This is a genomic window from Sutcliffiella halmapala (genome assembly GCF_050107295.1).
Classification (GTDB): domain Bacteria; phylum Bacillota; class Bacilli; order Bacillales; family Bacillaceae_I; genus Sutcliffiella_A; species Sutcliffiella_A halmapala_A.
In genome coordinates, this window is record NZ_JBNIKR010000014.1 from 1 (window position 1) to 57,671 (window position 57,671).

Annotated in this window: 54 protein-coding genes, 10 tRNA genes, 1 pseudogene and 1 riboswitch (1 of these 66 running past the window's edge); of the genes and pseudogenes, 15 read left to right on the plus strand and 50 right to left on the minus strand. The window is 45.8% G+C overall.

Features of this window, described 5'->3' with window-relative positions; genetic code table 11:
* Window positions 1-136 precede the first annotated feature (136 nt).
* From ACQCT5_RS19330 to ACQCT5_RS19380, 11 genes are all read right to left on the minus strand, one after another.
* Window positions 137-210, minus strand: a tRNA-Gly gene (locus ACQCT5_RS19330).
* Between the two features lie 11 nt (window positions 211-221).
* Window positions 222-295: transfer RNA gene (locus ACQCT5_RS19335), tRNA-Pro, on the minus strand.
* Window positions 296-309: 14 nt separating this feature from the next.
* A tRNA-Arg gene (locus ACQCT5_RS19340) sits at window positions 310-386 on the minus strand.
* A 100-nt stretch (window positions 387-486) separates the two neighbouring features.
* Window positions 487-569: transfer RNA gene (locus ACQCT5_RS19345), tRNA-Leu, on the minus strand.
* Between the two features lie 21 nt (window positions 570-590).
* Window positions 591-674 (minus strand) — tRNA-Leu (locus tag ACQCT5_RS19350).
* Between the two features lie 24 nt (window positions 675-698).
* A tRNA-Gln gene (locus ACQCT5_RS19355) sits at window positions 699-773 on the minus strand.
* A gap of 36 nt (window positions 774-809) precedes the next feature.
* Window positions 810-885 (minus strand) — tRNA-Val (locus ACQCT5_RS19360).
* A gap of 49 nt (window positions 886-934) precedes the next feature.
* Window positions 935-1,006: transfer RNA gene (locus ACQCT5_RS19365), tRNA-Glu, on the minus strand.
* Window positions 1,007-1,023: 17 nt separating this feature from the next.
* Window positions 1,024-1,114: transfer RNA gene (locus ACQCT5_RS19370), tRNA-Ser, on the minus strand.
* A gap of 5 nt (window positions 1,115-1,119) precedes the next feature.
* Window positions 1,120-1,194 (minus strand) — tRNA-Asn (locus ACQCT5_RS19375).
* Window positions 1,195-1,509: 315 nt separating this feature from the next.
* A complete protein-coding gene (locus ACQCT5_RS19380; protein WP_499644309.1) occupies window positions 1,510-1,983 on the minus strand; it encodes a SprT family protein in 474 nt (157 codons plus the stop codon).
* Window positions 1,984-2,076: 93 nt separating this feature from the next.
* Here ACQCT5_RS19380 and cmpA point away from each other — a divergent pair, with 93 nt between their 5' ends.
* Window positions 2,077-2,187 carry a cortex morphogenetic protein CmpA gene (gene cmpA, locus ACQCT5_RS19385; protein ID WP_204418464.1) on the plus strand — a complete coding sequence of 37 codons (111 nt, stop codon included), beginning with the start codon at window positions 2,077-2,079 and terminating at the stop codon, window positions 2,185-2,187.
* A gap of 46 nt (window positions 2,188-2,233) precedes the next feature.
* On the opposite strand, the gene ACQCT5_RS19390 is transcribed toward cmpA, so the two are convergent.
* The 14 genes from ACQCT5_RS19390 to acpS form a co-directional block, all read right to left on the minus strand.
* Window positions 2,234-4,417 (minus strand): Tex family protein, encoded by a 2,184-nt coding sequence (locus tag ACQCT5_RS19390; RefSeq protein ID WP_499644311.1) that lies wholly within the window; start codon window positions 4,415-4,417, stop codon window positions 2,234-2,236.
* Window positions 4,418-4,517: 100 nt separating this feature from the next.
* On the minus strand, window positions 4,518-5,117 hold the full coding sequence (locus ACQCT5_RS19395; RefSeq protein ID WP_499644313.1) for a PP2C family serine/threonine-protein phosphatase: 600 nt from the start codon (window positions 5,115-5,117) through the stop codon (window positions 4,518-4,520).
* A complete protein-coding gene (sigB, locus tag ACQCT5_RS19400) occupies window positions 5,114-5,899 on the minus strand; it encodes an RNA polymerase sigma factor SigB (RefSeq protein WP_499644316.1) in 786 nt (261 codons plus the stop codon). The genes ACQCT5_RS19395 and sigB overlap by 4 nt, the downstream gene beginning before the upstream one ends.
* A complete protein-coding gene (rsbW, locus tag ACQCT5_RS19405) occupies window positions 5,874-6,350 on the minus strand; it encodes an anti-sigma B factor RsbW (protein WP_499644318.1) in 477 nt (158 codons plus the stop codon). The genes sigB and rsbW overlap by 26 nt, the downstream gene beginning before the upstream one ends.
* Before the next feature lie 22 nt (window positions 6,351-6,372).
* A complete protein-coding gene (locus ACQCT5_RS19410; protein ID WP_204418459.1) occupies window positions 6,373-6,681 on the minus strand; it encodes an STAS domain-containing protein in 309 nt (102 codons plus the stop codon).
* A 76-nt stretch (window positions 6,682-6,757) separates the two neighbouring features.
* Window positions 6,758-7,765, minus strand: a complete 1,008-nt coding sequence (locus ACQCT5_RS19415) for a PP2C family protein-serine/threonine phosphatase (RefSeq protein WP_499644320.1) — start codon at window positions 7,763-7,765, stop codon at window positions 6,758-6,760.
* Between the two features lie 13 nt (window positions 7,766-7,778).
* Window positions 7,779-8,180, minus strand: coding sequence for an anti-sigma regulatory factor (locus ACQCT5_RS19420; protein WP_224841144.1), 402 nt, complete (start codon window positions 8,178-8,180; stop codon window positions 7,779-7,781).
* A 3-nt stretch (window positions 8,181-8,183) separates the two neighbouring features.
* Window positions 8,184-8,540: an STAS domain-containing protein gene (locus ACQCT5_RS19425; protein WP_010195165.1), complete on the minus strand. Its 357-nt coding sequence runs from the start codon at window positions 8,538-8,540 to the stop codon at window positions 8,184-8,186.
* Window positions 8,537-9,364: an RsbT co-antagonist protein RsbRA gene (gene rsbRA, locus ACQCT5_RS19430; RefSeq protein WP_499644323.1), complete on the minus strand. Its 828-nt coding sequence runs from the start codon at window positions 9,362-9,364 to the stop codon at window positions 8,537-8,539. Before rsbRA ends, ACQCT5_RS19425 begins: the two co-directional genes overlap by 4 nt.
* A gap of 256 nt (window positions 9,365-9,620) precedes the next feature.
* Window positions 9,621-9,971 carry a type II toxin-antitoxin system endoribonuclease NdoA gene (ndoA, locus tag ACQCT5_RS19435; protein WP_010195163.1) on the minus strand — a complete coding sequence of 117 codons (351 nt, stop codon included), beginning with the start codon at window positions 9,969-9,971 and terminating at the stop codon, window positions 9,621-9,623.
* 4 nt (window positions 9,972-9,975) lie between these two features.
* Window positions 9,976-10,257, minus strand: a complete 282-nt coding sequence (locus ACQCT5_RS19440) for a CopG family ribbon-helix-helix protein (RefSeq protein ID WP_078382395.1) — start codon at window positions 10,255-10,257, stop codon at window positions 9,976-9,978.
* Between the two features lie 148 nt (window positions 10,258-10,405).
* Window positions 10,406-11,578: an alanine racemase gene (alr, locus tag ACQCT5_RS19445; protein WP_499644327.1), complete on the minus strand. Its 1,173-nt coding sequence runs from the start codon at window positions 11,576-11,578 to the stop codon at window positions 10,406-10,408.
* 156 nt (window positions 11,579-11,734) lie between these two features.
* The gene (locus ACQCT5_RS19450) at window positions 11,735-12,751 is read right to left on the minus strand and encodes a LolA family protein (protein ID WP_499644329.1); all 1,017 of its coding nucleotides are present in this window, start codon (window positions 12,749-12,751) and stop codon (window positions 11,735-11,737) included.
* A 144-nt stretch (window positions 12,752-12,895) separates the two neighbouring features.
* Window positions 12,896-13,255, minus strand: coding sequence for a holo-ACP synthase (gene acpS / locus ACQCT5_RS19455; protein ID WP_499644331.1), 360 nt, complete (start codon window positions 13,253-13,255; stop codon window positions 12,896-12,898).
* A gap of 102 nt (window positions 13,256-13,357) precedes the next feature.
* On the opposite strand from acpS, the gene ACQCT5_RS19460 reads away from it, so the two are divergent.
* Window positions 13,358-14,065, plus strand: a complete 708-nt coding sequence (locus tag ACQCT5_RS19460; protein WP_499644333.1) for a rhomboid family intramembrane serine protease — start codon at window positions 13,358-13,360, stop codon at window positions 14,063-14,065.
* A 28-nt stretch (window positions 14,066-14,093) separates the two neighbouring features.
* Here the strand turns inward: ACQCT5_RS19460 and ACQCT5_RS19465 are convergent, their stop codons facing one another.
* The 13 genes and pseudogenes from ACQCT5_RS19465 to ACQCT5_RS19525 all read right to left on the minus strand — a co-directional run bounded on the left by ACQCT5_RS19465 (window position 14,094) and on the right by ACQCT5_RS19525 (window position 29,369).
* Window positions 14,094-15,578 carry a PH domain-containing protein gene (locus ACQCT5_RS19465; protein WP_499644336.1) on the minus strand — a complete coding sequence of 495 codons (1,485 nt, stop codon included), beginning with the start codon at window positions 15,576-15,578 and terminating at the stop codon, window positions 14,094-14,096.
* Complete coding sequence (locus tag ACQCT5_RS19470; protein ID WP_499644497.1) at window positions 15,568-16,047, minus strand: PH domain-containing protein; 480 nt, start codon at window positions 16,045-16,047, stop codon at window positions 15,568-15,570. Before ACQCT5_RS19470 ends, ACQCT5_RS19465 begins: the two co-directional genes overlap by 11 nt.
* Window positions 16,048-16,123: 76 nt before the next feature.
* Window positions 16,124-17,089 (minus strand): UV DNA damage repair endonuclease UvsE, encoded by a 966-nt coding sequence (gene uvsE, locus ACQCT5_RS19475; protein WP_499644338.1) that lies wholly within the window; start codon window positions 17,087-17,089, stop codon window positions 16,124-16,126.
* A 178-nt stretch (window positions 17,090-17,267) separates the two neighbouring features.
* Window positions 17,268-18,779, minus strand: coding sequence for a degradosome RNA helicase CshA (gene cshA / locus ACQCT5_RS19480; protein WP_499644340.1), 1,512 nt, complete (start codon window positions 18,777-18,779; stop codon window positions 17,268-17,270).
* Window positions 18,780-19,057: 278 nt separating this feature from the next.
* Window positions 19,058-19,138: pseudogene (locus ACQCT5_RS19485) on the minus strand (YdeI/OmpD-associated family protein); the annotation flags it as partial.
* A gap of 176 nt (window positions 19,139-19,314) precedes the next feature.
* On the minus strand, window positions 19,315-20,679 hold the full coding sequence (locus ACQCT5_RS19490) for a UDP-N-acetylmuramoyl-tripeptide--D-alanyl-D-alanine ligase (protein WP_499644342.1): 1,365 nt from the start codon (window positions 20,677-20,679) through the stop codon (window positions 19,315-19,317).
* 95 nt (window positions 20,680-20,774) lie between these two features.
* A complete protein-coding gene (locus ACQCT5_RS19495; RefSeq protein WP_499644344.1) occupies window positions 20,775-21,845 on the minus strand; it encodes a D-alanine--D-alanine ligase in 1,071 nt (356 codons plus the stop codon).
* A 702-nt stretch (window positions 21,846-22,547) separates the two neighbouring features.
* Window positions 22,548-24,437, minus strand: a complete 1,890-nt coding sequence (locus ACQCT5_RS19500; RefSeq protein WP_499644346.1) for a beta-propeller domain-containing protein — start codon at window positions 24,435-24,437, stop codon at window positions 22,548-22,550.
* 115 nt (window positions 24,438-24,552) lie between these two features.
* On the minus strand, window positions 24,553-25,188 hold the full coding sequence (locus ACQCT5_RS19505) for a nitrite reductase (RefSeq protein ID WP_499644348.1): 636 nt from the start codon (window positions 25,186-25,188) through the stop codon (window positions 24,553-24,555).
* Between the two features lie 12 nt (window positions 25,189-25,200).
* Entirely contained in the window at window positions 25,201-26,079 is an 879-nt protein-coding gene (locus ACQCT5_RS19510; protein ID WP_499644350.1) for a DUF8832 domain-containing protein, read from the minus strand.
* A 206-nt stretch (window positions 26,080-26,285) separates the two neighbouring features.
* Window positions 26,286-28,703: a heavy metal translocating P-type ATPase gene (locus ACQCT5_RS19515; protein ID WP_499644352.1), complete on the minus strand. Its 2,418-nt coding sequence runs from the start codon at window positions 28,701-28,703 to the stop codon at window positions 26,286-26,288.
* Between the two features lie 84 nt (window positions 28,704-28,787).
* Window positions 28,788-28,994, minus strand: coding sequence for a copper chaperone CopZ (gene copZ, locus ACQCT5_RS19520; RefSeq protein WP_499644354.1), 207 nt, complete (start codon window positions 28,992-28,994; stop codon window positions 28,788-28,790).
* Between the two features lie 21 nt (window positions 28,995-29,015).
* Window positions 29,016-29,369 carry a metal-sensitive transcriptional regulator gene (locus ACQCT5_RS19525; protein ID WP_499644356.1) on the minus strand — a complete coding sequence of 118 codons (354 nt, stop codon included), beginning with the start codon at window positions 29,367-29,369 and terminating at the stop codon, window positions 29,016-29,018.
* Between the two features lie 297 nt (window positions 29,370-29,666).
* Here ACQCT5_RS19525 and ACQCT5_RS19530 point away from each other — a divergent pair, with 297 nt between their 5' ends.
* Window positions 29,667-30,212, plus strand: a complete 546-nt coding sequence (locus ACQCT5_RS19530) for a TVP38/TMEM64 family protein (RefSeq protein ID WP_499644358.1) — start codon at window positions 29,667-29,669, stop codon at window positions 30,210-30,212.
* A 113-nt stretch (window positions 30,213-30,325) separates the two neighbouring features.
* Here ACQCT5_RS19530 and helD read toward each other — a convergent pair whose 3' ends face one another.
* Window positions 30,326-32,626: an RNA polymerase recycling motor HelD gene (gene helD, locus ACQCT5_RS19535; RefSeq protein WP_499644360.1), complete on the minus strand. Its 2,301-nt coding sequence runs from the start codon at window positions 32,624-32,626 to the stop codon at window positions 30,326-30,328.
* A gap of 262 nt (window positions 32,627-32,888) precedes the next feature.
* Between helD and bioB the strand changes: the two genes are divergently transcribed.
* The gene (gene bioB, locus ACQCT5_RS19540) at window positions 32,889-33,899 is read left to right on the plus strand and encodes a biotin synthase BioB (RefSeq protein ID WP_499644362.1); all 1,011 of its coding nucleotides are present in this window, start codon (window positions 32,889-32,891) and stop codon (window positions 33,897-33,899) included.
* 47 nt (window positions 33,900-33,946) lie between these two features.
* Here bioB and ACQCT5_RS19545 read toward each other — a convergent pair whose 3' ends face one another.
* The gene (locus ACQCT5_RS19545; RefSeq protein ID WP_499644364.1) at window positions 33,947-34,270 is read right to left on the minus strand and encodes a YciI family protein; all 324 of its coding nucleotides are present in this window, start codon (window positions 34,268-34,270) and stop codon (window positions 33,947-33,949) included.
* Window positions 34,271-34,678: 408 nt separating this feature from the next.
* On the opposite strand from ACQCT5_RS19545, the gene ACQCT5_RS19550 reads away from it, so the two are divergent.
* The 3 genes from ACQCT5_RS19550 to glsA all read left to right on the plus strand — a co-directional run bounded on the left by ACQCT5_RS19550 (window position 34,679) and on the right by glsA (window position 36,784).
* Complete coding sequence (locus ACQCT5_RS19550) at window positions 34,679-35,224, plus strand: hypothetical protein (protein ID WP_499644366.1); 546 nt, start codon at window positions 34,679-34,681, stop codon at window positions 35,222-35,224.
* Between the two features lie 135 nt (window positions 35,225-35,359).
* The gene (locus ACQCT5_RS19555; protein WP_499644368.1) at window positions 35,360-35,653 is read left to right on the plus strand and encodes a hypothetical protein; all 294 of its coding nucleotides are present in this window, start codon (window positions 35,360-35,362) and stop codon (window positions 35,651-35,653) included.
* 174 nt (window positions 35,654-35,827) lie between these two features.
* On the plus strand, window positions 35,828-36,784 hold the full coding sequence (glsA, locus tag ACQCT5_RS19560) for a glutaminase A (protein WP_499644370.1): 957 nt from the start codon (window positions 35,828-35,830) through the stop codon (window positions 36,782-36,784).
* A 38-nt stretch (window positions 36,785-36,822) separates the two neighbouring features.
* On the opposite strand, the gene ACQCT5_RS19565 is transcribed toward glsA, so the two are convergent.
* The 4 genes from ACQCT5_RS19565 to ACQCT5_RS19580 all read right to left on the minus strand — a co-directional run bounded on the left by ACQCT5_RS19565 (window position 36,823) and on the right by ACQCT5_RS19580 (window position 38,615).
* Window positions 36,823-37,701: an SDR family oxidoreductase gene (locus tag ACQCT5_RS19565; RefSeq protein ID WP_499644372.1), complete on the minus strand. Its 879-nt coding sequence runs from the start codon at window positions 37,699-37,701 to the stop codon at window positions 36,823-36,825.
* Window positions 37,702-37,785: 84 nt separating this feature from the next.
* A complete protein-coding gene (locus ACQCT5_RS19570; protein WP_499644374.1) occupies window positions 37,786-37,920 on the minus strand; it encodes a hypothetical protein in 135 nt (44 codons plus the stop codon).
* Window positions 37,917-38,366 (minus strand): hypothetical protein, encoded by a 450-nt coding sequence (locus ACQCT5_RS19575; protein WP_499644376.1) that lies wholly within the window; start codon window positions 38,364-38,366, stop codon window positions 37,917-37,919. Before ACQCT5_RS19575 ends, ACQCT5_RS19570 begins: the two co-directional genes overlap by 4 nt.
* A gap of 51 nt (window positions 38,367-38,417) precedes the next feature.
* Window positions 38,418-38,615: a CsbD family protein gene (locus ACQCT5_RS19580; protein WP_499644378.1), complete on the minus strand. Its 198-nt coding sequence runs from the start codon at window positions 38,613-38,615 to the stop codon at window positions 38,418-38,420.
* 236 nt (window positions 38,616-38,851) lie between these two features.
* Between ACQCT5_RS19580 and ACQCT5_RS19585 the strand changes: the two genes are divergently transcribed.
* Window positions 38,852-38,998, plus strand: coding sequence for a lmo0937 family membrane protein (locus tag ACQCT5_RS19585; protein WP_386642497.1), 147 nt, complete (start codon window positions 38,852-38,854; stop codon window positions 38,996-38,998).
* Window positions 38,999-39,175: 177 nt separating this feature from the next.
* Window positions 39,176-39,322, plus strand: a complete 147-nt coding sequence (locus ACQCT5_RS19590; protein WP_204418430.1) for a lmo0937 family membrane protein — start codon at window positions 39,176-39,178, stop codon at window positions 39,320-39,322.
* A gap of 63 nt (window positions 39,323-39,385) precedes the next feature.
* Here the strand turns inward: ACQCT5_RS19590 and ACQCT5_RS19595 are convergent, their stop codons facing one another.
* On the minus strand, window positions 39,386-40,315 hold the full coding sequence (locus ACQCT5_RS19595; protein ID WP_499644381.1) for a manganese-dependent inorganic pyrophosphatase: 930 nt from the start codon (window positions 40,313-40,315) through the stop codon (window positions 39,386-39,388).
* Between the two features lie 126 nt (window positions 40,316-40,441).
* Window positions 40,442-40,966 (minus strand): hypothetical protein, encoded by a 525-nt coding sequence (locus ACQCT5_RS19600; RefSeq protein WP_499644383.1) that lies wholly within the window; start codon window positions 40,964-40,966, stop codon window positions 40,442-40,444.
* Window positions 40,967-41,134: 168 nt separating this feature from the next.
* Between ACQCT5_RS19600 and ACQCT5_RS19605 the strand changes: the two genes are divergently transcribed.
* A complete protein-coding gene (locus ACQCT5_RS19605; protein WP_499644385.1) occupies window positions 41,135-41,323 on the plus strand; it encodes a hypothetical protein in 189 nt (62 codons plus the stop codon).
* 196 nt (window positions 41,324-41,519) lie between these two features.
* A complete protein-coding gene (locus ACQCT5_RS19610) occupies window positions 41,520-43,070 on the plus strand; it encodes an FAD-dependent oxidoreductase (protein WP_499644387.1) in 1,551 nt (516 codons plus the stop codon).
* 465 nt (window positions 43,071-43,535) lie between these two features.
* Here the strand turns inward: ACQCT5_RS19610 and ACQCT5_RS19615 are convergent, their stop codons facing one another.
* From ACQCT5_RS19615 to cydD, 4 genes are all read right to left on the minus strand, one after another.
* On the minus strand, window positions 43,536-44,087 hold the full coding sequence (locus tag ACQCT5_RS19615) for a general stress protein (protein ID WP_499644389.1): 552 nt from the start codon (window positions 44,085-44,087) through the stop codon (window positions 43,536-43,538).
* A gap of 98 nt (window positions 44,088-44,185) precedes the next feature.
* Entirely contained in the window at window positions 44,186-45,895 is a 1,710-nt protein-coding gene (locus ACQCT5_RS19620) for an ABC transporter ATP-binding protein (protein ID WP_499644391.1), read from the minus strand.
* A 236-nt stretch (window positions 45,896-46,131) separates the two neighbouring features.
* Window positions 46,132-47,850, minus strand: a complete 1,719-nt coding sequence (gene cydC, locus ACQCT5_RS19625; RefSeq protein ID WP_499644393.1) for a thiol reductant ABC exporter subunit CydC — start codon at window positions 47,848-47,850, stop codon at window positions 46,132-46,134.
* Window positions 47,847-49,580 (minus strand): thiol reductant ABC exporter subunit CydD, encoded by a 1,734-nt coding sequence (cydD, locus tag ACQCT5_RS19630; protein ID WP_499644395.1) that lies wholly within the window; start codon window positions 49,578-49,580, stop codon window positions 47,847-47,849. Before cydD ends, cydC begins: the two co-directional genes overlap by 4 nt.
* A gap of 352 nt (window positions 49,581-49,932) precedes the next feature.
* Window positions 49,933-50,056: riboswitch (SAM riboswitch) on the plus strand.
* 121 nt (window positions 50,057-50,177) lie between these two features.
* Here cydD and ACQCT5_RS19635 point away from each other — a divergent pair.
* The 4 genes in view from ACQCT5_RS19635 to metH are tightly spaced (each overlapping or abutting the next) and all read left to right on the plus strand, a layout consistent with a single transcriptional unit that may run on beyond the window.
* On the plus strand, window positions 50,178-51,308 hold the full coding sequence (locus ACQCT5_RS19635; protein WP_499644397.1) for a methionine biosynthesis PLP-dependent protein: 1,131 nt from the start codon (window positions 50,178-50,180) through the stop codon (window positions 51,306-51,308).
* A complete protein-coding gene (gene metC, locus ACQCT5_RS19640; protein WP_499644399.1) occupies window positions 51,305-52,501 on the plus strand; it encodes a cystathionine beta-lyase in 1,197 nt (398 codons plus the stop codon). Before ACQCT5_RS19635 ends, metC begins: the two co-directional genes overlap by 4 nt.
* Window positions 52,485-54,341 carry a bifunctional homocysteine S-methyltransferase/methylenetetrahydrofolate reductase gene (locus ACQCT5_RS19645; RefSeq protein WP_499644401.1) on the plus strand — a complete coding sequence of 619 codons (1,857 nt, stop codon included), beginning with the start codon at window positions 52,485-52,487 and terminating at the stop codon, window positions 54,339-54,341. The genes metC and ACQCT5_RS19645 overlap by 17 nt, the downstream gene beginning before the upstream one ends.
* On the plus strand, window positions 54,334-57,671 hold the 5' portion of the coding sequence (gene metH / locus ACQCT5_RS19650; RefSeq protein WP_499644403.1) for a methionine synthase. 118 nt of this gene lie beyond the right edge of the window; the window shows 3,338 of its 3,456 coding nt (coding positions 1-3,338); its start codon is at window positions 54,334-54,336; its stop codon lies beyond the right edge, outside the window. Before ACQCT5_RS19645 ends, metH begins: the two co-directional genes overlap by 8 nt.

Sequence of the window (57,671 nt, forward strand, 5' to 3'; positions counted from 1 at the left end):
AACTCTCCAATAAAGAGTTTGAGCTTATGCTCAAATGTTGACTAGCTTATGTTACTTTTTCGTTCTTTGTTAATCCCTATAAGATTAACGTGGACGCTGTTGTTTTGTTTAGTTTTCAAAGATCATTAAATCATTTTGGAGCGGGTGATGGGAATCGAACCCACGACATCAGCTTGGAAGGCTGAGGTTTTACCATTAAACTACACCCGCTAAAAACAAAATCGGGAAGACAGGATTCGAACCTGCGACCCCTTGGTCCCAAACCAAGTGCTCTACCAAGCTGAGCTACTCCCCGTTTAATTTATATGTTGGCGCGCCCGAGAGGACTCGAACCCCTAACCTTTTGATCCGTAGTCAAACGCTCTATCCAATTGAGCTACGGGCGCTAAATTTAGTTGTGATTTTGGTTAGTCGCTCAACGGCGACTTAACTATCATACCAAGTGCAACATTCAATGTCAACACTTTTTTTAAAAAAGTATTTCGATGCGGCCGAGAAGAGTCGAACTTCCACGGGGTTGCCCCCACTAGGCCCTCAACCTAGCGCGTCTGCCATTCCGCCACGACCGCATATATAAGGCTGAAAAAATATGGTGCGGGTGAAGGGACTCGAACCCCCACGTCAATGACACTAGATCCTAAGTCTAGCGCGTCTGCCAATTCCGCCACACCCGCAAGGTGTTAGTACAAATAAAAAGATGGCTGGGCTAGCTGGATTCGAACCAACGCATGTCGCAGTCAAAGTGCGATGCCTTACCGCTTGGCTATAGCCCATCGAATAGATATTTTTTAAAAGAAATAAGTTCCCTCTGGTGGAGGATGACGGGATCGAACCGCCGACCCCCTGCTTGTAAGGCAGGTGCTCTCCCAGCTGAGCTAATCCTCCAGGATAGAAATGGGAAGCAAAACATGCAGTTTTGCATCCCACTTAGTAGTGACCCGTACGGGATTCGAACCCGTGTTACCGCCGTGAAAGGGCGGTGTCTTAACCGCTTGACCAACGGGCCGCATGATTGAATTTTGATGGCGGAGAAGGAGGGATTTGAACCCTCGCGCCGCTTACACGACCTACACCCTTAGCAGGGGCGCCTCTTCAGCCACTTGAGTACTTCCCCGAATATGGCTCCACCAGTAGGATTCGAACCTACGACCCTTCGGTTAACAGCCGAATGCTCTACCGCTGAGCTATGGTGGAACGGTACATGAAATAGTTTTACGAACGTTGCACCCTTAAGTTCGAACGTCCCGATTTCAGAAGGGATATTCGAGATGTGGCTCAATCGGTACGCTGTAGAAGAATCGAAGAAGATTATTCGATCGTGCTCTACCCCTGAGCTATGGTGGAACGGTACAAAAATCATTAACAAATCGCTATTCTTTCAAATAGGCGACTTCCTTTATTTTAATAAGCTTGTCTTAAAATGTCAAGCCTTTTTAAAACGGAAAAAGATATATGATTATAATGTTTTGTGCGCTTCGTAAAATAGCGACTTTAATAAAATAGCACAGATTAATCCTCTCTGTCAATACGGTCTGTGACTTCTTTTAACCTTCCTCTGCATTTCCCGCAACGGTACTTCACTATATTAACTCTTCTTACACGTTTATATACTTGCTTGCATTCTACACATTCATAATAGCGGTAGTTTTTCGGTTTATTGGTTGGGGCTTCTATCGGTGTACAGAAGCGAGGCGCCCCTACCTTTTTCAGGAGAATTCTGAAGTCCTGGTCACGGTGCTTATACCCCATCCCTCTTTGATGAAGGTGGTAGTGGCAAAGTTCATGCTTGATGATGCCGATCAGCTCATCCATTCCTAGGGCATCGTAGTATCGTTTATTGATTTCGATATCGCCTGAAGATGTCAGGTACCTTCCTCCGGTCGTCTTAAGACGCGGATTGAAAGAACCTCTATGGATAAATGGAAGGTTGAAGTATTTTAAGGAGGTTGCTTCAATCAGGGTTTGCAGTTGTTTGTCATCCATGTGTATCTTCCTTTCCTTTGAACCAACACAAGTATACTGCATAAACTACTTATACATAAAGGAAAAGTATTTAAATTTTAGGAGGTAAGCAGCATGCCCTCTTGGTTTAAAAAACAGATGCAACGCGCCTATTTGGAAAAAGACAGATATCAGATTAAGATGCTGAATCAATGTTGGTTTTTTTATCATAAAAAGAACGGATAGAAAAAGAAATGCCGCTCCTTTCAAAGGCGCGGCATTTCTTTTTCATTTAGACCTCTTGTTTTTCAGGGGCAAGCATGGTGAGGGAGACTCTTCCTTTGTTCACCTCTACACCATCCACCCAGACTGTAACGATATCTCCTACAGAGACGACATCGAGCGGATGCTTCACAAAGCGGTTGCTGAGTTTTGAAATGTGGACAAGTCCATCCTGTTTGACTCCTATATCGACAAAAGCGCCGAAGTCCACTACGTTACGGACGGTTCCTTCGAGTTCCATTCCTTTTTTCAGATCTTCAAGCTGCAGGACATCCTGCTTCAATAGAGGGGTCGGCATATTATCTCGCGGATCGCGCTCTGGTCGGATCAGGGAATCTATGATGTCCTGAAGCGTAATGTCACCGATGCTCAGGTCTGCGGATAGCGCTTCGATGTTGACATCCTTCAAAGCCAGCTGCAACTTCTCGGTCCCGATATCCTTTTCAGAGACTCCTAATTGCTTTAAGAGTTTTTTTACATCTGGATAGGTTTCGGGGTGGATGTCTGTTCGATCTAACGGTTGCTTGCCGTCCATGATACGCAGAAAGCCGATACACTGTTCATAGGTTTTGGCTCCAAGTCTTGGAATACCCTTCAATTCTGAACGACTGCTGAACTTCCCTTGCTCGTCCCTCTTTTTAATTATGTTGTTGGCCACCGTTTTAGATAACCCTGCCACATACTGCAAAAGAGAGGATGATGCGGTGTTAACATTTACGCCTACTTGGTTTACTACTGTTTCGACCACAAAGTTAAGGGATTCGGCCAATCGTTTTTGGGCAACATCATGCTGGTACTGCCCTACACCTACTGATTTTGGATCGATTTTCACCAATTCCGCTAATGGGTCCTGGAGACGACGGGCAATGGAAACGGCACTTCTTTCTTCTACTTGAAAGTCTGGGAACTCCTCCCGTGCAAGATCTGAGGCAGAATAGACGCTTGCGCCTGCCTCATTTACGATCAGGTAGGAGATGCTTTTTCCTGATTGCTGGATTACTTCTGCAATCAACTGTTCCGTTTCCCTTGATGCGGTTCCGTTCCCTATCGCTACCACCTCGATGTTATAGTTATGGAGTACATCCATTAGTTTCTGAATCGCTTCTTTCCTTTTATTGACCGGGGCATGCGGATAGATAACTCCTATTGTAAGAACCTTTCCGGTTTCATCCACCGCGGCAAGTTTACACCCAGTACGGTAGGCAGGATCTACACCAAGCACGACTCTGCCTTTCAAAGGTGGCTGAAGCAATAGATTCCGCAGGTTTTCCGAAAAGATATGAATGGCCTGCTCTTCCGCCTTTTCGGTCAGCTCTTTTCTCAGTTCCCGTTCTATAGCAGGTTCGATTAAGCGCTTATAGCTGTCCTCGACCGCTTCTTTGATCAGTGATGCAGCGAGAGAATGTTCTCTTTTTATTACCTGTTTGCTTAAATATGAAAGAACTCTTTCTACAGGCGCCTTAATGGAGATGCGAAGGACGTCCTCTTTTTCCCCGCGGTTTACAGCGAGTATTCTGTGAGGCAGGACTTTATTAATTGGTTCTTCATATTCGTAGTACATCGCAAAGACTTGTTTTTCATCTTTCTCTTCCGACTTAACAACCGAAACGATCTTGCCCTGCTTAAAGGTTAAGTCACGGATGTATTGGCGGTACACCGCTTCATCCGACACCATTTCCGCAACAATATCCTTTGCACCTTCCAACACTTCCTCCACAGTGGATACTTCCTTTTCCTCAGATAGGAACTCCCGTGCTTTATCCTCTAGTGATGGTGCGGAAGGAAAATTCAACAGCCATAATGCATATGGCTCCAATCCTTTTTCTTTTGCAATGGTCGCTTTTGTACGACGCTTTTGTTTGTATGGTCGATAAAGGTCTTCCACCTGTTGAAGCTTCGATGCTTTCATTAAACTGCTGCGAAGTTCTTCTGTCAGTTTGCCTTGTTCGTCGATCAGTCGGATAACCTCTTCTTTTCTATTCTCAAGATTCTGTATGTATTGCCACTTTTCCATGACTGCCCGTATTTGGACTTCATCAAGTGAGCCGGTTTGCTCTTTTCGATATCTGGCGATGAAAGGAACCGTATTCCCTTCTTCTAATAGTGAGATTACTTTTTTTGCTTGTGATTTTGTAACCTCAACGTCTTTGGCTAGTTGATTGAGTAGCTGTTCGTTTTTTTGATTCCATTCCACTATTTTTGCCTCCCTACGTTAAATCCCACTTCCATTTTATCAAAGTTTCAGGGGAAAAAGAAAAGACTAACAACATTTGTCGTTAGTCAAAAGCATAACATTATTGAATTTCACCTGATATGATGGTTACATCGTCCATGCCATCCGTTGTATAGACCGCTGCAATTTCCAGCAGGGAAGTGGCAGATGGAATATCCTTGATGTATTTGCGTACGGAGGGTATATTCAAACCATCCGAATATACAAAGAACTTCATTTTTGATGAAAAAGGAAATCGATGAGTTTTCACATTTTGAGGTTTTCCAGATAAGTAGCCTTTGACTGGAAGAGGATAAATAAGCTTTTCTGACGGAGGGTAAAGGAAAAAGCGGATATTACCTACGCAGCTGTAAACAACCTCTTGTTTGTTGTAGTTTACTTTAAAGACAGATACTGCAGCTCCACGCTTATTTTTCATAGCTTCGTTACAAGCTTTCATTATCTCTGTAACGTCTTCCATTTCATGGGCTTTGGCAGCGGAGATTACCGCTTGCGAAGCATCATGCGCAAATTCCCCACTACCTAAGCCATCAGCTACGACACATATAAAGTAATCATCCGTAGCGTTCACATAGTAGCTATCACCACAAAAGTACATTCCGTTTTTGGGATTCTGATAGGCATTCACGTTCACTTTTTCATGTTGAAACTGTTCAATCATGAAAAGATCTCCGTACTAGAGTTATCCGCTAAAAATGCTTGTTTCAATTTTGTTAAAGCTTTTCTTTGCAGTCTTGATACATGCATCTGTGAAATACCCAGCTTCTCACCGGTTTCCTTCTGGCTCATATTATGAAAGAAGGTGCACTCAATGATCTGCTTTTCTCTTTCGGAGAGTACATGGAATATTTTTTGCAGAAGCATCTGTTGATCCACCTGTTCAAAACCACTGTCTTTGTTACCGACAATATCAAGAATCGTGACGGTGCTTCCATCAGAATCAGCTTCTATCGCGTTATCGACGGAAAGTGCTTGATAATTCTGGCTCATCTCCATCGCTTCCAATACTTCTTCCTCTGTAACCTCTAGATAATCGGCAATTTCATACACTTTTGGCGAACGCTGAAGCTCATTCGTCAGCTCTTCTACTGCCGATTTTATTTTCGGACCAATCTCTTTGATTCTGCGAGGAACATGGACACTCCACGTTTTGTCTCTTAGGAATCGTTTGATTTCTCCGATAATAGTTGGAACAGCGAATGCCTCAAAGCTTCTTCCAAAGCTTGGGTCAAAACGCTTCATGGCACCCAGCAATCCAATCATCCCCACTTGGGAAAGATCTTCATGAAAGGATTTGCCTCTCGAATACTTACGAGCGATGGATTCAACAAGTGCAGTATAATGCTCGACTAATTGCAACTGCGATACTTCACAGTTTTCCTGTTGGTACCGCTCCAATAGCATATTAACATCCAATTTATTGGACGGAGATTGTTTCTGCATCCCTTTCCACCTGCTCTCCTTGTACATACTTTGTCATGAAGACTGTAACGCCCTGGTTACTGTGTACTTTCACATCATCCATCAGCGTCTGGATTAAGAATAATCCTAATCCTCCCTCATTCAAAGTTTCTACGGGTTGTGATTCGCTATAAGGTCCAAGCTCCTCTCTGACTTTTTCGAAGTCAAAGCTCTTCCCATTATCCGCTACCACAAGTTCCAGACGGTCCTTGTAAATTCCAAAACCTAATCTGATATTCCCTTCTTCGTCCTGCTTATATGCATGCTCCACAGCGTTGGTACACGCTTCACTGAGAGCAATCTTGATATCTTCGATTTCATCGTAGGAAAATCCCATACGATTAGCTATTCCAGATAAAGTAAGACGGATAACTCCGACATATTCAGCCTTAGCCGGAAAAGCCATTTCTATATAATCATAAGCCCGGTTCATTGTTCCCCCACCTTTAGTGAACTTATTTAATTTCCATTATTCCTGCTAAACCAGTAATGTCAAACAGCCTTTTCAGACGATCGGACAGTCCGATCAGACGGAAGACTCCATTGTTTGCTTTTACTGTTTTAAAAAATCCGACAAACATCCCTAAACCTGTACTGTCCATATAATTAACATTCGATAAGTCAAAAACGATTTCACCACTGAAGCCCTCGAGCATCGGGGCAACCTTTTCCTTCACCTTTGGAGCGGTGTAGGCATCGATTTCTCCTTCTAATACAACGATCGTTTGGTTTAAATCTTCTTTTATTTGAATTTCCATATTCATTTACATCGTCACCTCAAACATGAATTAGAATTCCATTTTTGGTCATCCCAATACTAAATACCCGATTAATAGATATCTAAACATTTCTTTTTAAAATTATCAATGTGAAGTCATCTCTCAATTGGAAATCCTGTATCTTTTCTAGGTCTCGAAAAACCAGCTCCACGATTGCTTGAGGAGGCAGGTGAATATAGGACCTGATCAGATCAATGATTTTATCAACCTCGATAAAGCCTTCTTCCGTGCGGCATTCCGTTACGCCATCGCTGAAGAGGATGACTAAATCATTTATCCCTATCTGCTTTTCATACTGTTCATAGGTGGCATGGCGATCTATTCCAAGCACCAGCCCCTTGGCATCAAGCTCAAAAAAACTGTCTGCAATAGAGTCATAGTATAACGGTGGTTCATGACCGGCAGACGCAAAGGAAAATAGATGTTTTGTCAGGTCATACATGCCATAGAACATCGTAATGAACATACTGGCATCCACATTCTGCTCTACTACTCTATTTAAATTGCCGAGCACATAACTTGGTGCAACCCTGGTATCAGGCAAGCTGTCCATTGCATACTTGATCATCGACATACACATGGCAGCGGGAATGCCCTTTCCGATTACATCGGCTATCGCCACACTGAACGAGTCATTTTCATTATGCACAAAGTGGTAATAGTCTCCACTCATCATTTTCGCGGGTACACTGATAGCTCCAATTTCGACAGCATCCGTCTGCGGGATCTTTGTTTCCAGCAAGGTCTGTTGAACATTGACAGCTATCTCGATTTCCGTCTGTATCTCCTGTTGGCGATGACGGAGGCTCTGGTGCTCACGGTACGCTATCCCGTAGCCGATCATCACTTCGAGCAGCACATCGAGGGAGTGCAGAATATCGTCCGGTATATCAGGGGACAGATCTTGCAGCATCGCCTTATGCACACTGATTATCTCTTCAGGGGAAACCTTTTCCGCCAAAAGCTTACGGCTGAACTCCTGCCCCTTGTATAAAGCTTCCTCGGATTGCCTGTTTAGATAGGCTGATAATATCTCTTTATATTGCGATTCTATCTCCTCAAAATTCACGGGTTATCCCCCCTTAACGAACCCACTTTACTGCATTGATTGTTGTTCCTTGACCGGATTCAGAGTCAATCGAAAAGGAATCCATCAGACGCTTTACCCCTGGCAAACCCGCTCCAAGTCCCCCTGACGTCGAAAAACCGTCTTCCATCACTTGCCTTATATCGGCAATTCCGGGACCATCATCCGTCGCGATGACTCTAAGGCCCATCTTTCCGTATTCATTCATTTCTTCGATACATATTTGACCTGTGCCTGCATACAAATAAATATTCCGCGCCAATTCGGATATAGCTGTGGTGATTCTAGCCTGGTCCACAGTACCGAAGCCTAGATCCTTGGCAACATTCCTACCCATTTGTCTGGCAGCTACAATGTCCCACTCATTCCTTATTTTCACACAGGATTGGACAGTCATCATTTACTCCCCCAATTCCTGTTGTAATTTCTCCAGACCTTTTTCTAAATCCAATGCTGTGAAAACTTCGTCAAGCTGAATTCCGAGTTCAACTAATGTAATGGCAACAGCCGGTTGAATTCCTGTTAAAACAACTTGCGCACCCATAAGTTTTGACATGCTGATTACATCACCAAGCACTTTCGCAATGAATGAGTCGATCATATCGACAGAAGTCAGGTCGATCACTACTCCATTTGCGCCGGTTTCATGTATTCGATTTAGTAGATCTTCTTGAAATTGCAATGCCGTTTGATCATCCAGTTCCCATTGGATAGAAATAAGAAGACAGTTATGAAGTTTTAATATTGGAATTCTCACTCTGGATCCCCCGCAGTCACAATTTTCCTATTAGTTATTTCCAATGCCGTTTCAATACCTTTTTTCAACGAGTTCTTCGTAATGATCTGATCTAAGTTGATTCCTAGATTTACAATGGTTTGCGCGATTTCCGGTCTGATTCCAACCAGCAGGCATTTCGCTCCAACCAAGCGCACCGCTTCTGCGGCCTGGATGATATGATGCGCAACCATGGTATCAACTACAGGAACCCCCGTGATATCAATCAATACAACTTCAGCACGATGCTTTACGACACCTTGAAGCAGGTTTTCCATGATTTGTCTTGCACGTTCCGTATCAATCGTTCCAACAAGAGGCATGACCGAGATTTTATCGAATACCGGGATCAATGGAGCAGCTAGCTCCTGAAGCGCAATCTTCTGCATGGAAACGGTATGCTCCCATGTTCCTGTATATGTTTTGACGATTTCGTTATAGACAGGACGCAGCCATTGATCGAAATCATACATGATAGAGATTTTAACCGAATCACTCGCTTCTTCCGTCATCCCCTCAAACACGATTTTACCGAACAGGGATAAGCCTTCCGTCACATATACAAGCGGCCAACCGAAACGTACAATCTTCTCCGCAAAATCCGTCAATTTAACGGAAAGGTTGTCCGTATTCTGACTGATATTATTTAAGAGTAAATTGATATACTCACGGCTTGTACTGAGGTAGACCTTTTCCGAAATGGCTTTCAGTTCCTTCTTGTCCCCAATTTCATCCATACCTTCGATCCACTGGTTAAAAATTGATTCTCGGTTCTTTTCGATATAACTGATTATCTCTCGATTCATTATCCCGGCTCCTTTTTATGGTGAATAATATATAAATTCGACAATAATATAAAAATTCCGCTACCTACACTATAAATTTTTCTTATTTTACCTGTCAAATATCTTCAATGGGAAACTATCCATAATTGTGGTTTATTTGCCTAAATTTGGTGGTATCAAATAGGGACAGGAAATAGGATTTTCCTGGACACAAATTAAAAAAGCTACTCACTCGTTGTGGTGAATAGCTTTCATAATAGGAACGGATACAAAATATTTAGAAGTCAATAAGTCCCAAACTTATTTGTAGCGCCTCGTCTACTTTGTCCATCATTTCCTCATCTAGATGAGTAATTTTGTCAGTCAGTCTTTGTTTATCAATGGTTCTAATCTGTTCGAGCAAGATAACCGAGTCACGTTCAAAACCATAACGCTTTGCATCGATCTCTACATGTGTAGGAAGTTTGGCTTTCTGAATTTGAGCAGTAATTGCAGCTACAATAACGGTCGGGCTAAAGCGATTACCTATATCATTTTGGATGACAAGTACTGGTCGAACGCCTCCTTGCTCAGACCCGACTACCGGGGATAAATCAGCAAAATAAACGTCACCGCGTTTGACAATCAAATGATTACCCCCCGCTAACTAAGCGTTCAACCGTATGCTCCGCCTCATATTCTGCAAGAAAAGCTTCAGATGCAATGTTTAAATTAATCTTAGACATTTCCATGTAGCCACGTCTCATGGACTCGCGAATTTGACGCTTTTTACGCTCGCGAAGGTACATCTTTGTCGCTTGATAAATTAATTCGTTTCGATTGCCGTTTTCTTGTTTTACCAAACCATCTAGCTCCGATACTAAGTTTTGAGGTAATCGAATTAAGATTTCAGTTGTTGCGCTGGATTCAGACACAGCATACACCTCCAAGAACTACAGACACATATAATTAATACTATTCCATATTCCATAATACCATCAATGCCGGAAATTGCAAAGTCAATTTCCTGAATTCCTACCTATTATCGCATCAAAAAGCCTTTTTTATACAAATGCTACGCTTTTATCCCATTATTGGTTTGTCTTGCAAATAGTTTCTCACTTCCATTATACTCCTATTTCTCAGAAACATGCGCGGCACCCGATAGCTGACCATGCAAGGAATCTCATAGTTGATGGTGTCCAGCTTCTCTGCCACATCGTCTGAGCTTATTGTCAGCCCTTCTTGATTTCCAATTAATGTAACAACCGTTCCTACCGGCAGTTGATATGGAAGCTTTATCATAAATTGATCCATGCAGATTCTTCCAACAATCGGAGCATATTGGCCATCAACCAGTACATTCATCCCCTGCAGCTTTCTGGTCCATCCATCGGCATACCCGACAGGCACCGTTCCGATCCATTCTTCTTCCTTTGTAGTGTAGGTCGCCCCGTAGCTTACACTTTCACCCAAAGACAACTTTTTCACATGCACCAATTTTGTATGAAGCGAAAACGCTTCTTTTAAAGGAAATGGCAAGGTCGGCACCATTTCAGGGGACGGAGTGAGTCCGTACATCGCAATCCCCACCCGTACTGCATTAAAAATACGTTTGGGAAACCTAAGAGTAGCCGCACTGTTCCCGCAGTGAATAAAGGGAACCGATTGCAATTCCTCGACCTCGTGGATCAGTTCGCCAAAACGCTCGAACTGTTTCTCCACATAGGTAGAATGGATTTCATCCGCAGTAGCAAAGTGGGTGTAGACCCCCTCCAATTGAAAGTTATCCATGCTCTTGATCAGAGAGACAATCTCCGCGACTTCCTCTTTGGATCTCGCTCCTATCCTGCCCATTCCAGTATCCAGCTTTAAATGCAAGTTGATGCTAGCATCCCCAAGTCTGACCCCGCTCGCTTCTTCCAGCCATTCCCTCTGAAAAACAGTCAGTGTGATATTCTCCTTGGCAGCAAGCTCCAAATCGCTTACCCTTGATGCACCCAAAACGAGGATGGGAGCCTTCACCCCCTGCTGTCTGAGCGACATCGCTTCGTCGAGGAATGACACCGCCAAATACTTCGCCCCTGCCTCAAGTGCCACATTTGCCACCTGCACATCACCGTGACCGTAAGCATTGGCCTTCACAACAGCAATGACCGACACATCATCCGTCACATGCTCCTGAACCGCCTTCACATTCTCATAGATACAATCCAAATCAACCTCAACCCAAGTGTCCCGATGAAAGCTCGACATAGCCTTGCACTTCCTTTACCAACAATTCTTATCCCTTAATAATACCACATACACAAGGTTTGGTGACATGTCCCTCGTCCAAGGGACATGTCACCTGTACCCACCGCACAAAAAAATACAGGCCCTTAATAGGACCTGCTCGTTTAATATTCCGGCTTACTTTACCGCCGCACCCTGCACAGAGCGTGCAACCATCAACAATTCTTCCTGCGATAAATCCTGGGAAGCCAATGTAAAATCCATACCCTGGTAGTTCCAAGTCAGGCTGTTTTCTGTCAGCGCCCCTACCGTAAAGCCAAGATCTACTGGCTCTCCACTTACAAAGGAAGATGTACTGACTTCGGAATAACGTGCTTTTTCCTGAACCAGTGTAAACGTTTTGTCCCCGGAAAAGGTTGTTACCACACGTTTGCCGTCATCCGTCGCGATTTCCTTTTGCTCTTTGACTTCCGAACCTGCAGGAACATCTGACGGCATCAGCACATTGAATGGAGCATTTTCTTCATTCACCTGACCTGATGTCGGCAGCCCAACCTGAGCACCAGCCATGTTCTTTTTCACATCGAATGCATCCTCATCGAAGCTTGCGTCGAATTTGAAGTCGGAGAACTCGACAAGCACCAACGGCTTTTTATCCGGATCCATCACTTTCACGCTGACCGGAGTCATATTACTTTTATTTATTGTAATTTCCTGTGTCGGCAATAGCTTGTTATTTTGATAGTTTGTTTTCGTTACGAACACATAATGCTCTTCCGTTGCAGTGAACGTTGCCTCCGGGTCGCTTTTGATATCGTTCACCAGCGATTCAAAAAGGTATGCCTGGCTGCTGTTTTGCGGCCACTCGCTATGAAAACGGAAGCTTTTATTCAGCGCTGGAGTAAGGACGAATACCCCTTCATCATTGCGAAGAATTATCTGGCTTTGATCCTTTTGGGCATTTTTCAGGTTCACACGGTAATAGCCAGGCTTTTTGTGACCGATCTGCACTTCATACACCTGTGGCTCTGCGCCAGTTTGCAGTGTCATTTTCGCATTGGATTCGTAGCTTTTCATCTCTTCTACTTTTTTACCTAATGCTGCCGTGACATCTTCTTTCGATTTTGTGCCGCACCCGGCAAGAACAAGGATACTCACAATTCCCACCATTAACAAAAGCCATGCTTTTCTCAAATTTTTCATCCCCTTTGCCTTAATTACATGTTTACCTTAGAGAAAAAGTGAGATTGCAGAGATAACGGAAATGCCATCTCTTACTTGTACACCTTGTCTCCTTTCTGAACTATGTATATGAGGCAAGCATAGGGAATATGCAGACTAGCTTTCCAAGCTTTCAATAATTACTTGGGCAACCGCATATTGCTCGCTATGAGAAATGGATAAATGGACATTACTAGATAATGGTCTTGTAAAAAAGGGTTTTCCCTTTTCCGTGGTGGTGATATTCATATCCTGAAAACTCAGATCCTTCCCGATCCCGGTACCATAGGCTTTTGAAAATGCTTCTTTCGCGGAGAATCTGCCTGCCAGGAATTCTACTTTTCTTTTATCGCCCAATGCTTGAAATTGCGTCTTTTCTTCATTAGTAAGGACTCTATCCACAAACCCGGGCTGACGGTTCATCAATTTCTCTATCCGTCCGAGTTCCACAATGTCGATACCCGTGCCAATAATCATACAATGACCTCCCTTTTACATATAGTTAATTATATATGACAAGTTCCTTAAAAGACTTTTTCTATCAGGAATGGTACTCTAAATCTAGAAGGAGTGAAAAACATGTTTGTCCGGACTGAAAACTTTCGTACTTTCACAAAATTATATCCTATTATTACCACAATTGTGACCATACATCTAGTACTATGGCTAACTGTCCAATTTTCTAAATATTTCCTTTTTCTGACAGTAGGCTCCAATCTTTTGGTCTTTGAAGGGGAGTACTGGAGACTGATCACCCCCATTTTCCTACACGAATCCATCACACATCTGCTTTTTAACTCCCTTTCCCTCGTTCTCTTCGGCCCGGGTCTGGAGAGGATGCTTGGAAAAGGAAAGTTCATCTCCATGTATCTGCTTGGAGGAATAGCCGCCAACGTGGCAACTCTCTTGCTGGCACCAGTCAACTATTCACATCTTGGGGCATCCGGGGCAATATTCGCCTTATTCGGCATCTATTTCTATATGGTTTTCTTCCGTCCCGACATGCTGAACACAGCGAATTCCCAAATCGTGCTGATTATACTGGCCATTTCACTTGTCATGACATTCTTCACGGGCAACGTTAATATCTACGCCCACCTTTTCGGGTTCCTGGCTGGAACGATCCTGGCACCCATCTTTCTCGGCAAAGGAACATACACCCGCTCGTTAAGCCAGATCTTCCCGAATATAGGGCACTCTCCTTCCCGCAGGAGCAAGGGTCAATCGATTTTCTGGATTGTGCTGATCGCGTTGGTCGCCTTGGGGGTATTTTCCAGATTCATGTAAAAAAGCAAGGATACAGAGGGCGTTCCTCCTATCCTTGCTTTTTTTCATACGTATACCAATCAAAGATCTTCACGCTGTCCTCTCTCTCCACATCCACCACTCGAAAGCTCTTGGAGGAGACACTGCTTTTGATGGAAGCATAGATTGTCTGTAAATGTCGCCTCTTTTGGAATTCCGATTCCTTCCACTCAAAGGCCTGGACCCGCTTTTTATGGACCAGCACGATATTCTTATTTAATAACCGATAGGACAACTGCAGCTGCGAACCTCTGATATTCCATCCTCCTGCCCTGTATTGGGCATAGCCCAACGCTCCAGCAAGCCCTACAAGGATGAATGCAAAGAGTCCATAAGGCTGGAAAAAATAGGCCACAACAGAAGATACGAGTAATGCTGGAATGATCAGGCGTATCAGATAGCGGGGCAACGACCGCCTAGGCAGTGGCTGAATGTGGTTCTGCATGTTATATTCCGGAGTGAATTCCCGCAGCAGTCCACCCACTTCTTTTACATCAACCAAAGGAAACAGGATGGTCGAAAAATCCGATTCTTTTCCACCTGCTCCACCAGCACTTTCCACATAAACGGTTGCAAGCCCGAACGGCTGCCTCAAAAGATTTTGCGAAATGCGAATTGCCTGGATCCTTCCGAGCGGGATGGTCAGCTGCCTCTTTTCGATGATGCCTCTTGAAATCAACAGCTCGTCCCCTTGTTTGATTACATTGAAATTCCCGTATTTAATCATGGTCATCGCTATTGAAATCAACCACGACAATAAAAGAACGAAAAATACAACCGAAGCGATAAAGTACACACTCGTCTGCAATACCAGATCAAAACGATCTACTACATCCTCATAAGGGATAAACTGATCGATCTGGGAAACAAACGCAACGACCGCAGATAAAACAACGCCAATTCCGCCAGAGGTGGTCCCGACCAAAAACAAAGCTTTCCAAGCTATTGTGTACGTGGGCTTAGAAATCTCCGTCTCTTCCACCCGAAGAGCTCCCAGATCTCCATCCATCACTTCCACTTGCCCATCCAGCTCGCTGATGGTCGGCCCTTTTTTGAGTAAAACACCACGGAGAAGCTCGGCTTCATCCTTCGTTACTGCTGAGAGTACCGCTTCGGCCTCCGTACCGCCACCCGCCGTCTCCACCTGCACTTTCACCAATCCGAAAATTCGTTGAATGATGCCCTCCGAGGTATCAATCGTCTGAATCCTCTCCTGGGGGATAAAGCGGCGCTGCCGTACAAAGACTCCATTTTCAATACGCAGTTCCCCACCTTCGACCCAATAGTAAAAGCGATACCATTCGGCAACCCCAAATCCTGTTGTCGCTGCAAATACCACCACAAGGCCTGCACCAGTCAGCAGAAGCCCTAAGGTATCCCCATCTTTCACCCCAATGAAAATAAGGAACAAAAAAGGCAACACAATGCCTTTCATTCGCTTGAATACGCTAACTGCAATTACCGCAGGGTGCATTCTTCTTTTTTCAGACATCATCTTCTGTCACCCGCGCAAGCCTCGAAATATAATCCCTTAACCTATCGGCCTGTTCCTCATCCAAAGCTGGTATCTCATGAATGGTCGCAGCAGTCGATATCGTAACGGTTGACAAATGGTACCTCTGTAAAATTGGTCCTTGCTTTGTATCAACATGCTGTACACGCACCATCGGGACAAGGGTTCTTCTTTTAATGAAAATACCCCGTTGGATATCTATTTCATGTTCATGGACTTCATATCTCCAACGCTTCCACTGCAAGGAAGGAAAAATAAAAATGGACACTATCAGAAAAAGCACCAGTATCCCGGAAGCTGTCGCGATAAGCCACCATGGCGTGTCGAAAAACTGCTGAATAAACCAAAAGCCCGCAAATAGCGCTATATAAAATAAACCATTGAGCACAGCCGCTATCCGCCATACGGACAGGGCCTTCCTATTGATTCTTTGACTAGGTTCAGGCCTCATCATGCCCCCACCTTCCCTAACTCTCTCTAACTTCTTCTTTCCCCAGTATACTATTTATAGAAAGAATATGGAAAATTTAATGAATGATAAACGAACCTCCATCCAGTCTTTCAGTTTCAGGATAATCCTTCAGATCTTCCATCAGGCGGAACAATGCCTCATCCTTTTTCTTTGCCTCAATCATGCAATGGATCTCCTCCACACTCCCCTTGATTTTTGATAAAAATTCCATAAACATCTTCGGATCTATATAGTCTGCATGTGCCCTGAAATTTTTCTCATCCCTCGGACTCGAGATATGCATCTTCACAGGCAGCGGCGAGTATTCCCACGTTCCTACCACCCTTTCCCACTCTTCTTCCCACTCTTCCTTTTCAAAATGAGCCAGGTGATGATGATAATCGAACACAAGCGGGACATTAAGCTTTTCACAGACGTACAAAGCATCCCTCAGATGGAATGTGGTATCGTCATTTTCCAGTATCAGCATTTCCTGCAGAGCCTGCGGGACAAGCGCCCAGTTATGTATAAATTGCTCGAGCGCAAGCTCACGGTCCTCGTAACCTCCACCGATATGTAAAACACAGCGGTGTTCAGTCGGCACCCTCATTCCTTTAAGGATTGAACGATGCATACTCAGCGTCTTGATGGTCTGGTTCAGGATATCTTTGTTTTTCGAGTTCAGCAGCACAAAATGGTCCGGATGAAAATCCACCCGCATCGGATGCTCCTCGATGTAATCCCCTATTTCATTTAATATCCCCTTCAACGGTCGCATGAACTTCCAGTCACTCAGCTCTTCATGATTCGCCAAAGGAATAAGCTTCGAGCTGAAACGAAAAAACTTTATATCATTCGCTACATTATGCCTCAATAAACGCAAACAGTTCTCCAAATTCGTGACCGAAATGCGCTCCAGCTTATCAATCGCCGCTTCCCGGTCCTTCAGCTTGCTGAACTGCGCAAACGTCATCGTCTTAGACGGAGATGCATTCTGCAACTGCATACTCATCGCCACATATCCCAATCTTACAAGCGTCATCACCTTCACTCCTTCTTTATTCCTCAGTTTCGGTTTGAAGTTAGCATGCCCAATTTTCGGGGACAGGTCCATTGTCTCTTTTGCAGCACATGCCAGGTGTTTACGCCTGGAACAAGAAACCTGTCCCCAAACCAAAAAAAAGCAGAAGAGGCAAGCCTCTTCTGCTTTGTATCATCTATTATACGCGTTCCTTACGGGAAGAGCGTTTGAATCCTTGACGTTTTGCGCTTGCGTCTCTGGAACCAGATCCGCCGCTTGGACGTTTGGACCAGTTTCCTTTACTGCCGCCTTGGCCGCCGCCACGGTTACGGTCTCCACCGCTGCGGTTGCGATCTCCACCGCCACGGTTGCCGCCACGGTCTCTTCTGGAGTGCATAGGCGCTTCTTCAGTTAAGCGGATTGGCGTTTCATCCGGCTCTTTCGTGAACAATTTAAGAGCTGCAGATACTAATGTGATTGCATCATGCTCTTCTAATAATTGCTCTGCTGCATTACGGTAGAAACCAAGGTTTGATGCTTCAACCGCTTGCGTCAATTTTTCCATGGACATCTTTTGTTGGCCTTCCAACGCTTCATCCAGAGTTGGAGCCTTCATTTTATCCATTTTGCGTTTTGTTACTTTTTCTACATGGTGCAGGTAGCTAACTTCACGCGGGCTTACGAAAGTGATCGCCAACCCGCTCTTACCAGCACGACCTGTACGTCCAATACGGTGAACATAGCTTTCAGGGTCCTGTGGAATGTCAAAGTTATATACGTGTGTTACACCTGAGATATCAAGTCCACGAGCAGCTACGTCTGTTGCAACAAGTACATCGATGGAACCTTCTTTGAACTTGCGTAGAACACTCATACGCTTCGCTTGAGAAAGGTCACCATGGATTCCTTCTGCAGAGTATCCACGCACATTCAACGCATCGGATAGCTCATCAACACGGCGTTTTGTACGACCGAAGATGATTGCAAGCTCTGGAGATTGAATGTCAAGAAGACGAGTCAACGTATCGAACTTTTTCTTTTCCGGAACTTCCACATAGTATTGTTGGATGTTGGAAACTGTTACTTCCTTCGTCTTTACCTTTACGCTTACAGGCTCAGTCATGAAACGCTCAGCGATAGCACGGATTGGTGCCGGCATTGTTGCAGAGAAAAGTAATGTTTGCTTTTTCTCTGGAGTTTCAGCTAGGATCTTTTCGATATCCTCGATGAATCCCATGTTCAACATTTCGTCCGCTTCATCAAGAACAACTGTGTTCACATTTTGAAGACGAAGAGTCTTACGGTTGATATGGTCAAGTAAACGACCCGGCGTACCAACCACGATGTGAGGGTTCTTTTTCAATGAACGAATCTGTCTTGAGATGTCCTGGCCACCAAATACAGAAAGTACACGAACACGTTTATGGTATGCAGCTTTGTAAATTTCCTCAGCTACTTGAATTGCTAGCTCACGTGTTGGGGCGATAACGATCCCTTGGATGGATTCATTTTTCACATCTACATTTTCTAGTAATGGTAAACCGAACGCGATAGTCTTCCCTGTTCCCGTTTGCGCTTGACCGATTACGTCTTTACCTTCTAATGCAACAGGAATTGTCTCCGATTGGATAGGGGTAGCTTCTTCAAACCCCATTCTGTTGATTGACTGCATAATATCATCTGATAAACCTAAATCTTTAAAAAACGCCAAATTATTCCTACTCCTTTATCTATACAAATTAATAAATTAGGCAAACGTCAGACGCTGCCTAATTCCTTATAAGTAGACATTATTAAACACATTAACTGTAATCATAACACTTCAGCTAATAAATAGCAATAATCGTTAATGCCAACTTATAGGAGAAAACCATTTCTTCCTCTTGTTCTTTTTCCATAAGAACACCGTACCATTTTCAAGCCATCTTACTTTAGATGACCTTATCACTCTTATTAAGCATAAGGCCCTTTCTTTGCTTTCACAAGCTTTTACACCATTTTCCCTAAACGGGCAGCTCTTGTTTTTTCCTTTATTGCGCTTTCAATCCACTGGATACACGCGTTTTTTTGTGAAGCTGTTAGTTAGGAAATACGTTTACTTCTATTTTTTTCATTTACATCGGTTTGTATTCCCAACGCCCTTAATCTTTTAGCTCCCTATTTAGTTTTACCCCTTATATAGAGCCAGAAACATAAAGCGATAAATTATTTGCGAGATCATCAGCTAAAATTAGTACTCCACACAATTATTGCAGTCCCTGAACCACTTCTTCCAAACGCATTCCGCGAGAGCCTTTCACGATTACCACATCATGAGGCTGCAACATTTTCAACAGATCCCCTATCAGAACCTTCTTATCGGTGTAGGACTTCACTTTTTCTGAACCCAGGACGGCCATAGCCCCTTCAGCTATGCTTTTACCTAGGATTCCATAGGTAAGGACAAAATCAATCTCTTTGTCCTGTACGTACTTGCCCACTTCCTCGTGGAAGAGAATTTCCTGGTCGCCAAGCTCCAGCATATCGCCAAGAACAGCAATTTTCTTTGTGTATCCTGTGAGACTTCCCAAAAGATCTATCGCGGCTTTCATCGAGGTTGGACTCGCATTATATGCATCATTTATTACGGTCCATCCGCCACTTGTTTCCACCACTTCATTACGCATGGCAGTCAGAGAGACTTTTTCTAACCCTTTTTTCCTATTTTCTTCATTCACCCCAAAAATTTCACCGACCACAATCGAAGCTAGGGCATTTGTCACGTTATGGGCACCTAAAACAGGAATCATGTAAGCAGTTTCTTCTATTATAAATTGCGTTCCATTCCCTTTATGCACGATATCCTTTGCAACATAATCATTCTCGTCATTTAAACCGAAAGTAATCACATCACAATCGAAATCAGACACTTTATTTGTAAGTAGCGGCTCATCTCCATTGATAATCAGTTTTCCTCCTACTTTGAGTCCTGCTGCAATCTCCAATTTCGCCTCTGCAATCCCTTCTCTGGAACCCAGTTCCTGCATATGGGATTCCCCGATGTTGGTAATGATCGCTGCATCAGGCTTGGCTATATGGGAAAGAAGCTCGATTTCCCCTCTGCCGCTCATCCCCATTTCAAGGACCGCTACTTCCGTGTCTTCTTGCATAGAAAGGATGGTGAGAGGTAGGCCAATATGATTATTATAGTTACCAGCTGTCTTATGTACGTTGAAAGTGGTTTGAAGTAGGGAAGTCACCATATCCTTTGTAGTTGTCTTCCCATTGCTTCCTGTTATCCCCACAACCTTCATCCCGATCTGGTCGCGGTAACTGCTTGCCAGGTGCTGCAGGGCTTCTATCGTATCCTCGACAAAAATCAAGTTCACATCTGTCGGAGGCTCCGGCTGATCCTTTTGCCATAGTGAAGCGACCGCACCTTTTTCCACAATCGCCTGTTGGACGAATTGGTGGCCGTTAAAGTTTTCTCCAATAATCGGGATATATAATTTGCCGCTCATGTCCTCCCGGGTATCCTTGGAAACGCCTTCCACCATGATCTCCCTATATTCAGAAGCTATCTCTTCACCTTTTGCCATCTCTTGTATTTGTTTCAGGGTTCTTTTTATCATAATTGGTCCACTCTCCTGATTTTTATTGCATAGAGAAGGGGCTGACTTGGCCGTTTTAATTTTTAAAACCCCGATGTCATCCCCTATCTGTCTACTTAGAATGTGTGTTTGATTTTCTGTTTATCCGCATGTCTTTCCTGTGCGTACTGTACAAGCTTCTTGATCAGTTCCGGATAAGGAACATCCGTGTGCTGCCATAAAAGAGGGAACATGCTGAACGGTGTAAACCCAGGCATCGTATTCACTTCATTGATGTACAGCTTTCCTTCCTTTGTTAAGAAGAAATCTGCACGGACCAATCCGGATCCATCAATCGCCTTGAATGCGGTAATCGCCATTTCCTTCACTTGCTCATAGATCTCATCGCTAATTTCAGCAGGGATGATCATTGCCGTATCCCCGTCCTCATATTTGGCCTTATAATCGTAGAATTCTGTTTTAGGGGCAATTTCACCCACTACGGAGCACTCAGGCTCGTCGTTTCCGAGAACGCCGATTTCTATTTCACGCGCACCTTCAAGTCCTTGCTCCACAATGATTTTACGGTCATAGTCGAAGGCTTCACGGAATGCTTTTGCCAATTCTTCACGGTTCTTCGCCTTGCTTATCCCAACACTGGAACCCAGGTTGGCCGGCTTTACGAAGCAAGGGAATCCAAGCTCTTTTTCCACCTTCTCATAAGTGGAGTCCGCAGCACTATCCCATTCAGAGCGAAGGAAGTGAACATAACCTACTTGAGGAAGTCCTGCTTGGTCGAATAGGTTTTTCATGATGACTTTATCCATACCGGCAGAAGAAGCCAATACGCCATTACCCACGTATGGAAGGTTGAGCAGTTCGAGCATTCCTTGAACAGTTCCATCTTCCCCATTGGGTCCGTGCAACAACGGGAATACAACCGTCTGCTGTTCTTCTGTCTGTTCGGATGAAGGCAATGCCAAAGGTGCAATCGTTGTTCCGCCGTCCTCCAATTTAAGCTGCTGAACACTTTCCGCTGGTCCGGATAGAAGACTGCCACTGCGCCATTCACCTTGTTCGGTTATGTATAACGGATAAACGTCGAATTTTTCTGTATCCAATGCTTTTGTCACTGCCAAAGCAGTCTGTAGAGAAACTTGGTGTTCTGCTGATTTCCCACCATATAGTAAATGCAATTTCGTTTTCATGTTGCTCCCCCTCGCGCGAGTCGTCGGTATATTTTTAGGCTGGTTAAACACCGCTGTTGATTTCAGCACTAGGCTGCGCTTTCCGCGGGGCGTTTGTGGAGCCTCCTCGGCTTTCGCCTGTGGGGTCTCCACTAAACGCAACACCCGCCGGAGTCTTCGCCTATCGCTCCAATCAACAGCTAGATAACTTAGATATCAATACTATTCTTTAACACCGCAGCCTATTTTCGAAAAAAGATTTTTTCTTAATTAGTTGTTCCTATTATATCACTTACAAATAAGAATTCGAAACTGGATCTATCATTTAAGTACGTCAATCCTCAAAAATCTTTTCTTAATATATGAATGTCATTCCACTAGCATGTTAAGTACAAACCTAATTACTATAATATAATTCGACAAGTTGCTTACCCGGGAAATAAATTTGTTGGAATTGGTCGGTTTTTTGTGTTTTACATTGAAGAAAGAGCGCGGGTTTTGCGCTCTTTCTGTGGGATGTTGCGTTCATATTGACCACCGCTGTTGATTTCCGCACTAGGCTACGCTTTCCGCGGGGCGGTTCTTGAGCCTCCTCGGGCTTTGCCCTGTGGGGTCTCAAGCCTACCGCTGCCTCCCGCAGGAGTCTTCGCCTATTGCTCCAATCAACAGCTAGCATACATAAAATAATACTTTCACCTAACATAGACTTGTTTTAAAAATCCATTACCAAGTTATTTCCTCAGCGGTTATTTTCTTAGGAGAAACTGCATAAAGGTGATCATTTATATACAACACTCTTTGTATGGTGCTTTCCCAGTCTTCGTATGGGGTTCCTTGGTCTTGATGTGTCATTTTTGTGTGGAGGGTGAAGCCTTTTTCAGGGTCGATTCCGTACACTAGGGCACCTTCGAATTCGAAGCGGTAATCGTGCTTTTCTTTTTCTCGGTACATGACAATCGGAAAGGCGAATATGTCTTTTTCCTTGTTGAATAAAAGCGCCTTATGATCATAGTTTAATGGTGAATAGGTCGCTTGCCCGCCAATCACTTCCGTATGCATCTCGATGGGGTTTGCCGGGTCCCTTACATCAAACAGCGAGATTTTCACACCGTCCGTAACGACCCTTGTGCCAAATTGATCTTTTTCTATTTTCGTGTTGTGGCCAAATCCGATCAGATGGTTTTCATCATACGGGTGGAGATAGTTTGAGAAACCTGGAATCTTCAGTTCTCCCAGTACTTTTGGTGCATTAGGATCGCTGAGGTCAAAAACGAATAACGGGTCAACCTCTTTAAATGTGACGACATATGCCTTCTCCCCCATAAAACGGACTGAATAGATCCGTTCCCCTCTTGCCAGGTCCTCGACACTGCTGATTACCTTCATGTCTCCATCCATGATGAATAAGTTGTTGCGTGAAGGCGAGGTTTCATCCCAGGCCTGCCCATCTGTTGCAGCGACTCGGAAGTATCCATTGTACTCATCCATGGAAAACTGATTGAGCAGGTAGCCCGGGATGCTTCCGCTGCTCGCGTACTGTACATCCAATCCATTTACGGAAAATTTATAGATGTCTGTATTTACATCAGCAGGCATCATCCGGCCACTCTGATTGTAGGTTGGAACGGCGACATAGAGATTTTCCTTGGACATGTATATTTGCTGCCCGCTCCCGATATAGGAAAGGACAGTTGCATCCTGATCCGGCTTGGTCATGTCAAAAGCGGCAATGGTCATGAAATTATCCTCTGAGGACTCCGGAAAGTAGTGAATGTCGGAATAGGCGATGCGCTCCATGTCTTCGGATTCTCCCTCCCCTGCTGTATCGGAAAGTCTAGGGCGGAGATCGATTTCCGGATCTTCTTCAAGCATCCAGTAGTTTGGATACTGATTCACGATTACATAGACTTTCTCTTCAATCTTTCTACTTGAAACGTAGCTTCCTTCGAGGGTAAGCGTTTTTTGGACTTTCGGATTTGCCACATCCGTAATATCATAGACAATCACTCTCGTCGCGTCATACATCGGCATGATAAGGTCCCGCGCTCCCTCTTTGGAATGGGGCTCGAAAGTTTCTTTCCAATAGTGGCCGAGAATTACCAATTGGTTGCCGTCCAAGAACATCTGATAGGGCGAAAAGTCCTGATAGTTTATTTCTGTGATTGTTTCTATCGATTCGACCGGAGTTGCTTTTGTTATTTTCAGCTTTCCGTCAATAGCCTGGTAAATGTATTCGCCATCCGTTTTGACGATATCCGCTTCATCCACGCCCTCTACCTGAACATTGGTATCGGAATGGCCGGAGGATGAGCTGTCCCCTTCCGATTTGCTGCTGTCGGCGGAGCGCTCGGCTTCTGCACCTCCAACAGAGGATTCCTCCGCAGCATCATCTGCATTGAAACCAAACCCCTTTTCCATTTTCTCTATTCTATCTTGGAAAATCTTGTTCAACTCTCTTTTGGAACTGATCGTAGGAAGTCCTTTTTCCTTATCCCAGTTGCTCTTGTTCACTGAACCAGTTACGGAAGTTGGATCATATTTATAGTAAATGAAACCGAACAATGCAGCCATCGCTACGATGATGAGGAAAAAATAAAGTGCCCTTTTTTGCATGGTAATAAAACCCTCCTTTTTTGGTTAGACGAGAGGGGTGGTTAAAAAGTCACATTTTCAAACAAAAAAACAACGCCCACACGCATTCCTGCGCTAGAACGTTGCTTCTTCATCATCATAATACTGTCAACACTTCTTCTTTCAAACTTTCCATTCCATATCTGCGGACAAATTTTCCGAACTGCTCGCGTTTCTTGCCATTGGCAGCATAGGTTTCTATCAGGAAGTCGACCATGTTGTAAAGCTCTTCTTCGGTTACTTCCCCGGCAAAAAGCTCTGCCGTTTTTGCGTCCAAGCCTTTGCCCTTACCTCCCACATACAGGTCATACCGGTCATTATGACGCTTGATCACACCGATATCGTTGACCAATGGTTCTCCGCATGCGGTTGGGCATCCGGTGTAAGCAGGTTTCAAGGTAAAGGGAACAGGCTTTCCTGCAATGCGCCTGTTCAGTTCCTTCGCAATCGGCATGCCCTCTTCCAATTCCCCTTTACAGAAGTTGCATGTGCGCAGGCTTTTCACATAATTCCCGACAGGATAGCATTCCAGCCCTGCTCCTTCAAAGGCAAACACCGCTTCATCCAGCCTGCTTTCCGGAATATCCACATAGAGCTGCTGAAATGTCGTAAGCTCTAGTTCATCTTCTTCCTTCATATATGAGGCAAGAACAAGCAATTGCTTGCTGGTCAGCTTCGCGCCAAAAGAAATCCCGCCGTTGACTGCAAGCTTTATCGTTTTCTCCTCTGTCATTTGTCTACCCCTTTATTCCGTGATTTCGATTACATATGGGAAAGCATATACCTTGCCGTCCAACTTGAATTCACCCCAAAGCTTATACATGCCAGGCTTCGTGAAATGCGCTTCGAATACAGGCTCTGTTTCACTTGCAGGGTGGACGTGGATGAATTGCTCGAGCCCTTCACCCACTACGACCACATGCCCTAATGCCCCAAGGTAGTTTTCCGGTTTTGCCCCGTTCAAGTCAAAGGACAGTACCACATTTTCTTTCATCGAAAAGCTCTCCACATTCAAGGTAGCTTGATAGCCGTCTTGTTCTTTCGTCCAGTTTGTTTCTGCTTCAAGATGAGCATGGTCATCCTTATGCTCCCCTTCGTCTTCATGAGTCTCATGTTCCCCGATCATCAACGATTTTGGTTCAACCTTATACTCCAGATTGGTTGGCTTGATATCTACAAAAGCCTGATACATGCCTTCTTCCAGATCTGCTTGAACCTCGAACACTCCAGGATTCCTTTTTTCTGGATGCAGATGATGGAAGCTTTCCAGGTTTTCACTGATCACGATAAGGTGCATCAGCTTTTCATGATTTACGTCAAGCTCATCAATCGGGTTGCCATCCTGATCTTCGAGGGAAACAGTGATGGCTCCATCTTCCGTTACTACTTCCGGTTTCACCTCACTTGCGGACTCGCTGTCATCATGTTCTCCATGACCACCATGCTCTCCGTCTTCACCAGTAGCATCCTCATCTTCTTCCCCATGTGCATGCTCCTCTGTTTCCTTCTCATGCTCGTCATGATTGTTGGTGGCACTTTCGTCCGCCGCATAAAAGGAATAAGCGGTGTAGCCTCCTATAACAATCAATAAATAGATCACCGCAGAAAAAATCCACTTTTTCATCCTTTTCACCTGCTCTTTATAAATTGTTGTTTTCGCATTCATTGTTGCTTTTGACGTATGCAACATACACACGCACATACTTTATCTTCGTGCTCTTTTCCGGTTTGTTCGTTTTTTTCTTATTTGAATTTTTATTTCTGATAACTGTAAAAAATCCAAAAGCCGATTTTTTACGGACAAAAGCAACAAACTTGATGAAAAGAGCCTTATAATTTTACTTTCTGCAATCTTAGTGCATTAAGCACAACAGACACGGAACTGAATGCCATAGCGGCCCCCGCTACCCAAGGTGCCAGGAACCCAAGTGCTGCAATCGGGATTCCGATGGTGTTATAGGCAAATGCCCAGAAAAGGTTCTGCTTGATGTTCTTGATGGTCTTTTTGCTCATCATGATCGCGTCGGCAATGCTGTTCAGATCACCGCGCATCAGGGTAATATCGGCGGCTTCCATCGCAACGTCCGTACCTGTCCCAATGGCCATTCCAATATCTGCCGTTACAAGGGCAGGTGCGTCATTGATGCCATCACCTACCATTGCCACCTTTTTCCCTTCCGCCTGAAGTTTTTTGATTTCTTCGGCTTTCTGCTCAGGCAGGACCTCTGCGATAACACGATCCACACCGGCTAGGTCAGCAATTGCCTGCGCAGTACGTTGATTATCGCCTGTCATCATCACAACTTCCAAGCCCATATCCTTCACTCGTTTGATCGCAGAAGCAGAAGTTTCCTTAATGGTGTCCGCAACAGCGATAATTCCTTTATAATCGCCATCCACCGCAATCATCATTGCCGTTTTACCATCAGACTCAAGCTCCTGGATCGTTGTCTCGGCATCGGTCAAATCAATGTCATGCTTTTTCATTAGCTTGCGTGTTCCAACTACTACTTTTCTCTCTTTTATAATTGCTTCGATCCCATACCCCGGAATTGCTTCAAATGCCGTGGAATCGCCAAGTTCAATTCCTTTTTCCTTTATTCCATCCACCATCGCTTGTGCCAAAGGATGTTCGGATTGCTTTTCCGCAGTCCCCACCAAACGCAGGATTTCCTCTTCTTCCCCTTGGTTTACCAGCAGAACATCTGTCAAAACTGGTTTTCCGTTTGTGACTGTACCCGTTTTATCAAGTACCACCGTTGTGATGCGATGTGTCTGTTCCAAATGTTCGCCGCCCTTGAAAAGAATACCGAGTTCAGCCGAGCGACCGGAACCGGCCATAATGGAGGTTGGCGTAGCCAGCCCCAGGGCACATGGGCAGGCGATAACAAGAACAGCAATCAGGTTTACCAAGGCACCCGCAAAGTTTCCGGGATCCACGATAAAGTACCATACAAGGAACGTCAGTATGGCAATACCAACCACTATCGGAACAAAAATGCCCGAAATCTTATCTGCAAGGCGCTGAATTGGCGCCTTAGATCCTTGCGCCTGTTCCACAATCCGGATGATTTGTGCCAGAGCGGTTTCACGCCCGATCTTTGTTGCTTTCATTTTCAGAAAGCCATTTTTATTCATAGTCGATCCATAGACCATATCACCGATCTGCTTATCGACAGGAATGCTTTCACCAGTCAGCATCGATTCATCGACAGCTGATTGCCCTTCCAATATCTCGCCGTCCACCGGTATTTTCTCGCCCGGTTTCACGGATATAATATCCCCAACCATTACTTCCTCTAAAGGAACTTCCATCTCTTTGCCGTCGCGAACTACCAACGCGATTTTCGCTTGCAGACCCATCAGCTTTTTGATCGCTTCCGAGGAACGTCCTTTTGCTCTCACTTCGAAAAGCTTTCCTAAAATAATGAGCGTAATGATTACTGCACTTGCCTCAAAATATTGCTCCACCATATGGGCACCAGAACCGATAGATACGATGGATAAGTAAAGGCTGTAGAAGTAAGCCGCACTTGTTCCTAGCGCTACCAGCACATCCATATTCGCACTTTTGTTTTTCAGCGCTTTATATGCCCCCCTATAGAATTGCCAGCCAATGAAAAATTGGACTGGAGTCGCCAAAGCCATCTGCACCCACGGGTTCATCAGCATATCGGGCAGGTAGATGAACGAAGTAAAGGAAAAGTGGCTTACCATCGCCCAGAGTAGCGGAATCGTGAGAATCAGGGAAAACACAAATTTCCCTTGCTGTTTCTCCAGCTCTTTCTGCCTGAAATCCTCTGCACCTTCATTTTTTTCCACTTTTACCGTTGCACCATATCCGGCTTTCTCGATTCTTGCAATGATATCGGATGGTGTAAGCCTGGATGGGTTATATTCCACCGTACCGGTTTCCAACGCCAGATTGACGGTAGCCGCATTGATACCGTCGAGCTTATTAAGAACCTTTTCGATTCTGCTTGAGCAGGCTGCACACGTCATTCCGGTAATGAGGAATTCTGCTTTTTCCTTTACCACTTCATATCCCAAGTCCCGGACTTTTTTCTCGATGTCATGGGGACTCACTTCGTCAGGATTGTATATTACCGAGGCGTTTTCCAACGCCAAATTGACATTGGCTTTCTCCACACCCTGAAGCTTATTCAAGCCCTTCTCAATTCTGGTGGAGCAGGCCGCACACGTCATTCCCACTATTTGCATCTGGGTTTCTTTTGACTTTTGACTCATAGCTTTCAACCTCCCACATACCTGTATGGGGTATATTTTTTTGGTAAGAAAACGCGCTTTGGTTAAAGCACGCTGTTCTCGTTATTATTCTACTTCGTAGCCTTCTTCGTCGATTGTTTCTTTGATTTGGTCCAGTGTTAAATCTTCACTCTTATATTCAACCGCCACTGTACCGGACGCAAGGTCCACTTTCACAGCGTTTACGCCAGTCAATTCACCGACACTACCTTCTACCGCTTTTACACAATGCCCACAGGACATTCCACTTACTTTTAACGTTACTTGTTCCATTTCTCCATCTCTCCCCTATGTTTATTTCATTAATCGTTTTACAGTAACTAATAGTTCATCAATGACTTCCGTGTCGCCTTCTTGGATTCTCTCGACCACACAGGACTTCATATGGCCTTCAAGAAGCAGCTTTCCGACGCCGTTCAAGGCGGATTGGATCGCAGCGATCTGGGTAAGCACATCATCACAATACGTATCCTCTTCAATAAGGCGCTTCACTCCTCTGACTTGACCCTCTACACGGTTCAGTCGGGAGATCAGGCTTTTCTTGACTGTCTCCGAATGGTGGCTTTTCCGCTCCCCATTGGCGATATGGCAACATTCGCTTGATTCAGGATCTTGATTTAAAATAGGTTCTATTGGAAGGTTTTCCATGGTTGTTGACCTCCTCTCGATATTAAAGTAACATACCCCTATACGGTATGTAAAGCCTAAGGTTTTATCATTTCAGGCTCTGTTAAACACCGCTGTTGATTTCCGCACTAAGCTTCGCTTTCCGCGGGGCGCTTGTGGAGCCTCCTCGACTTTTGCCTGCGGTGTCTCCACTAACCGCTACCTCCCGCAGGAGTCTTCGCCTATTGCTCCAATCAACAGCTAGCGACCTTGAAAATCAAAACTATTCTTTAACACAGCTACTTTTAAAATAATTTGTCATTGGGGAAGCGTTTAAATATGTGGAGAGAATTTGTTCTGGAATGGCTGGAAATTGCCGGGCCATTCGCCATTTTACTTAGTATTATCTTCAATACGATCATCAGCATTCTCGCATTTGTTCCAAGCTTTTTTATTACCGCCGCCAATATTGCCTTTTTCGGGTTTTGGATGGGCACTCTCGTTTCCTTTGTTGGCGAGTCGGTTGGTGCTGTTGTCAGTTTCCTGCTTTATCGGAAGGGATTGAAGGCATTTTCCCCGAAGGCGCTGGATCGATATAAATGGCTGGTCCGTTTGCAGGAAACGGAAGGATACCGAGCATTTTTGCTGGTGTTGGGACTCCGTCTTTTTCCTTTCGCACCATCAGGCCTAGTCACATTGGCCGGTGCAACAAGCAGGATCAACTTGATACACTTTGCCATCGCCAGCACAATAGGAAAAATCCCAGCTCTCCTCCTTGAAGCCTACTCCGTCTACCGGGTACTCGAATGGGGCCTCGAAGGAAAAATCATCCTCACCCTCTTCTCGATAGGGGTGGTGGGTATGCTGTTTTTTCGAAAGAGATAGGGGCCAGACCCCGTCCGAAAATCTGGAAAAGCTCCCTCCACGTTGCTGTGGAGGGAGCTTTGTTGTGTTTGTAATTTGTAGAGTTTGAGAATTGTGTTTAAGAAAAAATCTTTTTAATCTACGAGCCCCGCACCCACATGCTCGAGCAGGAAGGCGGACCGGTTCTTTCCATAGAAGCCTAGGTGATGCAAAGGTCTTGTCATGGCAACATATAAGAGCTTTACATCGATTTCCGTTTCTGTATAGACCTCATCGAGTGTACATAGCAGAACCGCGTCGAATTCGAGTCCTTTTGCCAGCTGTGCATGTACAATGACGACGTCCTTCTGATTGATTTCTTGATTTTCCTTCAGCAGCTGGACAGACAAGCCTGTATGCTTTCGGAAAAGCGACTCGATTTTCCCGCATTCTTTCTCCGTTTTCCCAATGATGGCAATCGTTTTCCGACCCTCCGCATATAGCTTCTCAATATCGCGGGCCATCACAGTCACCATTTCCCCGTCACTTTCTGTCCAATCCACAAAAGCAGGCTTCGCACCATGCCTTACCACCGGCTCCACGCGAGGCAGCTCAAATGGAAGCAGCGCCAAAATGTCATTGGCCGCCTGCATGATTTCCACCGTTGTCCGGTAGCTTTTCTGGAGTGTGGTGTAAGCGGCTCTTGGAAAAATCTCTTCCTTCACCTTATTCCAGTCCTGAATGCCGCGATAGGAATGGATGCCCTGCGCCAGGTCCCCCACTATTGTAAACATGTCCGTTTCCAGGGCACTTTTCAAAGCAGCCAATTGGAAATAGCTGTAGTCCTGTGCTTCATCGATTACCACATTCCTAGCACGCAGGTCCTTATCGATTCCGAACAGGTTATGTTGCAGGTAAAGAAGACCTGCCAAGTCTTCGAGTTCATAGTTTTTCTGTTTATGTAGGTTGATCTGGTGTTTGATGAAATAACGTATCTGATAGTCATCCAGATACGTTTTTGCGTATTTCGCAAACCGCTCCCGGTCGGTGACAAGTTGTTCATAATAATAGAAGAGTGTGTGCTTGGGAAGCTTTCTGATAAAAGCATTCACAGCCGTCCGTGATTCCTTCATGATCTCATTCACGAGCTCATCCTTCTTGTCCATCGCTTTTGTCACATAGCTTTTTCGCTTTGCCGGATCAAGGTTGGAATTGAAAAGAGCCTTATCCAGCTTGTGGTCATAGAACTTTTCCACTTTGAGTATGAGCGTTTTCTTCTCGGTTCGGACGTAGTTCTGCAGGACTTCCTTCACCTTTTCGATTCGCCTGTAATAGGGGAGGTAGGTATATTCCCGTTTGATCAGCTGCTCCATCCTCTCAGCGGTATAGAGCTTGAATTTCCCGGTCAGGTAGAAGTCTTCTTTTGGCAGCAATGTCTCCAGGATGTCGGCCAGATAGGCATCCATAATCTCTTTAAACTCCAGTGACCCTTTGAAGCCTGCCAGCCACTGCACCATTTCCGGGTCCTCATACTCGTGGTTGATAAAGCCCATCAGCTTTTCAGACGGCGATCGAAGTTTTATTTTCTTGCCGATACAGCTCTTCACATAGTCGATAATAGTGGTCTGTAAGATCCGGTCCACCCCGAGCTCCGGGAGAACCTCGGAGATATAGTCTATGAAAAGATTATTCGGTGCCAGGATCATCAACTGCTCCGGACGAAAATGCTCCTGGTAGGTGTAGATAAAATAGGAGATTCGGTGCAGGGCAATCGTCGTCTTTCCACTCCCAGCCGCTCCTTGGACAATGATCGGCTTATTGAGATCCGCGCGAATGATCCGGTTCTGCTCTTCCTGGATCGTGGATACAATATCGGTCAGACGGTTGCTTGAGCTTCCCGACAATGATTCCTGCAAAAGCTCATCGGTCGTTGTCAGATCAACATCCCTGATTTCCTGCAGCTCCCCCTCTTCCATGATGTATTGGCGCTTCAAGGAAAGATAGCCATCATAGACTTCTCCCTCCGCCTCGTATTGGACGTCCCCAAGTCTGCCGTCATAGTATAGGTTTGCAATAGGAGAACGCCAGTCCACAATGATGGGATCCTGTGTTTCCCTATCAAACAGGGAAGCTTTCCCGAAATAGAGGACCTCTTCCTGGTCTTTTCCCTCTCGTTTATAATCGACTCGTGCAAAATAGGGCTTATGGTATATTTTCTTTAAGCTGCGAATTTCCTCTTGTGTGCGTTGCAAAAGGTTGGCGTTGGTCAGCATGTTCATGTAGCTGAAACTGCTGTCCTTGAAGTCCATCCCTTCGAGCGCTTCCTTGAAACTTGAGCGAAAGGACTCTTCGTCCATTTCAGACGCCTTGATGACAATGTCCATATATTTTTTCGTAAACAAAAGCCGTTCGACTTCCTGATCGAATTCAGGATGCTTCTTCTTTTTTTCTCCCAACCTCTTCACACTCCTTGCTTGTTTTGGAGACGCAAAAAACCATGAACTAGAGAAAACTCCATTCATGGTACAATCCTTGGGTTACATTTTTCAAAGTACGCAACGCTCTTATGTTCTTTTTTAGCCGGAAGAATTATTATAAACGCTTACAAGACAATTTGCAATTTTCTTTTTAAACTAAAAATAACCCTTGTCTATTTGTTCTGTCATATGTAAACTTTAAATATATTTTAGTTAACATATGAAATTGGAGTGAGACAAAATGACTTGGAAACAGCTTGCGGAAAAAGTGATTGGTGGTTATTCCCTTACAACGGATGAAGCACTTCAGATTCTTGAGGAAAGTGATGAAAATGTGCTGGAGCTCGTTCATGCGGCCTATCAAATCCGAAAACATTATTATAGCAACAAAGTAAAACTCAATCTGATTATTAATGCAAAAAGCGGACTTTGCCCGGAGGACTGCGGATACTGCTCCCAATCGATGAAAGCCAATACGGAAATTGACAGTTATCCTCTTGTCAGCAAACAGGTCATTGTCGAGGGGGCAAAGGAAGCCAAGAAAAATAAAATCGGCACCTATTGCATCGTGATGAGCGGAAGAAAGCCGACCAACCGGGATGTCAACACGGTGGTAGCGGCGGTTCAGGATATCAAAAAAGACATTGAAAGCATCAAAATCTGTGCCTGTCTTGGGCTTGTAAATGATGAACAGGCCCATCTTCTAAAAGAAGCCGGGGTGGATCGCTTTAACCATAATATTAATACAAGCAAAGGGCATCACAGTGAAATCACGACGACCCACCAATATGATGACCGCATCAAGACACTCGAAACCTTGAAGAATGCCGGGATCTCCCCCTGCTCCGGCGTCATCTGCGGAATGGGAGAAACCTTGGAGGATATTGTGGAGATGGCGTTCAGCTTAAAAGACCTGCACGTAGATTCTATCCCGGTGAATTTCCTTCATCCTATTGAAGGAACAAAGCTTGAGCATCTCGATGATTTGACACCACTGAAGTGTCTGAAGATCCTCGCCATGTTCCGATTCGTCAATCCGACCAAGGAGATCCGCATCTCAGGGGGACGTGAATACAATCTGCGCACTCTGCAAAGCCTTGGACTTTATATGGCAAACTCCATATTTGTCGGTGACTATTTAACAACAAGCGGCCAGGCCTCCCAGCAGGATTATCAGATGATTGAGGACCTTGGGTTTGAGATTGAAGAGAATGCATTTGAAACGGAAAGTCAGCATTTCGCTAGAATATAATTAGAAGAAAGCCTGCGTCATCCTATAGCGATGATGCAGGCCTTTACTTAGTTTGCAGCCAGAGAAAACTGTTCATTGAGCAGAGCCAGGCGATAGCGTGATAATTCCGCTGTCATCACACCTTGTTGCACCGCGGGATCATGATTTTTGAAATGTTCTGCCGCTTCCTCGTTTTCCGCTTGAAAAATGACAATGCCAAAACCTGTTGCGTCTGTCTGATCGGTTCTGCCAGCCAGGATCACGACACCCTTTTCCACATTCTCTTTTAGATATTGAAAGTGCGCAGATACGATATTCCCATCTTCTTCTGTCCAGTTCGCTGCTTGATAAAGTCTTTCTGGCAAGCGCAATACATAAATGTAAGTATTCAATTGGTGTACCCCCTTTTTGTCTGTATCTTTAATTCTCCACTTATACTCCAATAACCTTTAATAAAAAGACTTCTTTAAACACCGCTGTTGATTTCCGCACTAGGCGCAGCGACCCAAGGGGCGGTGCTGGATCCTCCTCAGGCTGCGCCCTGCGGGGTCTCCAACCTACCACTGCCTCTCGCAGGACAAGGAAGGCTGCGGCAGCGATACATCGCATGAGGAAAATGCTCGCATTTTCGAGGAGTCTTCGCGCCTATTGCTCCAATCAACAGCTAGATTCTTAAAGAATTTCACAAGTCTTTAACAGAGCTTACAAAATAATTCTCATCTTTTACCAGATGGTGTATAATTATATTGAAATATTTCGAAAGTTAAATCAATTTTTAGTGTACAGGGGGATTAATCACGTTGGTAAACTACGAAAAAAAGCATCTTTATATGATGGGCGCCATCGCCGTTTTAATTTTGACACCTTTCTACATACTTGTTGGGCCTTTTATTTTTCAGGGGATCCTGTTTGATGATGTCAGCGTCTGGCTTCTTCAGACTCCGATGACCGCCTATGGAATGTATGGGATTTCAGCCCTGATGCTGGTATTGGGCTTATTCATTTCATCCTTTTTTGTTAAAAGGGCAGTCTATTTCACGAGCATTGGATTGGTATTGGCCGGAGTTTTATTTGTGATGGGGACCTACTCCTTCAAATCTTTGAGCACCGAGGAAATCACCTGGGGAGAACCATTTTCTTTTAAAACCCATACCTATTCCTGGGAGGAAGTGAAAGAGGTCATTCTTGTTTCACCCCCTACCGAGGAAGAGAAGCACACCATGGTCTTCTATTTCAATGACGGGAAAGAAGTGACGTTTGTGAGAAACAATGAGTTTCAGGCAGAGTTCTCCAACTTTAATACTGCTAAAAGACAGTACAATTTTCCTTTTAAAGCAAGTGAGTGACAGAAGAAACTAGCCTATTGGAACGATTTATTGAATGTTGACAGGATACTCCCCTCCTTATGGAGAATCTACTATCACCAGAATCATCATGTAAGGTGACAAGCAGTTTCACATAACTAGAGGAGGCTTTAGAAAATGGAATTTCTATTAGTATTGCTTATCCAACTGTTCATTGGTGGGATCATCGCTTTTGGGGTTTTCGGCATCATTCAAGTTCTATTACCAAAATTCAACGCTCTTTACCTGTTGGGACTGCTCTATGGCGCCGGAAGTGTATTCGCCCTGTTCAACAGCTGGAAGCAGGAATGGATTCTCTTTACTATTCTCGCTATCATCGCATTATTTGCCATCCTTACTGTAAGATTTTATCGATATATTTATCAGCTTACAGAACAAAAAGCTAATGATTTTAGAGAAGTAAAACTATAAGGCAGGCTGATAAAGCTTCCAATAGTATCGAGGCAGGGAAGAGAACGTTTCCCTGCCTCCTTTTTGTTTTACAATACGTTCTTCTGGATAACTCCCCTGCTCTGCTGCATATACTCTGCAATCTTTTGGGTATACAAGGTAATAGGAATCAGCAGGATCAGAGGAGGAAAATGAGTGAAGAAACTATCGAATGAATATATAGAAGAAGTGGTGAAGGCTTCCAGGCCCTTCGCCTCCCGGGGCAGCGTGGTCGATCATATTCCTGATTTGGATCAGTCCCATCTGACCAATCTCGGGGTGACTATTGTTACGCTCGATGGGGAAATCTATTCAGCGGGGGAGGACCAGGACAGTTTTTCCTTTCAAAGTATTTCAAAAGTCATTCTCCTTTTAATGGCGTTAGCGGATTTCGGAAAGGACATTGTCTTCCAAAAGGTCGGCATGGAACCGACAGATGATCTCTTTAATTCCATTTCCCACTTGGAGGAATATGAAGGAAGCCGGCCTCATAATCCGTTGATCAATTCAGGAGCAATTGCGACTGCAAGTTTGATCAAGGGCAGTACGGTGGAAGAACGCTTTGAAAGGGTACTGGATTTCCTGCGAAAAATTACAGAGGACAGCAAGATTGACATGAGCGAGGAAGTTTACCGGGCTGAATGTAAAAATGGAGCACGAAATAAAGCTTTGGCCTATTTCATGGAAAGTACAGGAGTTCTGTCCAACCAGGAGTCAGACGATGCACTGGACCTGTATAATCGAGTGAATTCCATCGAAATCAATTCATTGGCCCTTGCGAAAATGGGGTGTTTTTTATCCAATCACGGAAGATTGATCGGACGTAAAAAACAGATTATCCAACCTGAATATATTCGGACAGTAAAAGCCATTATGCTGACATCCGGGATGTACAACGAATCCGGTACCTATGCAGTGGAGGTCGGTTTCCCTCTAAAAAGCGGGGTTTCCGGAAGTATTGTCGGATCCGTACCCGGCCGTATGGGCATCGGAATCATCGGCCCTGCGATTAATAAAAAAGGAAACAGTTGTGCAGGAGGCGAAGCGCTGAGAATTTTATCGCGCGACCTCGAATTAAGCCTTCTTCATGACCGCAACGTCAAAAATTTATAGCAGTAAAAAAAGCTCAGGATCCCTGAGCTTTTTTACATTTAACCATTCACGACTGTCCCGCCATTCACATGAATCATCTGCCCTGACACATAGGTGGAATCGTCCGAAGCCAAGTAAACATAGGCTGGTGCGAGCTCTGATGGTTGTCCTGGACGTCCCATTGGAGAGTCGGTGCCGAAATCCTCCACATCGTCTCCCGGGAAGGAAGCAGGTATTAAAGGCGTCCAGATCGGGCCAGGCGCAACACCGTTGACTCTGATTCCGCTTCCGACGATATTGACGGATAAGGAACGTGTCAGCGCTACAATCGCGCCTTTTGTTGCCGCATAATCCATCAAAACCGGCTGTCCTTTATATGCAACGATGGAAGCCGTATTGATAATGGAGCTTCCTTCTTTCAGATACGGCATGGCCGCCTGGATAAAATAGAAATAGGAAAAGATGTTCGTCTGGAAGGTCCGGGTCAGCTGATCGGATGAGATATCCTCGATTTTCTCCTGGTAGTGCTGCTCAGCGGCATTATTCACAAGAATATGTAGACCTCCAAGCTCCTCCACCGTCTGCTTTACTACATCCGTACAAAAACTCTTATCCCCGACGTCCCCGGAATACAGTAGACATCTTGTCCCGTAGTTCTCCACCAAACGCTTCGTTTCCTTAGCGTCCTCATGCTCGTCCAAATACACGATGCTTACATTGGCCCCTTCTTTTGCAAACGCGATGGCAACCGCCCTGCCAATCCCGCTGTCGCCACCTGTGATAATCGCATTTCTTCCTTTTAGCTTCCCACTCCCTTTATAGGTAGGATTATCAAAAATCGGTTCAGGTACCATTTTATGTTCATCACCCGGCTGCTTTTTCTGCTCCTGTGCCGGCTGTCCTTCTGTTTGGCGTAGTGTAATATCCTCTTTTGCCATATCTTCTCTCTCCTTTTCCTCTTCATTTAATTGGAAGAAGCAGCCCTTGTCGGAGGCTGCTTTTTCAATTGGGTACCTATCACCTTAATTGGAATCATTGGAGCTATCTGAGTCATTGGAACTGTTTCCACCTTTTTTGCCGATCTCTGCAAAGTGTTCTGTTCCATATTTCTCTTTTACTTTTTCTCCACCTTTTCTTCCTGCCTCTTCACGGCTCATATTTCCACCGCTGCTATCACTGTTGTTACTGCTACTGTTGGTGGAGCTGCTATTGTTGTTTCCACTGTTACTGCTGTTTCCGCTGTTGCTGTTGTTTCCGCTGTTGCTGCTGTTTCCGCTGTTGCTGTTGTTTCCGCTGTTGCTGTTGTTTCCGCTGTTGCTGTTGTTTCCGCTGTTGCTGCTGTTTCCGCTGTTGCTGTTGTTCCCGCTGTTACTGTTGTTCCCGCTGTTACTGTTGTTCCCGCTGTTGCTGTTGTTTCCGCTGTTGCTGTTGTTTCCGCTATTGCTGTTGTTTCCGCTGTTGCTGTTGCTGCTGTTTCCACTATTTTTGCTGTTCCCGCTGTTGCTGTTGTTTCCGCTGTTGCTGTTGTTTCTGCTGTTGCTGTTGTTTCCGCTGTTGCTGTTGTTTCCGCTATTGTTGTTACTGTTATTGTTGTTATTATCATTATTGTTATTACTGTTGTTAGCCACTTTAACCCTCTCCTCTTTTCTTATTTTTAGTATGTTTTGTGCCAATCGTTCACTTCGCGTTCCGCTTCTTCTTTTGATTTTCCATACCGTTCTTGAATCTTACCTACTAGCTTGTCGTGATCTCCCTCAACCTGCTGAAGATCATCATCTGTGAGATTGCCCCAATTCTTCTTAGCGTCGCCTTTCATCTGGTTCCACTTGCCTTTCATGGTTGCCTGATTCATGAAAATCACCTCCCAAATGTTTTTGTGACATCCTAGCTGGCTCGTCACTAGTAAATGAATTCCACCTATGACAGATTTAAAACATGAATATTTGCTTGTTTCTGAAATTGATTCCATCTTCCTACACTATTTCCCGAAATAAATTTTTGTTTAACATTTCGAAACAGGGGGAATTACCTTCTATGTAGACGTTGAAAAAATTTACCAATAAAACAACTATCGAGGAGGAACTTATTATGTTATGGACCGTATTTGCTGTATTAATCGTACTTTGGATCTTGGGATTCGCAATGGAAATTGGCGGAGGACTTATTCATATCCTTCTAGTACTTGCGCTACTGGCAATTGTATTCAACCTATTTTCAGGACGACGTCGAGTCTGACCGCAGACACAAAATGAGGACAAGGTGACTGGCTTCATATGAAAAAACCAGTGGAGTCAGTCAGAAAACAGCTATCATATTGATTATTCTTTTAGAAGAAAATACTACGTTTAGTTTGAAATGGCTTAGGGAAAACCAATTATAAGCTTTTAATAAATGTTGAGGAGGCAACCGCATATGTTATGGACCGTATTTGCAGTTTTAATCATTTTATGGTTACTTGGATTCGCATTTGATGTAGCAGGTAACTTAATCCATATCGTTTTAGTAGTAGCACTTATCGCGCTGGTCTGGAATCTATTTGCTGGACGCAGACGACCATAGATAAAGGAAAAAAGAAAAGCTGGCAGCTATCGGGATTTCACCGATAACTGCCAGCTTTTTTTGTTATTTTGTTAAGGTGTCCGTCAATACCGGAACAACCTGTTTCTTACGGGAAACCACTCCACGCAATAGTGCTGTGTTGTTTTCCAATGTTACATTGTATGCCTTCTCTACAGCTGCCGTCTCTTTACCAAGAGTCAATGCAACTGAATCATTTGTCAGGATATCAGTTACGACAAATACAAATAAGTCCAAGCCTTTGTTCGCGATCGTATTAAGGATTGCCAGCTCCAGCTCTTCTTGAAGCTTTAATACGTCTGCCGTATCCACTGTGTTCACCTGTGCGATCTCCACTTTATAGTCGCCCATTTGGAATTCTTTTGCATCCAGTGTGATCAGCTGCTCGACTGTTTTATCGCTCAGGTCAGCGCCAGCCTTCAGCATGTCCAAGCCATAGCTGTTCGCATCCACTCCTGCAATGGCTGCAAGTTCATTTGCAGCTTGCACGTCCTGCTCTGTGCATGTCGGGGATTTGAATAGCAAGGAATCTGAGATGATGGCAGAAAGCATCAAACCTGCAACCTCTTTCGTGATTTCCACGTTGTTCTCTTTATAAAGCTTGTTAAGAATAGTAGCCGTACATCCAACCGGCTCCGCGCGATAGTACAACGGGTCGCTTGTTTCAAAGTTTGCAATACGGTGGTGGTCGATAACCTCCAGCACTCGAACCTGATTAATGTCGCTCACGCTTTGTTGGAATTCGTTGTGGTCTACAAGAATAACTTCCTGCACTTCGTTTGCTGCTGTCTCGATCAGACGGGGCACTACCGTATTGAAATGCTTTAGGGCATATTCCGTTTCCCCATTCAATTCTCCAAGGCGAACAGGTTCAGCGTCCATTCCCAACTGCTTTTTCAGTTCTGCATACGCAATAGCGGAACAGATGGAATCTGTGTCCGGGTTTTTATGTCCTAATACAAATACTTTTGACATGGTATATTCTCCTTGCATCGTTATCTTTTTAATAGAGCTATCCGCAGATTCCATGATAGCTTTTCCTCTTTGAATTTTACATTAAATGTGGGAGATTTTCAAAAGAGTATGTGAAATACTATATTTTTAAGTTGCTAGTTGCTTCTTTACTTCATTGATAAAAATGACAACCTGCTCCTGGTATCGTTTGTCCTCTTCGTATTTCTTCGGGATGATCAGGATCTTCGCTTTCATCATTTTTCCAAAGTAAAGCAGATGATTGCGTTTTGTCGTTACAAGCTTCAAATTTTTATCAATCGGAATTTGGAGATTTTCTTTGCCGGCTATAAAATAGTCGTCTCCAATATGATACGTGATCCTGATCTTTTTTGAAGGATCAGTAAATGTCTTCTTGTAAAAGATGTGACCCATTGCCGATAATCCAATGAAAATAATTCCGTAAAAAATTCCAAAGAAAATCACGGACCCAATTATTAATAATAATATTAATCCAATGGGATCGCTCATTCCGGAATAAATGGATGTAAAAACCACCACCAGCGGCATGATGATAAACATCAGCTTTTCAGTGAGTCTTGCACGGGGAAGGTTTCTTAGCCCCTCTTTCCCATCTCTTGGCTTAAAACGATAACTCAGCTCGATTTTCTCCAACACTCTCCACCCTTTTATTCGTTTCTACTATCATACTAACTGAATTGTTACTATGATTCATGGAAAACGGGCTAGAAAAACAAAACTTTTATCCTGCAAATGGTTTTACTTAGATATACTTCGTCGATAATTGTCGAAAAACTTTACCTCAGCTATTATGCGGGTAGAGTGATTGCCGTTGACATCACCAATCCATCCGAGCTGACCGAAATCGGCCGCTACACACCGGAAAGTGAGAACGTCTGGGGCGTATTCGTGGACAAGAATTTCGTGCTTGCTTCTGACATGGGTTCTGGATTGAAGGTGTTGTTGAAGAACAATGGGAATGGGAACAAGTCAAATCGGATTTTGGAGTAGAATATAGCGGGAATTGGCAAGCGGGATGATCCCGCTTGCTTTTTGTGGGTGGGCGACACAGGAAGCAGATTGTGTCTATATGAACCATCAAATGATTTACTTATTTTACCAACCAAACTGATATGTTTTCAGATGTAGGATTGATTCGAGGTGTGGAGGGTACTTGTCATATATAACAGTTTTAAGGAGGCCGAAAATGAAAGATGTAAATGTGAAAATACCTAAATTCAGTAATTCCTTATGGAGAGCATACCCTCCCCTCTCCTCTTTCCAACCTTTAAAAGAGGATATCACTACAGATGTCACGATTGTCGGGGCAGGAATCACTGGGATTACATCCGCCTATCTACTTGCAAAAGAAGGAATTCAGGTTGTACTCCTGGATGCAGGCAAAGTAATCGATGGAACAACCGGTTATACAACCGCCAAAATTTCTTCCCAGCATGGGTTGATATACAACGAACTGATCCGGACGGTTGGCGAGGATGCCGCAAAAAAATATTACAACGCAAATCAAGATGCCCTTTCTTTTATCAGAAAAACCTCCAATGAATTAAGTATCGATTGTGAACTGACTTCTCAGAGTGCCTATGTTTACGCCTCTTCCTTTAGCACAGAAAATGAAATTGAAAAGGAAGCAGAAGCATATGAACGACTCGGGCTGAATGGTGGTTATGCCGCAAGTGATGATGTTGCTCTTCCATTCGAGTGGAAGAATGCCATAGTGATGAGAGATCAGGCACAGTTCCACCCCGTCAAATACCTTCAGGGTCTGTTGGCTGAATTCCTACGGCTCGGAGGAAAGGTATATGAACAGACACGGGCAGTGGAAATCGGAAAAGAAAAACATCCGGTTGTGAAGACGAAAGAGGGCCATCAGATTAAAAGTACACACGTTATTGTCAGCTCCCATTTTCCGTTTAATGACTTTGATGGGCTCTATTTTTCCAGATTGCATGTGGAACGTTCCTATGCGCTGGCGGTTCGGGTTCGTTCCGAGATTCCCGATGGTATGTATCTTAGTGCAGACAAACCATCACGCTCTATTCGCTATTCCTCTAGTCCTGAAGGTGGAAAGCTCCTTCTGCTTGGCGGGGAAGGACACCCTGTCGGCCAAAGTAAGCAAGAAACCCTACAGAACTATGAAAAACTGGCTGATTTCGGCGATCGCTATTTCGGCGGTATTATTGATATCCCTTATCGGTGGTCCTCGCAGGACATCTTTACGCTCGACAAAATCCCGTATATCGGACAAATGCATACCGACAACGATAGCGTGCTGGTTTCAACCGGCTATGCGAAATGGGGCATGACTAACGGAACAGCAGCCGCTCTGCTTCTGAAGGACTTGATCCTTCATCAGGTAAACCCCTTCAAGGAGCTGTTTGATCCGGGCAGAAGCGAATGGAAGCCCGCCTCCATCAAAAGTTTTGTAAAAGAGAACGCCAATGTTGCCAAAGAGCTTCTAAAAGGAAAAGCCAAACGCCAGGATCGCCTGCTTGAAGACCTTGGCTCGGACGAAGGCGCACTGGTGAAGATTGGCGGAAAAAAAGTAGGCGCCTATAAGGACACCACCGGACATTGCCACCTCATCCAACCAACCTGCACCCACATGGGCTGCGACGTCGAATGGAACAACGCCGAACGGTCCTGGGACTGCCCCTGCCACGCCTCCCGCTTCAACTACAAAGGCCAAGTCATCGAAGGGCCGGCAGTGAAAGATTTGTCGAAATTTGAGGGGGCCTGACCCCTCTTTATTTTTATATAACATTTTAAAAAGTTCATATTTCGACAATAGGCTGCAAGCGTTGGGGCGACTGTATTTATATTGTCGTTTAATCAAACGTTTGTTTAAATTTAGCTATTTTGGTATATAGATCATTGTTGCGCTGGCGCTGGGGTGTGCTTATGAAATGGGGATTGATCGTGGGCGTTCGGGGGCTGAATTTTGCGAATCGATCCAAAAGCAGCAATAATCGATCCAAAATGTCCAATTATCGATCCAAAACATGCCCTAATCGGTCCATTCCACCTATCTATCGATCCAAAATGACACGTTATCGGTCGTCTTTCCAATTAAAGGAAAAATTTCGTTGACTTTACATCGCATCCCTCCCAAATTACATCCGAACCACACCTGAATCGCCTCAGCACGCATCACCCCGCCCCCAAAAGAAAAAGCGCCTACACCGAAAAAGTGTAAGCACCCTTCTTATAGCTTATATAAATCCGCCTGCTTCAGCATGTCCGCTTCCCTTTTGGCACGGACGGTCTTTGTTTCTTCATCGATTCCGGTGAATGGATTATGCTCCTTCGGGTTAGCATGCTCTTCCAATGGATCTACTTGATAGGAGGGTTCAGTCTGCTCCTCCATAACGGGAATCGGCTTTGTGCTCTCTACCGGTTTTCCTCTATGATTCGCTTCATCCACCAGTACGACAATTCTGCCGTTCTCGATATCTGTTGCATACATTGGCGCCTCCCGGTCGGATACCCCCAGTTCAAGCAGGCGATTTCCGACACCTTCTGTTTCTTGGGCTTCATCCGGGATAATGGCGTGCTTTATCTTATCCATGATGGAATCATCCTCAGGCTCCGTTGTTACCATCTCAACAATGGTGCCCTCCGGAAAATCGGAGCTGTTCATTTTATGCTGGGACACTACTGAAATCTCATTTGCCGCATAGCCATGGACGATCAGGCCTTCTACCACATTCTTCGTTTCCAATTCCGAATCGTATACACCTAAAATTGTTTTTCTCATCTATAATTCCTCCTAGAAATGTAATAGTTGTTGTTATCTCTTACATTCCCCGGAGGCATATTTTCGAAACGCATTCGACGTTTAAGTGTGTGTTCCGATCACCCGAACTGAGCAGCATGGAGCCTACTGTAGATCCCTTCCGCTTCGAGCAACTCCTCATGACAACCTTGCTCTGCGATCCCTTCCTTCGTCACTACCATGATCCGGTCGGCATTCTTGATGGTTGCCAGGCGGTGGGCAATCACTAACGTTGTACGGTCTTTGGAAAGCTCATTCAAAGCCCCCTGAATGGCGCGTTCTGTCTCTGTATCCAGCGCAGAGGTCGCTTCATCCAAAATAAGGATAGGCGGATTCTTAAGGAAAATACGCGAGATGGCCAGACGCTGCTTCTGCCCGCCGGATAGCTTCACGCCACGCTCCCCAATGACGGTATCTAGACCATGAGGCTGCGAGGCAATGAACTCATCCAATTGCGAGCGGCGGGCTGCTTCCATGATTTCCTCATCAGTGGCATCGAGCTTGCCGTAAGCAATATTTTCACGCACAGTGCCAGAAAATAAAAATACATCCTGCTGCACGATCCCGATCTGGCTTCGCAAAGACTCGAGTGTCAGCTCGCGCGTGTCATAACCATCAACCAGAATGCTTCCTTCCTCAAGCTCATAGAACCGTGGCAGCAGACTGCACAGCGTCGTTTTACCCGCACCAGATGGCCCGACAAACGCCACCGTCTCCCCTGCACGGATGTTCAAGTTGATATTCTTCAATACCCGCTCCGTTCCCTCATAACCGAACGAAACATTCCGGTAATGAATCTCCCCATCAAGCTCTGCAGAAACAGCTCCTGGTGCATCGGCAATATCCGGTTCAGTATCCAGAATTTCCACATAACGCTTGAAGCCCGCAATCCCTTTTGGATAGCTTTCGATAACGGCATTGATCTTCTGGATTGGCCCCATTAAAACATTTGATAGTAAAATAAACGCTACAAACTCCCCGTACGTCAAATCTCCACGAATGACGAAGAACGTACCGAACAGCAGGGTGAACAACGTAACAAGACGCATCAACATATAGTTGGCCGTCACGTTCTGTGCCATGATTTTATAGGATGCAAGTTTCGTATTTCGGTAGTTTTCATTGTTGACGGCAAATTGCTTCTGCTCATGCTTTTCATTGGCAAAAGCCTGCACGACACGGATCCCACCGATGCTGTCCTCCACCCTTGCATTGATTTCCGCCACATCCCCGAACATCCGGCGGAAGGTGCGGGTCATTTTTTTATTAAAATGAATGGCAAGCACCATCAATAATGGAATGACCAAAAATGATAGAATCGCGAGCTTCCAGTTGATGGAGAGCATGAGCACAAACGACCCGATCAAGGTCATCACGGCGACGAACACATCCTCCGGTCCATGATGCGCCACCTCGCCGATTTCCTCAAGGTCCTTTGTCAGCCGGGAGATGGAATGTCCAGTTTTGTTGTTGTCATAATAACTGAAGCTAAGCTTTTGCATATGCTGAAAAAGCTTGCGGCGCATATCGGTCTCAATATTGATCCCAAGCATATGACCCCAATAGGTGACCACAAAATGCAGGCCGGTATTGATTGCATATATCGCCATCAATCCAAGGCAGGCCCAGAGAATGAGCGTCCAGTTCGATTCCGGCAAAAGTCGGTCGATTACCTGATTGACCGCGAGTGGAAAAGCAAGCTCGAGCAGCCCAACAAGAACCGCGCAGGAAAAATCGAGGATAAATAGCCATTTATATGGCTTATAGTAAGAAAAAAAACGTCGCAACACGCTTTTCCCTCCTTTTTTCTATGTAGTATTTTTCTATATTGTACCTGTAAATCTCACATTCTAGTATTATTTTCTTCGGGACACTAATGATAATGATTTTCAATCATTCCTAATATACTACTTCCTATCAACTGTCGTCAACGACTCTTTCTAGGAATACAACGCCGGACACTACAAGAGGTGAACAACGCAAAAAGAGACCGCCCCACTCATAACAAGGGCGATCTCCACAAAAATCACATAAACACGCTCTTCTCAATCTGTTTCATTTCATAAAAGTACCCTTTACTTTCCATCAACTCGGCAAAGCTTCCCATTTCCACGAACCGACCTTGCTCCATCACGATGATTTGGTCCATCTTTTCCAAACCGGTCAAACGGTGGCTCACCAGAACGAGTGTATCCTCCTTCGCCTGTTCAAATAGATGGTCAAAAATCGCTTTTTCCGTCAACACATCGACAGACGAGGTCGGCTCATCCAAGAGCCATAACCGGCCACCCTTCAGCATCGCACGGGCAATGGCCAAGCGCTGCTTTTCGCCTCCTGAAAGGTTTTCGCCTTTTTCTAGCACCCTATCATCCAACGAGAAGTGGTCGAGTCGAACTTTCGCTAGAGCTGACAGCAATGCCATGTCCTCCAGCTCCTCCCCTGCAAGCTTCAGATTATCCCTAATGCTGCCATAGAAAAAGTGGTTCTCCTGCAGCACGACATTCGTACTCTCCCAAAGTTTTTCCTGTACCACCTGTGCAATCGGGATACCGCCGATGCGAACCGAACCGGAGTCCGCCTCCTGGATTTTCAAGAGCAGCTGCAGAACGGTCGATTTACCAGAACCGCTCGGGCCGACAATCGCCGTTTTGGTTCCGGCAGGCAAGCTCAAGCTAATTTCATTTAATGTAACCCGTGGCTCGTCGGGAAAAGTAAAGCTGACTTTCTCCAGCTCCACATCCACTGCCTTACCGATTGGCAGCGTGGCAACAGAATGAGTGACTTCTTTCTTGTTCTCGTCCTTCACCACTGAATACAATCTCGTTGCCGCCCTGCGGCTGTCCTCCAGATGGTTCGGGAAAACCGCCATCGGGGTGGCATTTTCAAAGACGGTCAACGAAATCATCACGAGCATCGCAAGGAACAAACCGTTCAAATCGCCTTCCACGACTAAAAATGCCCCAAGCGCCAGCACCATCCAGGATACAAAAAGTGAAGCAAAGGAATTTACGGATTGGTTGAACATCGCCTGCACACCTTCGCGCTCCTGCTCCTTCAAATAGGAGTCGGCCGCCTTCACAAGCTGCTCCTCTTTCCCAGCGAGCTTCTGGTAAATTTTCAAATCACGGAAGCCGTACAGCAGCTCCGTTACTTCTGTCGAAAGCTCGCCCCGCTCCTCCCGCACCCTGCTTAGTACCTTGCGCTGCTTCCACGCGAAAATTGCCGGAACTACCAATCCTGTTAAAAGTAGCCCTAAGAAAATCACGAGTGCAATGTAAACTGAATAGAACGAGAGAAAGAATATCGTACTCAGGAATACGATGACCAGCACGATCGGCGGATAGAAGACGCGCAAAAAGAAGTTCTGCAGGCTTTCCACATCCCCGACGATTCTTGAAAGCAGGTCGCCGCTCCGGTATTTTTGAAAGATCCCCGGGGCAAGCGGCTCCAGCTTTTCATAAAAAGAAACCCGCAAGTTACTAAGAATCGTAAAAGTCGCACGATGGGAGAAATACCTTTCCCCATATCGGCTAAGCGCACGAGCAAATCCAAACAGCTTCAAGAGGGCAATCATGACGGTCAGCGCGTAGATCGGCGGCATGAGCGCCGCCTTGGAGATCAAGTATCCGCTTGATGCGAAAAGCCCCACCGCCGCAATTCCTGCCGTGAATCCAAGCAAGATAGAAAGGAAAATATCCTTCTTCTCCACCATCATCAGCTTTATCACTATCGCTAAATCCTTCATTCCGCTCCTCCTCCCTGCTGTACGGACACCATATCCTGATAGGCGGGAACCGTGCTGATAAGCTCTTCATGTGTTCCCTCTGCGATAAGCTCTCCACCATCCAGCAGGAGAATCTTATCCGCTTTTCTGATGGTGTGAAGACGATGCGCCACTGTAATGACAGTCGACGTCTTCGCCAATTCCTCCATCGACCTTTGCAAAATTCGTTCTGTCTGCAGATCCAGCCCTGTCGTGGGTTCATCGAAAAGAATGATATTCGGCCTCTTCAGGAAAGCCCTCGCCAAGGCAAGCCGCTGCTTTTCGCCACCTGAAAGTCCTCTTCCCGCTTCCCCGATTTTTGTATCGAATCCATGCTCCAGTGATTGGATCAGTGGAAGAATGCCCGCTTTTTCTGCCGCCTCTTCTATTTCCTCGCGAGTGGCGTCCGCTTTTCCACCAATGGCGATGTTTTCGGCAATCGTTCCGGAAAAAAGATACGGATTCTGTGAGATGTAGCTGAGCTGATCGAACCATTCGGATTCCCTGTAAGAATATAACGGCTGCCCGTTCAGAAGCACTTCCCCTTCTGTCGGACGGATCAGACCTGCTATCAGATTAAGCAGGGTGGATTTCCCCGCTCCGCTTCGTCCGACGATGGCGATTTGTCCATAAGCAGGGATTTGAGTTTGTATGTTTTTCATGGTGAAGCCGGTTGGCGCATACCTGAAACTGATGTTTTTCAGTTCGATGACCGGCGGCATTTCTGAATTGGCCAACTCTTCGCTTCCCCAATCAATCGGCTCCTCCTCCACCGCAAGCTCGTCTGTCACCTTTTTCGCCGCTCCCATGCTACCGCGCCCTGTATGGAACGCACTACCAAGATCCTTCAGGTACAAGTAGAATTCCGGTGCAAGCACCAGCACAAAGAATGCCGGAAAGAATGTAATATTTTTAAACACGACCATCTGCAGACCGATTTCCAATGCGATAAGTCCAATCGCAAGCATTGAAATCAGCTCAAGCATTAGTGAAGAAAGAAACGCAATCTTCAGCACTTCCATCGTCGCTTCTCGGAAAGATAGACTGCTATCACGGATGACGTCCTTCTGAATACGAGACTGTCCAAAAAGCTTCAAGGTCGTCAAGCCTTGCAGCGTATCGAGAAACTTCCCTGAAAATGCCGCTAGCTTATCCATCTGCTCCTCGGATTTCTTTTTCGTTTTCAGTCCCACCACAATCATAAAAATCGGGATGAATGGTGCTGTCACAAGAATGATCCATCCCGAATTCATATGCTGCGTGAAAATCGCAATCAGTATCATGATCGGCACAACGGATGACTGAATCATCTGCGGGATATAGCGACTGAAATAGGGATCTATCTCATCCACCGCATCCATCATCACGCTCACTTTCTCCCCGGACTGACCCTTTAAGGATGCAAGAATAGGGCTTTTGGAAAATTTATTTAAAAGTGCATAGCGGAAATCCCGCTTCACCTTGGAAGCCATCTTCACTCCTGCCAGCCCGTTCAGATAGGTGAGCAAGGCCCTTGCCCCCATGACCGCCAAGAGTCCACCGAGGAATGGGATGATTTCCTGGAATGTATGTCCCTTCAGGAATATGCGATCAACTATCGTTACGAAAAAGTAAGCCTGCCCGATGACAGTGAACCCCGACAGGACAGCCAGAATAATCAGCACCGCCCTAGTATTCCGTTGTGCCTTTGCAATCGATTTGAGATCCTTCATCCTTTGCCACTTCTCCTTTTAGATTGGCGTATATGTTAAATGGTTTAATTTAATATTTGAGAGTACGTGAAACTCTTCACATACTATACTCATTATAATGCATCACACTTCAATTTGCCCGTTTCGAGATTGACCTTTTTATGACAATTTGTATGTTCCCTTTTTGGAAAAGGTTGAAGCATTGAAAATGGTGGCAGTTTATTTTCGGGAAGTCATCACCAAACAAATCAAGTCTATTCCCCCCACCCCCAGCATAAAAATAATTTAATCGAGAAAAAACCATTGCATTCCACTCCCACCTGTTGTAAATTAGTTAAATAATCAAAATGATTCGTAAATTTCATAGTGAACTTTCTTATCCAGAGAGGTCGAGGGAAATGGCCCGTAGACACCTCAGCAACCAGCAGCGTCTTACAGACGACTGAAAAGGTGCTAATTCCAGCAGGTTTTCATTTAAAAACCTGTACAGATGAGAAGAATGAACTTTTTTGCAAAAGTCTTCTTCTTACAGAAGGCTTTTTTATTTTCCCTAAAAAAGTCCCTGTCCTCCTCTCTGGTTATGAATGTTGTCCACTTACCATAGAGGAGGATATTTTTATGTATAAAACAGAAACGAAGCTAGCGCAAATTGGCAATCGCAGTGAAAAGGCCACCGGCACCGTGAATCCCCCGGTCTATTTCTCGACCGCTTACCGTCATGAAGGAATCGGCCAGTCATCCGGCTATGATTATGTGCGTACCGGAAACCCGACCCGTCAATTGCTCGAGCAGGCAATCGCGGACCTTGAGCATGGCGACCAGGGCTATGCGTGCAGCTCCGGTATGGCAGCAATCCTGACCGTACTTTCCCTTTTCCAATCCGGCGATGAGCTGATTGTCTGCAAGGACCTATACGGTGGGACATATCGTTTGTTTGAAGAAGGCTATAAAAAATGGGGGCTGTGTTGCAAGTATGTGGATACAAGTGATCTATCTTGCATTGAAGAGGCAATCACCCCGCAGACAAAAGCCATTTTTGTAGAATCCCCTACCAATCCCCTGATGGTGGAAACGGATATAGAGGCAGTTGCCCGCTTATCGAAAGCGCATGGACTGCTATTGATCTGTGACAATACGTTTTATACTTCCATTCTTTTAAAGCCAATCGAGCTTGGCGCAGATATTGTGGTGCATAGTGCAACCAAGTATCTTGGTGGCCATAACGATGTGCTTGCAGGACTGATTGTGGCCAAGGGCCGAGAGCTATGTGAATCGCTTGCTCTTTACCACAATGCGGCTGGCGCCGTACTCAGCCCGTTCGATTCCTGGCTGCTCATCCGCGGCATGAAGACGCTCGCCCTCCGGATGGAACGGCATCAAAAAAACGCAACCAAGATTGCCGAATACCTGAAACAGCACGGGGCTGTTACCGATGTACTCTATCCCGGAAAAGGAGGGATGCTTTCCTTCCGCATCAAAGAAGAATTATTGGTGAACCCCTTCCTTCAGAATCTAAATCTCATTACCTTCGCTGAAAGCTTGGGGGGTGTGGAAAGCTTCATCACCTACCCTGCCACACAGACGCATGCCGATATCCCAGAGGAAATCCGATTAAGCACGGGAGTATGCAACCGTCTGCTTCGCTTTTCAGTCGGTATTGAAGATAGTGATGACCTGATCCACGACCTGAACGGTGCATTCGGGCAAGCCGCAAAGACTTCATCCATTTCAAAGGAGGTGCTGTCGTGAGCCATTCCTTCCAAACGAAGCTCCTGCACAACAAGCATAAGGTCGATCCTGTGACTGGCGCGGTGAGTGTACCTATCCAGCACGCGTCCACTTTTCATCAGTTTGATGTCGACCAGTTCGGCAAATACGATTACGGACGCTCCGCGAATCCGACCCGCGAGGCACTTGAAGATACGATTGCCCATCTGGAAGAAGGAACGAGGGGTTTTGCATTTTCCTCCGGGATGGCAGCAATCTCCACTGCTTTTTTGCTCCTGTCGCAAGGGGACCATGTCCTGATTTCAGAGGATGTGTACGGCGGAACCTATCGCATGGTATCCGAGGTACTCTCACGCTACGGCATTCAATTTACGTTTGTCGATATGACTGATCTGAAAAATGTGGAAGCCGCCATTCAGCAAAACACGAAGGTCATATACGTCGAGACCCCTTCCAATCCGCTCCTGAAAGTGACGGATATCGAGGCGGTTGCAAAGCTTGCAAAATCCAATGGTGCATGGACCTTCGTCGACAACACCTTTTTGACACCGGCGCTTCAGAAGCCGCTCACTCTTGGCGCAGACCTTGTGCTCCACAGCGCAACGAAATTCCTATCTGGCCATAGTGATGTCGTGGCGGGGCTTGCCGTTGCACGGGATGAGGAGTTGGCCAAGAAACTCGGCTTTCTGCAAAATTCATTCGGCGCCATCCTTGGGGTACAGGATGCGTGGCTTGTCCTACGTGGTTTGAAAACCCTACATGTCCGGATGGAGCAATCGGTGAAATCGGCAAGCAAGATCGCGGCGTACCTGGAAAAGCACCCGCTCATAAAAAAGGTCTACTACCCTGGGCTCGTCTCCCATAAAGGCTGTGGGCTGCAGCACCGACAGGTCAAGAGCGCAGGCGCCGTTCTTTCCTTTGAATTGGAAAATGAAGAAGCCCTTCGAACCTTCGTCTCCAACGTGGAAATCCCGGTTTTCGCCGTAAGTCTCGGAGCTGTGGAATCGATTCTTTCCTATCCTGCAAAAATGTCCCATGCCGCCATGCCTGAAGCGGAAAGAGCGAAACGAGGTATTTCCAACGCTCTTCTCCGTCTATCAGTTGGACTCGAGGATGAGCAGGACCTGATTGATGATTTTGAAAAAGCATTGCAAGCAACAAGCGTATTAAAAGCAAATGTCAACGGGAGGGTTTACCATGGGAATCTTGGATAGCTTACGAGAGGATAAAATATTGATCGCGGACGGTGCCATGGGAACCCTCCTCTATTCCTACGGCTCGGATTGCTGTTTTGAGGAATTGAACCTCTCCCAGCCCAACCAGATCTACAACATCCATCAGGCCTATCTGAATGCAGGAGCCAATATCATTCAGACCAATACGTATGCAGCCAACTATCACAAGCTCGAGCGCTACGGTCTGCAGGATCAGGTGAAGGAAATCAATGGTGCGGCTGTACGATTGGCAAGAAAGGCGGTCACGAAGCACGATGCGTTTGTGGTAGGGACAATCGGCGGGATCCGGGGCATCAAGCCCCAGGCGACGCCGATCGAAGAAATCAAGCGCACCTTCCGGGAGCAGCTCTACTGCCTGCTGCTTGAAGGAGTCGATGGCATTCTCCTTGAAACCTTTTATGACCTCGAGGAGCTCGAGACCGTCCTTTCCATCGCAAGAAAAGAGACGACGCTTCCTATCATCTCCCAGGTTTCTTTGCAGGAGGTCGGGTTCATGCAAAACCGTGTGCCCATCTCGGAAGCACTCATTCGACTTGAAACGCTTGGAGCGGATATCGTCGGGCTCAATTGCCGGCTTGGGCCATATCATATGCTCTCCACACTCGAGGAGGTCGCCATTCCAAAGCACGCCTACCTTTCCGCTTATCCGAATGCCAGCTTGCCGTCTTATGTGGATGGGAAACTGCACTATGAAAGTGATGCGGATTACTTCACCGAGGCTGCCCTCTCCTTCCGCGATCAGGGCGTGCGGCTCCTTGGTGGCTGCTGCGGGACGACGCCTGCACATATCGAGGCATTTTCCAGTGCACTGAAAGACGCAGCGCCTGTAAGAGAAAAAAGGGTGAAAACAAGGGAAAGAATAACCTTTGTCACCCCACCGGCCAAAAAGACAGCCCCTCCTCTTTTTGAAAAGGCGAAAAAGGAGCAGTCGATCATCGTGGAGCTCGATCCACCAAGAAAGCTGAATACGGACCGCTTCATGCAGGGTGCCCAGGCACTCAAGGATGCAGGAATCGATGCCATCACTTTGGCTGATAATTCCTTGGCCTCCCCTCGCGTCTGCAATACGGCGCTCGGATCCATCGTCAAGTCGGAAATTGGCTTGCGCCCGCTCATTCACATTACCTGTCGTGACCGCAACCTGATCGGCCTCCAATCCCATCTGATGGGCTTGCACCAACTAGGAATCCATGATGTACTGGCTGTAACCGGCGACCCGACCAAGGTCGGCGACTTCCCTGGGGCGTCCTCGGTGTATGATGTGACATCGTTCGGCCTGATCAATATGATTAAACAGTTCAATCAGGGGATTTCCCTTTCCGGGAAGGACCTTGGCGAGCGCACGAGCTTTTCTGTCGGAGCAGCCTTCAATCCGAACGTCCGGGTCATCGACAAAGCCGTGGAGCGGTTGGAAAAGAAAATCGAAAGCGGTGCGGATTACTTCATCAGCCAGCCTGTCTTTTCGGAAGAGAAGCTTTTGGAGGTCTATCACGCAACAAGACATATCGATGCACCGATCTATATCGGCATCATGCCACTGACCAGCAGCCAGAACGCCAATTTCCTTCATCATGAGGTTCCCGGCATCAAGCTGACCAAGGGCATTCTGGAAATCATGGGCAAGCATAAGGATGATCCGAAACAGGCGATCCAGGAAGGATTGACGATTGCAAAAGGATTGCTCGATGCAGCACTGGAGCTTTTCAACGGCATCTATCTCATCACTCCATTCATGCGATACGAGCTGACGGTGGAGCTTGCCACCTACGCAAAAAAATATGGACCGTTCCATTCATCAAGGAGGATACAAAATGTCTAAACCACTCACACTTTTAGAGCAGCAAATGAAACAGAAGATCCTCATCATGGACGGCGCCATGGGAACGATGCTGCAGCAGGCAAGCCTGACGGCCGATGATTTCGGTGGCGAGGATTATGAGGGCTGTAATGAGTATTTGAATATCACGGCCCCGGATGTCATCGAAACCATCCATCTCGAATATTTAAAAGCCGGAGCGGATATCATCGAGACCAATACATTCGGTGGGACCGACCTTGTACTTGATGAATATGTTCTCGGTGCACACGCCTATGAGATTAATAGATTGGGTGCTGAAATTGCCAAGAAAGCGGCTGACCAGATTTCTACAGAAGAATGGCCAAGGTTTGTTGCGGGATCCATCGGTCCGACAACGAAAACGCTGAGCGTTACAGGCGGGACCACATTTGACGCACTTACCAAATCCTTCGAGGAGCAAGCAAGAGGCCTGATTGACGGTGGATCCGACTGTCTTTTAATAGAAACAAGCCAGGATCTGCTTAATGTAAAATGTGCGTTCCTTGGCATTCAACAGGCCTTTGAAGCTACAGGCCGGACACTTCCCATCATCATATCGGGCACAATCGAACCGATGGGAACCACCCTTGCCGGCCAGGCGATTGATGCCTTCTACATTTCCGTTGAGCATATGAAACCTCTTGCAGTCGGGTTGAACTGTGCGACTGGACCAGAATTCATGCAGGATCACATCCGCACACTATCCAGTCTATCAACAAGCGCGGTCAGCTGTTATCCGAATGCTGGGCTGCCGGATGAAGAAGGCCACTACCATGAAACACCGCAATCGCTTGCTGCCAAGCTTGCAGGGTTTGCAGAGCAAGGGTGGCTGAACATCGTTGGTGGTTGCTGCGGGACGACCCCTGACCATATCCGGGCCATTTCGGAAAAGATGAAGGACTATCAGCCGCGCCAGGTGGAAGCTCCGTCGAATCACCGTGTTTCCGGGATTGAGTCCTTTATCTATGACGATCCGACCCTTAGACCGATCATGGTCGGCGAAAGAACGAACGTCATCGGCTCCCGCAAGTTTAAGAGATTGATTGCAGAAAAGAAATACGAAGAAGCTGCAGAAGTTGCACGGGCTCAGGTAAAAGGCGGCGCACACGTCATCGATATTTGTCTCGCTGACCCGGACCGCGATGAGCTCGAGGATATGACCGCTTTTGTACAGGAGGTTGTAAAGAAGGTCAAAGTGCCGCTTGTCATCGACTCCACAGACGAGGCTGTCATTGAAGCGGCGTTGAAATACTCCCAGGGGAAAGCCATCATCAACTCGATCAATCTTGAAGACGGCGAAGAGCGCTTTGAAGCGGTGATCCCGCTTGTCCATAAATATGGTGCAGCGCTCGTGGTCGGAACGATCGATGAAGAGGGCATGGGGGTAACGTCCGCACGTAAGCTCGAGATCGCCAAGCGCTCCTATGACCTTTTGGTGAAAAAGTACAAGGTCTCCCCGACAGACCTGATATTCGACCCACTCGTCTTTCCTGTCGGGACTGGGGATGAGCAGTATATCGGCTCTGCCAATGCAACAGTCGAAGGAATCCGCCTCATCAAGGAGCACTTCCCGCAATGCTTGACCGTCCTTGGCATCAGTAATGTGTCGTTCGGTCTTCCACCTGTCGGACGCGAGGTGCTGAATGCCGTGTATCTCTACCACTGTACACAGGCAGGACTGGACTATGCGCTCGTGAACACAGAAAAGCTCGAGCGTTTTGCCTCGATTCCAAAAGAGGAAGTCGCCATGGCAGAAAGATTGCTCTTTGCGACAACGGACGAAGCGTTAGCAGAATTCACGGACTTCTACCGGGGCAAAAAGAAGGAAGTGAAGTCCACCCTTCCCGACATGCCGCTTGAAGAACGCCTTGCCTATTATGTGGTGGAAGGAACAAAGGAAGGACTGCTTCCGGACCTGGAGCTTGCCCTTTCCGCCTACCCAACTCCACTTGATATCATCAACGGACCTTTGATGAACGGGATGAAGGAAGTAGGACGCCTCTTCAATGACAACCAGTTGATCGTCGCAGAGGTACTACAAAGTGCAGAAGTCATGAAAGCTTCCGTTGCTTATCTTGAGCCGCATATGGAGAAGAATGATGCCTCCTCCTCCAAAGGGAAGATCCTGTTGGCTACAGTCAAAGGGGATGTGCATGATATCGGAAAAAACCTCGTCGACATCATTTTGAGCAATAACGGTTTTGATGTAGTGGACCTTGGAATCAAAGTAACACCGAATGATCTCATCCAGGCGATTCAAAAAGAGAAGCCGGACATTGTCGGCCTATCCGGATTGCTCGTAAAATCGGCACAGCAAATGGTCATCACTGCCCATGACATGAAGCAGGCCGGTATCTCGACCCCGATCATGGTAGGAGGCGCCGCTCTTTCTCGGAAATTCACTGACAATAAAATTTCCAAAGAGTACGAAGGGCTGGTACTATACGCCAAAGACGCGATGAATGGCCTCTCTCTTGCCAACCAACTCCGATCTCCTGAAGAACTTGCAGAGCTGACCCAGGCTCACCAGGAGAAGAAAAGCAAACTAGTCGACGTTCCTTCCATTCCAGCTGAACAGGGGTCCGTTGCAACAGCAGTGAAGGTTCGCTCCAAGGTCTCCCGGGATGTCCGCGTCTTTGAGCCTAGCGATACGAAGCGTCATCTGCTGCGGAACTATTCGATTTCGCATGTGGAGCCGTACATCAATATGCAGATGCTGATCGGGCATCATCTTGGGGTAAAAGGGAAAATCGCCAACCTGATCGCAGAAAAGGACGAACGCACCCTTCAGGTGAAGGCCGTAGTCGATCAGCTCCTGTCGGAAGCGAAGCAGAAAGAGCTGATCACTCCTGCAGCAGTCTATCAATTTTTCCCGGCCCAGTCGGATGACAATACCCTCCTGATCTATCATCCGGAGGATCATACTCAGATTATCGAGAGATTTGAATTTCCGAGACAAGAAAAAGAGCCCTACCTTTGCTTATCCGATTATGTAAGATCAACGGATAGCGGCGTGATGGACTATGTCGGACTTTTTGCCGTCACGGCAGGAAGAGGCATACGGGAGCTCGCTTCCACCTATAAAAAAGAAGGGCGTTTCCTTGAAAGTCATGCACTTCAGGCACTTGCTCTCGAAACCGCAGAAGGGCTGGCCGAACTGGTCCACCAGCAGATGCGCGATCGCTTTGGCTTTCCCGATCCAGTAAGCTTCACCATGAAAGAACGTTTCGCCGCCAAATACCAGGGCCAGCGCTTCTCTTTTGGTTACCCGGCCTGTCCGAATCTGGATGATCAGGAAAAGCTATTCAAGCT

Excerpts from the sequence above, each read along its gene's own strand:
- ACQCT5_RS19635 (WP_499644397.1), top strand. The coding sequence starts at position 50,178 with ATGTATAAAACAGAAACGAAGCTAGCGCAAATTGGCAATCGCAGTGAA.
- bioB (WP_499644362.1), top strand. The coding sequence starts at position 32,889 with ATGACTTGGAAACAGCTTGCGGAAAAAGTGATTGGTGGTTATTCCCTT.
- ACQCT5_RS19645 (WP_499644401.1), top strand. The coding sequence starts at position 52,485 with ATGGGAATCTTGGATAGCTTACGAGAGGATAAAATATTGATCGCGGAC.
- ACQCT5_RS19460 (WP_499644333.1), top strand. The coding sequence starts at position 13,358 with ATGTTTGTCCGGACTGAAAACTTTCGTACTTTCACAAAATTATATCCT.
- ACQCT5_RS19465 (WP_499644336.1), bottom strand. The coding sequence starts at position 15,578 with ATGATGTCTGAAAAAAGAAGAATGCACCCTGCGGTAATTGCAGTTAGC.
- sigB (WP_499644316.1), bottom strand. The coding sequence starts at position 5,899 with ATGCAGAAACAATCTCCGTCCAATAAATTGGATGTTAATATGCTATTG.
- ACQCT5_RS19380 (WP_499644309.1), bottom strand. The coding sequence starts at position 1,983 with ATGGATGACAAACAACTGCAAACCCTGATTGAAGCAACCTCCTTAAAA.
- ACQCT5_RS19525 (WP_499644356.1), bottom strand. The coding sequence starts at position 29,369 with ATGGAAAACCTTCCAATAGAACCTATTTTAAATCAAGATCCTGAATCA.
- alr (WP_499644327.1), bottom strand. The coding sequence starts at position 11,578 with ATGTCGAGCTTTCATCGGGACACTTGGGTTGAGGTTGATTTGGATTGT.
- ACQCT5_RS19500 (WP_499644346.1), bottom strand. The coding sequence starts at position 24,437 with ATGCAAAAAAGGGCACTTTATTTTTTCCTCATCATCGTAGCGATGGCT.
- ACQCT5_RS19570 (WP_499644374.1), bottom strand. The coding sequence starts at position 37,920 with ATGAGCCGTGAAGAGGCAGGAAGAAAAGGTGGAGAAAAAGTAAAAGAG.
- rsbRA (WP_499644323.1), bottom strand. The coding sequence starts at position 9,364 with ATGAATCGAGAGATAATCAGTTATATCGAAAAGAACCGAGAATCAATT.
- ACQCT5_RS19395 (WP_499644313.1), bottom strand. The coding sequence starts at position 5,117 with ATGATTGAACAGTTTCAACATGAAAAAGTGAACGTGAATGCCTATCAG.
- ACQCT5_RS19615 (WP_499644389.1), bottom strand. The coding sequence starts at position 44,087 with ATGAGAAAAACAATTTTAGGTGTATACGATTCGGAATTGGAAACGAAG.
- ACQCT5_RS19580 (WP_499644378.1), bottom strand. The coding sequence starts at position 38,615 with ATGAATCAGGCAACCATGAAAGGCAAGTGGAACCAGATGAAAGGCGAC.
- cmpA (WP_204418464.1), top strand. The coding sequence starts at position 2,077 with ATGCCCTCTTGGTTTAAAAAACAGATGCAACGCGCCTATTTGGAAAAA.
- ACQCT5_RS19595 (WP_499644381.1), bottom strand. The coding sequence starts at position 40,315 with ATGTCAAAAGTATTTGTATTAGGACATAAAAACCCGGACACAGATTCC.
- ACQCT5_RS19555 (WP_499644368.1), top strand. The coding sequence starts at position 35,360 with ATGGAATTTCTATTAGTATTGCTTATCCAACTGTTCATTGGTGGGATC.
- rsbW (WP_499644318.1), bottom strand. The coding sequence starts at position 6,350 with ATGAACCGGGCTTATGATTATATAGAAATGGCTTTTCCGGCTAAGGCT.
- ACQCT5_RS19410 (WP_204418459.1), bottom strand. The coding sequence starts at position 6,681 with ATGAATATGGAAATTCAAATAAAAGAAGATTTAAACCAAACGATCGTT.
- ACQCT5_RS19505 (WP_499644348.1), bottom strand. The coding sequence starts at position 25,188 with ATGACAGAGGAGAAAACGATAAAGCTTGCAGTCAACGGCGGGATTTCT.
- cydD (WP_499644395.1), bottom strand. The coding sequence starts at position 49,580 with ATGAAGGATCTCAAATCGATTGCAAAGGCACAACGGAATACTAGGGCG.
- ACQCT5_RS19610 (WP_499644387.1), top strand. The coding sequence starts at position 41,520 with ATGAAAGATGTAAATGTGAAAATACCTAAATTCAGTAATTCCTTATGG.
- cydC (WP_499644393.1), bottom strand. The coding sequence starts at position 47,850 with ATGAAGGATTTAGCGATAGTGATAAAGCTGATGATGGTGGAGAAGAAG.
- copZ (WP_499644354.1), bottom strand. The coding sequence starts at position 28,994 with ATGGAACAAGTAACGTTAAAAGTAAGTGGAATGTCCTGTGGGCATTGT.
- acpS (WP_499644331.1), bottom strand. The coding sequence starts at position 13,255 with ATGATTATTGGCACGGGTATCGACATTGTGGAACTCGGACGGATAGAG.
- ACQCT5_RS19575 (WP_499644376.1), bottom strand. The coding sequence starts at position 38,366 with ATGATAATAACAACAATAACAGTAACAACAATAGCGGAAACAACAGCA.
- ACQCT5_RS19510 (WP_499644350.1), bottom strand. The coding sequence starts at position 26,079 with ATGAAAAAGTGGATTTTTTCTGCGGTGATCTATTTATTGATTGTTATA.
- ACQCT5_RS19530 (WP_499644358.1), top strand. The coding sequence starts at position 29,667 with ATGTGGAGAGAATTTGTTCTGGAATGGCTGGAAATTGCCGGGCCATTC.
- ACQCT5_RS19590 (WP_204418430.1), top strand. The coding sequence starts at position 39,176 with ATGTTATGGACCGTATTTGCAGTTTTAATCATTTTATGGTTACTTGGA.
- ACQCT5_RS19515 (WP_499644352.1), bottom strand. The coding sequence starts at position 28,703 with ATGAGTCAAAAGTCAAAAGAAACCCAGATGCAAATAGTGGGAATGACG.
- ACQCT5_RS19420 (WP_224841144.1), bottom strand. The coding sequence starts at position 8,180 with ATGACTGTCCAATCCTGTGTGAAAATAAGGAATGAGTGGGACATTGTA.
- ACQCT5_RS19565 (WP_499644372.1), bottom strand. The coding sequence starts at position 37,701 with ATGGCAAAAGAGGATATTACACTACGCCAAACAGAAGGACAGCCGGCA.
- ACQCT5_RS19470 (WP_499644497.1), bottom strand. The coding sequence starts at position 16,047 with ATGAGGCCTGAACCTAGTCAAAGAATCAATAGGAAGGCCCTGTCCGTA.
- ACQCT5_RS19495 (WP_499644344.1), bottom strand. The coding sequence starts at position 21,845 with ATGAAAACGAAATTGCATTTACTATATGGTGGGAAATCAGCAGAACAC.
- ACQCT5_RS19585 (WP_386642497.1), top strand. The coding sequence starts at position 38,852 with ATGTTATGGACCGTATTTGCTGTATTAATCGTACTTTGGATCTTGGGA.
- uvsE (WP_499644338.1), bottom strand. The coding sequence starts at position 17,089 with ATGACGCTTGTAAGATTGGGATATGTGGCGATGAGTATGCAGTTGCAG.
- ACQCT5_RS19490 (WP_499644342.1), bottom strand. The coding sequence starts at position 20,679 with ATGATAAAAAGAACCCTGAAACAAATACAAGAGATGGCAAAAGGTGAA.